Annotated in this window: 50 protein-coding genes (1 of these 50 running past the window's edge); 33 read left to right on the top strand and 17 right to left on the bottom strand. The window is 65.2% G+C overall.

From position 1 onward, the window contains the following. Positions 1 to 1544: the 5' portion of an L-aspartate oxidase gene (gene nadB, locus KO538_RS27900; RefSeq protein WP_219330298.1), read on the bottom strand. The gene continues 70 nt to the left of window position 1, outside the view; the window shows 1544 of its 1614 coding nt (coding positions 1–1544); it begins with the start codon at positions 1542 to 1544; its stop codon lies beyond the left edge, outside the window. A gap of 205 nt (positions 1545 to 1749) precedes the next feature. Between nadB and KO538_RS27895 the strand changes: the two genes are divergently transcribed. The 6 genes from KO538_RS27895 (at position 1750) to KO538_RS27870 (ending at position 8918) form a co-directional block, all read left to right on the top strand. After that, entirely contained in the window at positions 1750 to 3138 is a 1389-nt protein-coding gene (locus tag KO538_RS27895) for a TIGR03013 family XrtA/PEP-CTERM system glycosyltransferase (protein WP_219330297.1), read from the top strand. Next, entirely contained in the window at positions 3135 to 5237 is a 2103-nt protein-coding gene (prsK, locus tag KO538_RS27890) for an XrtA/PEP-CTERM system histidine kinase PrsK (RefSeq protein ID WP_219330296.1), read from the top strand. The genes KO538_RS27895 and prsK overlap by 4 nt, the downstream gene beginning before the upstream one ends. Before the next feature lie 15 nt (positions 5238 to 5252). Then, entirely contained in the window at positions 5253 to 6623 is a 1371-nt protein-coding gene (gene prsR / locus KO538_RS27885) for a PEP-CTERM-box response regulator transcription factor (protein ID WP_219330295.1), read from the top strand. 90 nt (positions 6624 to 6713) lie between these two features. Further along, entirely contained in the window at positions 6714 to 7157 is a 444-nt protein-coding gene (locus tag KO538_RS27880) for a hemerythrin domain-containing protein (protein ID WP_034748516.1), read from the top strand. Between the two features lie 36 nt (positions 7158 to 7193). Further along, positions 7194 to 8129: a hypothetical protein gene (locus KO538_RS27875; protein WP_070301813.1), complete on the top strand. Its 936-nt coding sequence runs from the start codon at positions 7194 to 7196 to the stop codon at positions 8127 to 8129. A 219-nt stretch (positions 8130 to 8348) separates the two neighbouring features. Next, positions 8349 to 8918 (top strand): DUF1439 domain-containing protein, encoded by a 570-nt coding sequence (locus tag KO538_RS27870; protein WP_070301811.1) that lies wholly within the window; start codon positions 8349 to 8351, stop codon positions 8916 to 8918. Positions 8919 to 8941: 23 nt separating this feature from the next. Here the strand turns inward: KO538_RS27870 and KO538_RS27865 are convergent, their stop codons facing one another. After that, positions 8942 to 9442: a hypothetical protein gene (locus tag KO538_RS27865; RefSeq protein ID WP_070301809.1), complete on the bottom strand. Its 501-nt coding sequence runs from the start codon at positions 9440 to 9442 to the stop codon at positions 8942 to 8944. Beyond that, complete coding sequence (locus KO538_RS27860) at positions 9439 to 9669, bottom strand: hypothetical protein (RefSeq protein ID WP_034748505.1); 231 nt, start codon at positions 9667 to 9669, stop codon at positions 9439 to 9441. Before KO538_RS27860 ends, KO538_RS27865 begins: the two co-directional genes overlap by 4 nt. Positions 9670 to 9791: 122 nt before the next feature. On the opposite strand from KO538_RS27860, the gene KO538_RS27855 reads away from it, so the two are divergent. Then, on the top strand, positions 9792 to 10577 hold the full coding sequence (locus tag KO538_RS27855; protein WP_219330294.1) for a hypothetical protein: 786 nt from the start codon (positions 9792 to 9794) through the stop codon (positions 10575 to 10577). A gap of 118 nt (positions 10578 to 10695) precedes the next feature. Further along, positions 10696 to 12741 (top strand): M13 family metallopeptidase, encoded by a 2046-nt coding sequence (locus KO538_RS27850; protein WP_219330293.1) that lies wholly within the window; start codon positions 10696 to 10698, stop codon positions 12739 to 12741. Positions 12742 to 12785: 44 nt separating this feature from the next. Here the strand turns inward: KO538_RS27850 and fdx are convergent, their stop codons facing one another. From fdx to lpxO, 3 genes are all read right to left on the bottom strand, one after another. Continuing rightward, entirely contained in the window at positions 12786 to 13118 is a 333-nt protein-coding gene (fdx, locus tag KO538_RS27845; protein WP_070301798.1) for an ISC system 2Fe-2S type ferredoxin, read from the bottom strand. A gap of 61 nt (positions 13119 to 13179) precedes the next feature. After that, the gene (locus KO538_RS27840) at positions 13180 to 13578 is read right to left on the bottom strand and encodes a DUF6331 family protein (RefSeq protein ID WP_219330292.1); all 399 of its coding nucleotides are present in this window, start codon (positions 13576 to 13578) and stop codon (positions 13180 to 13182) included. A gap of 83 nt (positions 13579 to 13661) precedes the next feature. After that, on the bottom strand, positions 13662 to 14561 hold the full coding sequence (gene lpxO, locus KO538_RS27835) for a lipid A hydroxylase LpxO (RefSeq protein ID WP_070301794.1): 900 nt from the start codon (positions 14559 to 14561) through the stop codon (positions 13662 to 13664). 144 nt (positions 14562 to 14705) lie between these two features. Between lpxO and KO538_RS27830 the strand changes: the two genes are divergently transcribed. The 3 genes from KO538_RS27830 to KO538_RS27820 all read left to right on the top strand — a co-directional run bounded on the left by KO538_RS27830 (position 14706) and on the right by KO538_RS27820 (position 17608). Then, the gene (locus KO538_RS27830; RefSeq protein WP_072453709.1) at positions 14706 to 15140 is read left to right on the top strand and encodes a hotdog fold thioesterase; all 435 of its coding nucleotides are present in this window, start codon (positions 14706 to 14708) and stop codon (positions 15138 to 15140) included. Between the two features lie 268 nt (positions 15141 to 15408). Next, complete coding sequence (locus tag KO538_RS27825; RefSeq protein WP_219330291.1) at positions 15409 to 16989, top strand: methyl-accepting chemotaxis protein; 1581 nt, start codon at positions 15409 to 15411, stop codon at positions 16987 to 16989. A gap of 82 nt (positions 16990 to 17071) precedes the next feature. Next, positions 17072 to 17608 carry a hypothetical protein gene (locus KO538_RS27820; RefSeq protein WP_219330290.1) on the top strand — a complete coding sequence of 179 codons (537 nt, stop codon included), beginning with the start codon at positions 17072 to 17074 and terminating at the stop codon, positions 17606 to 17608. A 100-nt stretch (positions 17609 to 17708) separates the two neighbouring features. On the opposite strand, the gene KO538_RS27815 is transcribed toward KO538_RS27820, so the two are convergent. Further along, complete coding sequence (locus KO538_RS27815) at positions 17709 to 19208, bottom strand: MFS transporter (RefSeq protein WP_219330289.1); 1500 nt, start codon at positions 19206 to 19208, stop codon at positions 17709 to 17711. A 109-nt stretch (positions 19209 to 19317) separates the two neighbouring features. On the opposite strand from KO538_RS27815, the gene KO538_RS27810 reads away from it, so the two are divergent. Then, positions 19318 to 20211: a LysR family transcriptional regulator gene (locus KO538_RS27810; protein ID WP_219330288.1), complete on the top strand. Its 894-nt coding sequence runs from the start codon at positions 19318 to 19320 to the stop codon at positions 20209 to 20211. Further along, positions 20208 to 20852, top strand: a complete 645-nt coding sequence (locus tag KO538_RS27805) for a DUF6000 family protein (RefSeq protein ID WP_219330287.1) — start codon at positions 20208 to 20210, stop codon at positions 20850 to 20852. Before KO538_RS27810 ends, KO538_RS27805 begins: the two co-directional genes overlap by 4 nt. Before the next feature lie 44 nt (positions 20853 to 20896). Here KO538_RS27805 and KO538_RS27800 read toward each other — a convergent pair whose 3' ends face one another. Next, positions 20897 to 22036 carry a serine hydrolase gene (locus KO538_RS27800; RefSeq protein WP_219330286.1) on the bottom strand — a complete coding sequence of 380 codons (1140 nt, stop codon included), beginning with the start codon at positions 22034 to 22036 and terminating at the stop codon, positions 20897 to 20899. Between the two features lie 323 nt (positions 22037 to 22359). On the opposite strand from KO538_RS27800, the gene KO538_RS27795 reads away from it, so the two are divergent. The 8 genes from KO538_RS27795 (at position 22360) to KO538_RS27760 (ending at position 33435) form a co-directional block, all read left to right on the top strand. Beyond that, entirely contained in the window at positions 22360 to 25380 is a 3021-nt protein-coding gene (locus tag KO538_RS27795) for a calcium-binding protein (RefSeq protein WP_219330285.1), read from the top strand. A 91-nt stretch (positions 25381 to 25471) separates the two neighbouring features. Continuing rightward, entirely contained in the window at positions 25472 to 27658 is a 2187-nt protein-coding gene (locus tag KO538_RS27790) for a type I secretion system permease/ATPase (RefSeq protein WP_219330284.1), read from the top strand. Further along, positions 27655 to 28998, top strand: coding sequence for an HlyD family type I secretion periplasmic adaptor subunit (locus KO538_RS27785; RefSeq protein WP_219330283.1), 1344 nt, complete (start codon positions 27655 to 27657; stop codon positions 28996 to 28998). Before KO538_RS27790 ends, KO538_RS27785 begins: the two co-directional genes overlap by 4 nt. Beyond that, positions 28988 to 30346, top strand: a complete 1359-nt coding sequence (locus KO538_RS27780) for a TolC family protein (RefSeq protein WP_219330282.1) — start codon at positions 28988 to 28990, stop codon at positions 30344 to 30346. The genes KO538_RS27785 and KO538_RS27780 overlap by 11 nt, the downstream gene beginning before the upstream one ends. An 81-nt stretch (positions 30347 to 30427) precedes the next feature. After that, positions 30428 to 30925, top strand: coding sequence for a VOC family protein (locus tag KO538_RS27775; protein ID WP_257620625.1), 498 nt, complete (start codon positions 30428 to 30430; stop codon positions 30923 to 30925). Between the two features lie 90 nt (positions 30926 to 31015). After that, entirely contained in the window at positions 31016 to 32245 is a 1230-nt protein-coding gene (purT, locus tag KO538_RS27770) for a formate-dependent phosphoribosylglycinamide formyltransferase (RefSeq protein WP_072453699.1), read from the top strand. Next, the gene (locus KO538_RS27765; protein WP_257620624.1) at positions 32245 to 32682 is read left to right on the top strand and encodes a DUF6678 family protein; all 438 of its coding nucleotides are present in this window, start codon (positions 32245 to 32247) and stop codon (positions 32680 to 32682) included. The genes purT and KO538_RS27765 overlap by 1 nt, the downstream gene beginning before the upstream one ends. 15 nt (positions 32683 to 32697) lie before the next feature. Next, complete coding sequence (locus KO538_RS27760) at positions 32698 to 33435, top strand: hypothetical protein (RefSeq protein ID WP_219330281.1); 738 nt, start codon at positions 32698 to 32700, stop codon at positions 33433 to 33435. Here the strand turns inward: KO538_RS27760 and KO538_RS27755 are convergent. Genes KO538_RS27755 through KO538_RS27730 form a run of 6 tightly spaced genes read right to left on the bottom strand, consistent with a single transcriptional unit; the run spans position 33422 to position 38135 of the window. Further along, entirely contained in the window at positions 33422 to 34123 is a 702-nt protein-coding gene (locus KO538_RS27755; protein ID WP_072453696.1) for an ABC transporter permease, read from the bottom strand. The two genes, KO538_RS27760 and KO538_RS27755, sit on opposite strands and share 14 nt — an antisense overlap. Continuing rightward, positions 34120 to 35424 (bottom strand): glycosyltransferase, encoded by a 1305-nt coding sequence (locus KO538_RS27750; protein WP_257620623.1) that lies wholly within the window; start codon positions 35422 to 35424, stop codon positions 34120 to 34122. The genes KO538_RS27755 and KO538_RS27750 overlap by 4 nt, the downstream gene beginning before the upstream one ends. Continuing rightward, the gene (locus KO538_RS27745) at positions 35418 to 36305 is read right to left on the bottom strand and encodes a hydrolase 1, exosortase A system-associated (RefSeq protein WP_219330280.1); all 888 of its coding nucleotides are present in this window, start codon (positions 36303 to 36305) and stop codon (positions 35418 to 35420) included. The genes KO538_RS27750 and KO538_RS27745 overlap by 7 nt, the downstream gene beginning before the upstream one ends. Continuing rightward, complete coding sequence (locus KO538_RS27740) at positions 36302 to 37159, bottom strand: hydrolase 2, exosortase A system-associated (protein WP_219330279.1); 858 nt, start codon at positions 37157 to 37159, stop codon at positions 36302 to 36304. Before KO538_RS27740 ends, KO538_RS27745 begins: the two co-directional genes overlap by 4 nt. Further along, positions 37156 to 37401 carry an acyl carrier protein gene (locus KO538_RS27735; RefSeq protein ID WP_070301769.1) on the bottom strand — a complete coding sequence of 82 codons (246 nt, stop codon included), beginning with the start codon at positions 37399 to 37401 and terminating at the stop codon, positions 37156 to 37158. The genes KO538_RS27740 and KO538_RS27735 overlap by 4 nt, the downstream gene beginning before the upstream one ends. Continuing rightward, positions 37380 to 38135 carry a GNAT family N-acetyltransferase gene (locus tag KO538_RS27730; protein WP_219330278.1) on the bottom strand — a complete coding sequence of 252 codons (756 nt, stop codon included), beginning with the start codon at positions 38133 to 38135 and terminating at the stop codon, positions 37380 to 37382. Before KO538_RS27730 ends, KO538_RS27735 begins: the two co-directional genes overlap by 22 nt. A 209-nt stretch (positions 38136 to 38344) precedes the next feature. Here KO538_RS27730 and KO538_RS27725 point away from each other — a divergent pair, with 209 nt between their 5' ends. Genes KO538_RS27725 through KO538_RS27715 form a run of 3 tightly spaced genes read left to right on the top strand, consistent with a single transcriptional unit; the run spans position 38345 to position 43145 of the window. Beyond that, positions 38345 to 39949 carry an acyl-CoA ligase (AMP-forming), exosortase A system-associated gene (locus KO538_RS27725; protein WP_219330277.1) on the top strand — a complete coding sequence of 535 codons (1605 nt, stop codon included), beginning with the start codon at positions 38345 to 38347 and terminating at the stop codon, positions 39947 to 39949. Continuing rightward, positions 39946 to 41205, top strand: a complete 1260-nt coding sequence (locus KO538_RS27720) for a pyridoxal-dependent decarboxylase, exosortase A system-associated (RefSeq protein WP_257620622.1) — start codon at positions 39946 to 39948, stop codon at positions 41203 to 41205. The genes KO538_RS27725 and KO538_RS27720 overlap by 4 nt, the downstream gene beginning before the upstream one ends. Beyond that, on the top strand, positions 41202 to 43145 hold the full coding sequence (locus KO538_RS27715) for an asparagine synthetase B (RefSeq protein WP_219330276.1): 1944 nt from the start codon (positions 41202 to 41204) through the stop codon (positions 43143 to 43145). Before KO538_RS27720 ends, KO538_RS27715 begins: the two co-directional genes overlap by 4 nt. On the opposite strand, the gene KO538_RS27710 is transcribed toward KO538_RS27715, so the two are convergent. Both KO538_RS27710 and KO538_RS27705 read right to left on the bottom strand, forming a co-directional pair. Further along, a complete protein-coding gene (locus KO538_RS27710) occupies positions 43054 to 43989 on the bottom strand; it encodes a polysaccharide deacetylase family protein (RefSeq protein WP_219330275.1) in 936 nt (311 codons plus the stop codon). The two genes, KO538_RS27715 and KO538_RS27710, sit on opposite strands and share 92 nt — an antisense overlap. After that, the gene (locus KO538_RS27705) at positions 43986 to 45278 is read right to left on the bottom strand and encodes a putative O-glycosylation ligase, exosortase A system-associated (protein ID WP_034748439.1); all 1293 of its coding nucleotides are present in this window, start codon (positions 45276 to 45278) and stop codon (positions 43986 to 43988) included. The genes KO538_RS27710 and KO538_RS27705 overlap by 4 nt, the downstream gene beginning before the upstream one ends. Before the next feature lie 138 nt (positions 45279 to 45416). Between KO538_RS27705 and KO538_RS27700 the strand changes: the two genes are divergently transcribed. The 7 genes from KO538_RS27700 to KO538_RS27670 all read left to right on the top strand — a co-directional run bounded on the left by KO538_RS27700 (position 45417) and on the right by KO538_RS27670 (position 55154). Next, positions 45417 to 47501: a glycosyltransferase gene (locus KO538_RS27700; RefSeq protein WP_257620621.1), complete on the top strand. Its 2085-nt coding sequence runs from the start codon at positions 45417 to 45419 to the stop codon at positions 47499 to 47501. 15 nt (positions 47502 to 47516) lie between these two features. Then, the gene (locus KO538_RS27695; protein ID WP_219330274.1) at positions 47517 to 48989 is read left to right on the top strand and encodes a lipopolysaccharide biosynthesis protein; all 1473 of its coding nucleotides are present in this window, start codon (positions 47517 to 47519) and stop codon (positions 48987 to 48989) included. Positions 48990 to 48991: 2 nt separating this feature from the next. After that, a complete protein-coding gene (locus KO538_RS27690) occupies positions 48992 to 50065 on the top strand; it encodes a glycosyltransferase family 4 protein (RefSeq protein ID WP_070301956.1) in 1074 nt (357 codons plus the stop codon). After that, positions 50055 to 51629 carry an MBOAT family protein gene (locus tag KO538_RS27685; RefSeq protein ID WP_070301762.1) on the top strand — a complete coding sequence of 525 codons (1575 nt, stop codon included), beginning with the start codon at positions 50055 to 50057 and terminating at the stop codon, positions 51627 to 51629. Before KO538_RS27690 ends, KO538_RS27685 begins: the two co-directional genes overlap by 11 nt. Before the next feature lie 2 nt (positions 51630 to 51631). After that, a complete protein-coding gene (locus KO538_RS27680) occupies positions 51632 to 52822 on the top strand; it encodes a hypothetical protein (RefSeq protein WP_219330273.1) in 1191 nt (396 codons plus the stop codon). A 46-nt stretch (positions 52823 to 52868) separates the two neighbouring features. Further along, complete coding sequence (locus tag KO538_RS27675) at positions 52869 to 54062, top strand: hypothetical protein (protein WP_219330272.1); 1194 nt, start codon at positions 52869 to 52871, stop codon at positions 54060 to 54062. Between the two features lie 87 nt (positions 54063 to 54149). Then, positions 54150 to 55154, top strand: a complete 1005-nt coding sequence (locus KO538_RS27670) for a 2-hydroxyacid dehydrogenase (protein ID WP_219330271.1) — start codon at positions 54150 to 54152, stop codon at positions 55152 to 55154. Here the strand turns inward: KO538_RS27670 and KO538_RS27665 are convergent. Continuing rightward, on the bottom strand, positions 55143 to 55505 hold the full coding sequence (locus KO538_RS27665; RefSeq protein WP_046685185.1) for a TfoX/Sxy family protein: 363 nt from the start codon (positions 55503 to 55505) through the stop codon (positions 55143 to 55145). The two genes, KO538_RS27670 and KO538_RS27665, sit on opposite strands and share 12 nt — an antisense overlap. Before the next feature lie 96 nt (positions 55506 to 55601). Between KO538_RS27665 and KO538_RS27660 the strand changes: the two genes are divergently transcribed. Both KO538_RS27660 and KO538_RS27655 read left to right on the top strand, forming a co-directional pair. Further along, entirely contained in the window at positions 55602 to 55835 is a 234-nt protein-coding gene (locus tag KO538_RS27660; protein WP_070301758.1) for a hypothetical protein, read from the top strand. Then, the gene (locus KO538_RS27655) at positions 55832 to 56299 is read left to right on the top strand and encodes a MepB family protein (RefSeq protein WP_219330270.1); all 468 of its coding nucleotides are present in this window, start codon (positions 55832 to 55834) and stop codon (positions 56297 to 56299) included. Before KO538_RS27660 ends, KO538_RS27655 begins: the two co-directional genes overlap by 4 nt. The last annotated feature ends 232 nt before the right edge of the window (positions 56300 to 56531 follow it).

Genomic DNA, 56531 nt, shown 5'->3' with positions numbered 1-56531 from the left:
TGCAGGCCGCGGCTTTCTCGGCGGGACAGGGCGCTGTTGACGATCATCGAGGCCACGTCGACGAGGTTGCGCAATTCCAGCAAATCGTGCGTGATGCGGAAGTTGCGGTAGTACTCGTCGATCTCTTCCTTCAAGAGCGCGATGCGATGCTGGGCCCGTTCCAGGCGTTTCGTCGTGCGCACGATGCCCACGTAATTCCACATGAAGCGGCGCAGCTCGTCCCAGTTGTGGGAAATCACCACTTCCTCGTCCGCATCCGTGACCCGGCTTTCATCCCAGTCGGGCAGATACGGCGTGCCCAGCTTTTCCTTGCTTTCGATGTCTTGTGCGCAAGCGCGGCCGATGACGATGCATTCCAGCAAAGAGTTCGACGCCAGGCGGTTTGCGCCATGCAGGCCCGTGCATGCCGTCTCGCCGACCGCGTACAGGCCCGGCAAGTCGGCGCGCCCTGCCAGGTCCGTCACGACGCCGCCGCATGTGTAGTGGGCGGCCGGTACGATGGGGATAGGCTGCTTGGTGATGTCGATGCCCAGTTCCAGACAGCGCGCGTAGATGGTCGGGAAGTGTTCAATGAGGAATTCGGCCGGCTTGTGGCTGATGTCCAGGTGCACGTAATCGAGGCCGCGTTTCTTGATCTCGAAGTCGATGGCGCGCGCCACCACGTCGCGCGGCGCCAGTTCGGCCCGCTCGTCGTGGGCCAGCATGAAGCGCGTGCCAGCGGCCGCACCCGCTTCAGGCGGCAGTTTCAGCAAGCCGCCTTCGCCACGGATGGCTTCGGTGATCAGGAACGATTTGGCATACGGGTGGTACAAGCAAGTCGGGTGGAACTGGATGAATTCCATGTTCGACACGCGGCAGCCGGCGCGCCAGGCCATGGCGATGCCGTCGCCGCTGGCCGTGTCAGGATTCGTTGTATATAAGTAGACTTTGCCGGCGCCGCCCGTGGCCAGCACGGTGTGCTCGGCGGCAAACGTCAGTACTTTACCGGTTTGCTCATCCTGTACGTACAGGCCGTGGCAATGCGGTTGCGCGTTGCGCTGGGTCGGCTTCATGCCCAGCTTGTCGGAGGTGATCAGGTCGATGGCGCAATGGTGTTCGAACAGGCTGATGTTCGGGTGGGCGCGGACCTTTTCTTCCAGGGTCACTTGCACGGCGTGGCCGGTGGCGTCGGCCGCGTGGATGATGCGGCGTTGGCTGTGTCCGCCTTCGCGGGTCAGGTGGAAACCCAGTTCGGCCGTGGCGTCGCGCGTAAACGGCACGCCTTGCTCGATCAGCCATTCGATGGCTTCACGGCCGTGCTCGACGATGTAGCGCGTGGCGCTCTCGTCGCACAGGCCGCCGCCGGCGATCAGGGTGTCTTCGATGTGCTGCTCGTGGCTGTCGCCCGAGTCCAGCACGGCCGCGATCCCGCCTTGCGCCCAGTTGCTGGCGCCATCGAGCAGCGCGCGTTTGGAAATGATCGCGACGGTGCGCGTCTCAGCTAAATGCAGTGCAACCGATAAACCCGCCAGGCCACTGCCGACAATCGCTACATCAAATTTCATGACATTTATCTTTTTTTAGGGGAAGCATACTATATGCCATTTCCCCTCATTCGGTAATGTATTGAGATAAATTCTGCAAGCGAAAGATAGCCGGGGCTGTAGCTTGTGGCGCATCAATGTCTTCTTGGAACAGTTCGCCATGATGGCAAGACCAGCAGCGGGCCGCCTTGCGCGCGGCCTGATGCTTTTTGCCGCAGGGGGAACCATGATCCGCATCTTCAGCCATTATGTGTCGAAAACAGCGTTTATCCTGCTGTTGCTGGAAATCCTGATCCTGCTGCTGTCGGCCACCCTGACGTCCTTGCTGTGGCTGGCGGATGGCAGCCACTTGGTGCGGGCGAGCGAGGTCTACCTGTCGTCCTCGATCTTTGCGCTGGTCATTGTCTTGAGCATGAGCGCGCTGGGCATGTACCAGCACCGCTCGCGCGAAGACATCCGCAACACGTTATTACGCATCCTGCCCTCGTTCGCGCTCGGTTTTGCCGTGCTCAGCGTGTTGATACGCTTTATTCCAGCCCTGCATTTCGGACGCGGCAGCGTGCTGATCTTCGGCCTGGGCGCCATCGGTGTGCTGCTGGCGCGCCTGCTGGTATTCAAATCCTCGCAATCGGCGCTGATGAAAGGCCGGCTGATCCTGGTGGGTGGCGGGGTACTGGCGCGCGAATGCATGGATTTGGCGGCCAGCAAGATCGGATTCCACCAGTTTACGGTCGTCGGCTGCATCGATGTGGCGGGCGAGCAATGCTGCGTGCCGGCCTCGGCCTTGCTGCCGACCGGACCGTCCCTGCTGGCCACGGCCCAGCGCCATGCCGCGCATGAAATCGTCGTGTCCGTCAGCGACCGGCGCAATGGCGCGTTTCCTGCCAAACAACTACTTGAATGTGCGCTGGGCGGCGTCAAGGTGATCGACGCGGCCACGTTTTTCGAGCGCGAAGCGTGCCAGATTCGCATCGATTCATTGCAACCGAGCTATTTGACCTATGGCGGCGGCTTCGACCAGAGCTTTTTCCGCGCCACGTCGAAGCGTTTGTTCGACCTGGCGGCCAGCGGCGTCATCTGCCTGGCGTCGCTGCCCGTGATGCTGGTGACCGCCCTGTGCATCCGCCTGGAAGACGGCGGCCCCGTGTTCTATCAGCAAGAACGGGTGGGGCGCGACGGCCAGCCGTTCAAGGTGCTGAAATTTCGCAGCATGCGCTGCGATGCCGAGCGCGACGGCACGCCCATCTGGGCCTTGGCCAACGATGCGCGCATCACGCGCGTGGGCAATCTGATCCGCAAGCTGCGTATCGACGAGCTGCCGCAGATGCTCAATGTGTTTCGCGGCGAGATGAGTTTTGTGGGACCACGCCCCGAACGCGCGTATTTTGTCGAGCAACTGAAGGAGCAGGTGCCGTACTACAACATTCGTCACAGCATCAAGCCGGGCATCACGGGCCTGGCGCAGGTGCGTTACCAGTATGGCGCCTCCGTCGACGATGCCGTCAAGAAGCTGCAATACGATTTGTATTATGTGAAAAACAATAGCCTGTTCCTCGACCTGCTGATCCTGCTCGACACGGTGCAGGTGGTGCTGTTTGGCAAGGGCAGCCGATGATGCGGGACCAGTCGGACTGGCTGGCGGCGCCCGATGCGGCGGCTCTCAGCCATGGCCTGGCGTCGCTGGCCTTCTTCGTGCTGGCGCTGCTATTGATCAGCAACTGGCGCGCGCGGCAGAACGTGCGCGTCTTGCTGGTGGCGTGCCTGGCGACGGGCGGCTGGGCGACGGGCACGGTGGTGCTGGTACTGCTGGGGCAGCGCATCGCGCTGGCCGGCGACGCGCTCGAATTGCTGCGCACCCTGGCCTGGCTGGTGTTCCTGCTGCTGCTGATCGAACCGTCGCGGCCCCGTTTGCGCCTCGTGCTGGTGGGCATTGTCCTCACGGCGCTGGCGCCGTGGCTGCTCTCCATGGCCTCATCCTGGCTGGCGCTGCCTTTGCCGGCGCGGCTCATCGCCAGTGTTTGCCGTTTGCTGCTGGCCGTGCTGGGCATGTTGTTGGTGGAACAGTGGTACCGCAACACGCCGCCCCTGAAACGCTGGGGCATCAAGTTTGCGTGCCTGGGCGTAGGCGGGCTGTTCGCCTATGATTTCTATCTGTACAGCGACGCCTTGCTGTTTCGCGCGGTCAACGATGACATCTGGGCCGCGCGCGGCATTGTTGACGCTCTGTGCGCGCCGCTGCTGGCCATCTCGGCCGCGCGCAATCCGGGCTGGGCGCTGGGCTTGTCCGTCTCGCGCCAGATGCTGTACCGCTCGGCTGCCTTGCTGGGTTCGGCCATCTATTTGCTGGCCATGGCGGCCAGCGCCTATTATCTGCGCTACTTCGGCGGCACCTGGGGTTCCCTGATGCAGATGGCATACCTGGGCGGCGCGGCCTTGCTGCTGGCGGGCGTGCTGTTTTCCGGCAGCCTGCGCGCCAAGCTCAAGGTGTATATCAATAAACATTTTTACAATGCCATCTTCGATTACCGCGAGGAATGGCTGAGATTTACGCGGGCCTTGTCCGAAGATGGTCCGGCCCTGGGCGAACGCACGATACAAGCGATGGCGCAGCTCGTGGAAAGCCGCGCCGGCGCGCTGTGGATCTTGCGCGAACAGGGGCAGTTTGCCCCGGCGGCCAGCTGGAACTGGCCGCCGAGCAGGTGGAGCGAGCCGGCATCTGGTCCCTTGTGCCAGTTTTTGGAGGCAAGGCTATGGGTGATCGACGTGCCCGACTGCCAGCACAATCCGCGCCAGTACGGCGGCTTGCAGTTGCCGCCGGCGCTGCTGGCGCTGCCCGGCGTGTGGCTGCTGGTGCCATTGATGCTGCACGGCCAGCTGTTCGCCTTTGTCGCGCTGGCGCGGCCCCGCACGCACATCAGCTTGAACTGGGAAATCCTCGACGTGCTGAAAATTGCCGGCAGCCAAGCCGCCAGCTACCTGGCGCACCGCGAATCGCTCGATACCCTGACGGTGGCGCGCCAGTTCGACTCGTTCAACCGCATGTCCACTTTCATTGTGCACGACCTCAAAAACCTCGTGTTCCAGCTGTCGCTGCTACTGAGCAATGCGGAAAAGCACCGCGCCAATCCCGCCTTCCAGGAAGACATGCTGGGCACTCTCGACCATTCCGTGCAGAAAATGAAGACCTTGCTGCAGAAACTGGCGCGCGGCGAAGCGCCGGAAGCGCCCGCGCCGCTGCTGCTCGACGGCTTGCTGCGCCAGGCCGTGGCCGCCAAGGCGAGCCTGGCGCCGGCGCCCCGGCTGGAAATCGTCGATGGCGAGCTGACGGTGCTGGCCAACCGCGCGCGCCTGGAACGGGTGCTGGGCCATTTGATCCAGAACGCGATCGAAGCGACGGCCAGCGATGGCAAGGTGGCCGTGCGGCTGCGGCGCGAACAGCATACGGCCGTCGTCGAGCTCGACGATACGGGGCAGGGCATGAGCGAGCAATTCATCCGCGAACGCCTGTTCAAACCGTTCGACACGACCAAGACGGCGGGCATGGGTATCGGCGTGTTCGAAAGCCGCGAATACCTGCGCGAAGTGGGCGGCAGCCTGGAAGTGCGCAGCGAGCCGCAGGTGGGCACGACGTTTCGCGTGGTCCTGCCGCTGCACGCGGCCACGGGGTCTGACCCGCCGGGTCATACCCCAGATTTCCGCTGCTCTACCCGTTGACTGGAGTGCATACGTATGGCGAAACAAAAACTGCTGGTCATTGAAGACGATCCCGGCCTGCAAAAGCAGTTGCACTGGAGTTTTGACGGCTATGAAGTCTTGCTGGCGGGCGAGCGCGAGGCGGCGCTGGCGCTCGTGCGGCGACACCAGCCGGCCGTCGTGACGATGGACCTGGGCTTGCCGCCCGACCCGGACGGCGCCACGGAAGGCCTGGCCACCCTGCGGCAAATCCTCGCGCTGGCGCCGGACACGAAAGTCATCATCCTGTCCGGCAACCAGGAGCGCGTGCATGCCTTGAAAGCCATCGCCCTGGGCGCCTACGATTTTCACCAGAAACCGTTCGAGGCCGACATGCTGGGCCTGGTCATCGCCCGCGCGTTCTATCTGCACGCGATGCAGCAGGAAAACCGCCGCATGCTGCAGACGCAGGCGGACTCGCCGCTGGCCGGCATCGTCAGCCGCGATCCGGGCATGTTGAAGCTGTGCCGCAGCGTGGAAAAAGTGGCGCCCTCGTCGGCCAGCGTGATGCTGCTCGGCGACTCGGGCAGCGGCAAGGAACTGATTGCGCGGGGCTTGCACGCGCTGTCGAGCCGCCATGCGCAACGCTTCGTTGCCATCAATTGCGCGGCCATCCCCGAAAACCTGCTCGAGAGCGAGCTGTTCGGCTATGAGCGGGGGGCGTTTACGGGCGCGGCGCGGCAAACCCTGGGCAAGATCGAACTGGCCCACGGCGGCACTTTCTTTCTCGATGAAATCGGCGACATGCCGATGGCGCTGCAGGCGAAACTGCTGCGCTTCCTGCAGGAGCGGGTCATTGAGCGCGTCGGCGGGCGCGCCGAGATCGCCGTCGATGTGCGCATCGTCTGCGCCACGCACCAGGACCTGAAAGTGCTGGCGGAGGAGGGACGTTTCCGCGAAGACCTGTTTTACCGCCTCAGCGAAATCGTGCTGCGCATTCCGCCGCTGCGCGAGCGGGCCGGCGACGCGGCCTTGCTGGCCCACCATTTCAAGAACAAGTTCTGCGCCAGCGAAGGCCGCAGCAACCTGCATTTCAGCACCGGCGCGCTGCAGCTGATCGAAAGCTACGGCTGGCCCGGCAATGTGCGCGAAGTGGAAAACTGCATCAAGCGGGCCGTCATCATGAGCGACGGGCCGCAGATCGCCGCCGATGACCTGGGCCTGCCCGCCAGCGCCCAGGCAACGCCCCAGGATGAACCGCTGAACCTGCGCCAGGCCCGCGACGGGGCCGAATACAAGGTGATGGTGCGCGCGCTGGCGCGGGCCGACGGCAATATCGCCAAGGCGGCCGAACTGCTGGGCGTGAGCCGGCCCACCTTGTACGACCTGATGGGCCATCACGGCATCAAGTCGCAGGTGAATAGTTGAGTGTATTAAAAATCAAGATTGTGTAAGGCGTCGCACATACGCTGGCGCCGCCATGGCGCATCCTTGCCTCATCTACAACAAGGAGGCGCCATGAACGCGATCAATCTATTGATGCAGGACCATAAGGCCGTGAAGGCCCTGTTTGCCCAATATGAAGGCTTGAGCGACCGCTCATTTGCCACCAAGAAAAAGCTGGCCGACCAGATCTGCCAGGAACTCACCGTGCACACGCAACTGGAAGAAGAAATCTTCTACCCGGCCGTGCGCCGCCCCATCCACGACGGCGACCTGATGGATGAAGCCCTTGTCGAGCACGCGAGCGCCAAGGAGCTCATCGCGCAAATCGCCGCCATGGACCCGGCCGACGACCTGTACGACGCCAAGGTCAAGGTGCTGTCCGAGCAGATCGAGCACCACGTCAAGGAAGAGGAGGGCGACATGTTTCCGAAGGTGCGCGAGACGGCCGTCGATCTCGACGCGCTGGGCCAGGAAATGGCCGCGCGCAAGGAGCAGTTGACGGGCGTTGCCGCCTGAACGGCTTAAGAAAATCAACAACCAAGGGAGTATTCCATGCAAGCTACACAATTGTCCGTGTCGGACCTGAACAATCCGGGCGTCTCCTGGGGCGCCGTGCTGGCGGGCGCGGCCGCTGCGGCCGCCTTGTCCTTCATCCTGCTGATCCTCGGCGTGGGCCTGGGTCTGTCATCCGTGTCGCCATGGTCGTTCAACGCGACGGCCATCGGCGTGTCGACCATCGCCTGGCTGGCCTTCATGCAACTGGCCGCGTCCGGCATCGGCGGCTACATGGCGGGCCGGTTGCGCGTGAAATGGAGTGCCATCCACACGGATGAAGTGCACTTCCGCGATACGGCGCACGGCTTGCTGGCCTGGGCTGTGGCCACCCTGATCACCGTGGCCGTGATGGCCGGGGGCACGCGCGCCGTACTGAGCGGCGCCATCGATGCGGGCAGCGGCGTGGCGGCGGCGGTGTCCCCAGCGGCGGGTGCGGGTGCGGCTGGTGCGAAGGCGGACGAGGGCGGCGGCGCCAATCCGCTCGATTATTTCTCGGACATGCTGCTGCGCGCACCTGCCGTGCCTGCCACCGCTGCTGCCACCACCGGCACCCTGGCGGTACCTACGGCCAATGCCAGCACGGCCGACCAGCGCATGGAAACCGGCAGGATCTTCGCGACAAGCCTGTCCGCAGGCAGCCTGGCCGCCGATGACCGCGCCTACCTGGGCCAGGTCGTGGCCAGCCGCACGGGCTTGACGCAGGCCGAAGCGGAAGCGCGGGTCGACGCCGTCTACGGCCGCGCAGCCAAGGCCGCCGCCGATGCCAAGGCGCGTGCCCAGCAGGCGGCCGACACGGCCCGCAAGGCCGGTGCCCACACGGCACTGTGGATGTTCGTTGCCTTGCTGCTCGGCGCTTTCGTGGCCAGCCTGGCGGCAACGTTTGGCGGCCGCCAGCGCGACCATGAGCGCGTGCTGCGCCACGTCACCATCTGAACCCTGTCTCTATAAACTGTATAAAATCAAGGAGTCCTCCATGCGTTCCATCCTCTTGCTGCTGCTGGGCATTCCATTGCCCATTGTCATACTGATCGCCCTGTTCGTCCGCTGACAAGGCCAATACAAGAACCGGTGCCCGCTGCAAGGTGGGCGCCGTTTTTTGCGTGAAAGCGGGCGCATGTGTAAGATGGCGCCATCTTTCCTCCGAGACCATCCATGAACGTGACCTCCATACGTCCCTTGCTGAAAACCGCCACGATCGCCGCCTTTGCCTGTACTGTGCTGGCCGCGTGTTCCACCCTGATCGGCCCGCGCGACGTGAATGTGTCGCTGAGCAAGATGCAGCAAGGCCTGGAGCGCCGCTTTCCCATCGATAAGCGCGTGCTGTCCGTGCTCGACGTCAAGCTGACCCACCCGCAATTGTCCTTGCAGCCCGAGCGCGAACGGGTGGCCCTGAGCGTGGACGCCAGCGTCCTGCCGCCGTTCATCCGCCAGACCTGGCGCGGCAGTCTGGCCATGTCGGGCCGCCTCGTGCTGGACGCCCAGCGCAACGCCGTCTACCTGAGCGAAGCGAGCGTGGACAAGGTGACCATCGACGGCATGGATGAAGCCCAGCAGCGCCAGTTCGCCAAGGTGGCCAGCCTGGTGGCCGACCAGCTCATGCATGAAACCCCGATCTACACGTTCAAACCCGACGAATTGCGCTATGCGGGCGTGCAATTCGTGCCCACGCAGCTCAGGACCACCAGCAATGGATTGACGGTGACGTTCGAGCCGGTGAAGTAGGGGCGCATTGCACCAGGATGCTGTTACGGGAAAATGTAATGAAGGCTGTCGGCAGGCGGTTCTATCCGCTCAAGAACCACCCGGGCGAGCAGCTTTTCGATGGCCTCGGCGTCGCGCACATTCTGCTCTGACACCGCATAGCCATCATGTAGAGAAATTTTCAGCACCCCGGCATGGCACCAGATGAAGACCTCGATACCCATGATGTCACACCGCCCGGGCTGTTGCCACAAGGTGCCATCAATCAGCGATGGAAACTGCAAGTATGCATCGCCGGGGTAGGCGACGCCAGGTAAAGGCTGCGGTGGCGGTGCGTCAAATTTCACCAGCTTGATGCCCAGGCCCGCCAAGAATGTGTCGAGCTGTGCGGGTTCGACGTAGGCAAAGGCGACATCCAGTGAGTCGCCGTCATTGGCATGTCCCCCAAGCGCCCTGAAAAAACGGAAGAACTTCAGGCGCCGCGACCACTTGCGCAGCTTTTTTTCGTCATGTTCCTCGAACAGGTATTGCGTCCATCGATTCACGGCGATCCTTCATTAAGCTGTATCGTTGTGTTATTGCGCGGCGTCGCCTCTTCATGGAACAGGTCAGCCAGGTATTCGCACAGCGCATCGGCTTGAATATCGTCGGGAATAATGAAATCGGCGGGCCGGCGCTTGCCTTCCGCGCCGAGATAGAATGCGCGCCATGCTCCCGGCATCCCCCGGATGCCAATCAGCGTGCCGAAAACATTGAATCTGAATTCCTGCATCAGTCTGCTCCAACAAAACAAATGGTTTGAATGTGCCGCGACAGGAAGCATTGCGTAAAGCGCCGTGACATAACCCGATATTTATTGTGCTATAGTAACATTTACTTAACTTGGGGCGGGCGATGATGAATATCAGCACGGTGGGAATCCAGCCTGGGGCATTATCGGTCGCGCAAGGCAACAAGACATCATCGGACAAGACATCGTCGGACCAGGCGCAGGCCACCCGGGCACCGGCTGGCGCTGGCGCCGTGGCCGACGACGTCGTGATTTCCACCCTGGCCGGGCGCCTGTCGAAGGCCGCGACAGCCACCAGCGCCACCGTCCAGGGCTACGATCATGCGGGGCTGGGTGTGTGGGTGAAGGACAATACGACGGAGATTCTCTATCCGCTGGACGCGGAACACAAGGCGGCCGCCGCCAGGCAGGTGCCGCAACCGAATGACGCGGCCTCGGCAAAGTCGGCCGCTGCCGCCACCGCTTATGTTGACAGGAAGGGGCCGAATCCCTTTGCCGGCTTGTCGCGCGAGCAATTGTCCACCATTTCGAACGATGACAGCGGGACCTTTACCATCAACGAGCGGCGTGCCGCCTTTACGCAGGCATACGATGAAGAACAGGCCTGGCGCACCCAAGTCGTGGCGCAAGCCATGCAGGAATACAATAGCACCGGCAAGATGACCAATTTCTTCAAGTCGGTGCTGGGGCATTTCAATACATTGCCCCAGCTGGAGCAATCGCAATACCCAGCCAGTTATGCGAGCGACCTGGAAGACAAGATCAAGCTCGATTTTAATTATTTCAATCATGCGGCCGGCGATGGCGGGCCAACGCCGGGCTCGCTTGCCGATCTGCTGAAAAATCAGGGTAAAAAGACCGTGGACCTGTTCGGTCTCCTGATCCGCTGATACCTGGAATTGTTCAACTGTCATTGTTGCGGGGCAGGCTGGCGGACTATAATCCGGCCTCCCATGCCTGGACAAGCATGTTCCCCAACATGAAGTGAAAACAATTAAAGGAATCTTCGTGAAACGTTCACTGATCAGCGCCGCCTGCTGCGCCTTGCTCGCCTTATCTTCGCCCTCGCTGTACGCCCAAGCCACCAATCCCGCCGCACCCGTCTCCGGCATCGACCTGAAAACCCTGGACCCGGCAGTCAGTCCCAGGGATGATTTCTACGGCTACGTCAACGGCGTGTGGACCCGCAATACGGAAATCCCGGCCGACAAATCCGTCTGGGGCACCTACATCGAATTGCGCGAAATCGCCCAGGGCCAGTTGCGCGGACTGATCGACGCCACCGTGAAAAATCCCGGCAAGCCAGGCAGCGAGGCGCACAAGATCGCCGACCTGTACACGAGCTTCATGAACGACAAGGCGCGCAATGCGGCCGGCTTCAAGCCCCTGCATGCCGAACTGGCCCGCGTGGCTGCCGTCAAGGACAAGAAAGACTTGCCGGCGCTGCTCGCCTATCTGCAAGGCAATGGCGTTGCCACGCCGTTTTCCGCTTATGTGGCGCCCGATGCGCAAGACCCCGAGCAGTACACGGTCAACATCAGCCAGTCCGGCCTGGGCTTGCCCGACCGCGATTACTATCTGAAGGATGACGACGCCAAGCTGCAAGCCGTGCGCGCCAAATACCTCAAGCATATCGAGACCATGCTGGCCATGAGCGGCGACAAGGCCGCTGCTGAACATGCGGCGCAGATCCTCGACATCGAGACGCGCCTGGCGGCAGTGCAGTGGACGCGCGTGCAGATGCGCGACCCCGTCAAATCGTACAACCGCGTCGATTTCGACAAATTCGCGGCGCTGGCGCCAGCCTTCGACTGGAACGCCTACTTTACGGCCGCCGGCCTGGCGCCGAAAGCCTCGTCGGCCGTCGTGCGCCAGCCCAGCTTCATGACAGGCTTTTCCGAGACCGTGGCCGCCGTGCCGCTGGCATCGTGGAAGAGCTATCTGAACTGGCGCATCATCGAAAGCTATGCGTCCTACCTGGACAGCGCGACCGTCAAGGAACGCTTCGCCTTCGACGGCACGGTGCTGCGCGGCGTGCCGCAAAGCGAACCGCAGTGGCAGCTGGCGCTGCGCTTCACGGATAACGCCATCAGCGACGCCGTCGGCAAGCGCTACGTGGAAATGTATCTGCCGCCGGAAACCCGGCCCCGCGTGATGGCCATGTTCGACAATTTCGTCGCCTCGTTCAAGGATGGCATCGAGCAGCTCGACTGGATGGGCCCGGAAACCAAGAAGGAAGCCCAGCTCAAGCTGGCAGCCTTGAAGCCGAAGATCGCCTACCCCGATACCTGGCGCGACTACAGCAGCATGAAGACGCAGCCGAATGACCTGATCGCCAACGTGCGCGCCGCGCGCGCGTGGAGCCGCCAGCAAAACCTGGCCAAGCTGGGCAAACCGGTCGACCGCGACGAATGGTCGATGACGCCGCAAACCGTCAACGCCAGCTACAGCCCGGCCCTCAACGCCATCACGATTCCGGCCGCGATTTTGCAGCCGCCATTTTTCAACGTGAAGGCGGAAGACGCCGTCAATTACGGCTTGCTCGGCATCACTTTTGGCCATGAGATCAGCCATGCCTTCGACGATTCGGGCAGCCAATATGACGCCAAGGGTCGTCTGCGCAACTGGTGGACGGCGCAAGACCGGGCCGCCTTCAAGGCGCTGGCCGCCGGCCTCGTCAAGCAATACGGCGCCTACAGCCCGGTGCCGGGCTACCACATCAATGGCGAACTGACCCTGGGCGAAAACATCGGCGACAATTCCGGCCTGTCGATCACCTACAAGGCCTACCAGCGTTCGCTCGGTGGCAAACCGTCGCCCGTCATCGATGGCTTGACGGGCGAACAGCGCCTGTACATCGGTTTTGCGCAGAAATGGCGCGCGAAATTGCGTCCCGAAGCGGCCATCGCCCAGATCAAGAGCGACCCGCATTCGCCGGGCGAATTCCGCGCCAAGGGCACGGTCAAGAACCAGCCCGGTTTCTATGAAGCGTTCGGCATCAAGCCGGGCGACCCGATGTATCTGCCGCCCGAGCAGCGTGTGATCATGTGGTAAATCCGTGGTAAACCCGTAGGGCAGTCGCGCAACCGCGCCGGGGACTATTCCTTGGCGTGGTTCAGCGTGTACCGGGGCAGCTCGACCGTCAGGTCTTCCTGCGCCAGGCGCGCCTGGCACGACAGGCGCGAGTGGGGCTGCAAGCCCCAGGCCTGGTCCAGCATGTCTTCTTCATTGTCGCCCAGCTCGTTGAGCGAGTCGAAACCCTGCACCACGACCACGTGGCAGGTGGAACAGGCGCCGACCTGGCCGCAGGCGTGTTCGATGTCTATTTTGTTGAGCTGCAATGCGTCGCAAATGCTCATGTTTTCCGGCGCGTCGAAGACGGCGCCTTCCGGGGCCAGCTCGGGATGGGGCAGGACGGTGATTTTTGGCATGCGGGATTCTCCTCGTTTATCCTTCAATGCCGTCACTGTGGACCTTCCCGCCTTGGCAAGGTCAAGCCCCTGCGGCATCCTGCGCGACGATGCACTCGTCCAGATGCTCGAGCAATTGCAGGAACACGCGTTTATCCGCGTAGTGATTCATCGTGTTACTCAGCAATACATCGCTGGCGGCCGCTGCCACGGCGCTGTGGGCTTGCGCGCAGGCGGCATGCAGTTCTGCCCGATCAAGTTCCAGCAGCGCCGTATTGACGGCTTCGCGTGTGAAATCGTAGGCATCCATGCCGCAGCAGTCGGCGACACAATGGGTTTCCAGCAGGCAGATCAGCGGCCACAGTTCCCCCAGCAAGGGATCGATGTCGATGGCTTGCTCATAGCGGCCGTCAAGACCGATGAATTCGATCCATGCGTCGTCGCCGATCTGGATATCGTATTGGTGGTCGCGTTGCGTCATGTTTCAACATTCTCCTGGGCAGTGGTATCGCATTATAAAAAAAAACCGCCCGAAGGCGGTTTTCTTGTGCGGTAATGCGGCGCTTAAATAAAATAGATCAGCGCGATGATGCCCACGACCAGCGCCACGCGGGTGATCTGGTAGGCCGTCTTGTTCCACGCCTTGAAGCGGCGGCGGTACTGGCCCATGGTCCAGGAAATCTGGAACAGCTTGCTCACGCCGCCCACCTGGTCGCCCAGTTCGTTCGGCGAGGCGGCGGCCGTCATCAGGGTGCGGCCCAGCCAGCGGTTCAAGCCTTGCGCCCAGCGGTAGCGCATCGGGCGCTCGATGTCGCAGAACAGGATGATGCGGTCGCTGTCGGCATCGTTGCGGGCCCAGTGGATATACGTTTCATCGAACATCACGGCCTGGCCGTCGCGCCAGCTGTGGCGTTCGCCATCGACGTCGATGAAGCAGCGGTCGTCGTTCGGCGTCTGCAAGCCCAGGTGGTAGCGCAAGGAGCCCGCGAACGGGTCGCGGTGCGGGTTGAGCTTGCCGCCTTGCGGCAGTTCCGCGAACATGGCTGCCTTGATCGACGGAATCGATTGTAGCAAGGCATAGGTTTGCGGGCACATCTGCTGCGCCGACGGGTGGTTCGCGTCATACCATTTCAGGTAGAAACGCTTCCAGCCATATTTGAAGAAGGAATTGAAACCGACGTCATTGTTCTTTTCGGCGGCCTTGATCTTTTTCATTTCCTGCATGCGCAGCGCTTCATCGCGGATGATTTGCCAGTTCTGCTGCAGCGGCGCCAGTTCCGGGAATTGCTCGACGGCCAGATACGGCGTGGCCGGCACCTTGGAAAAGGTGTGCATGAACAGGTTCAGCGGCGCCATGAACGAGGAGTGATCGAAGATCTGGCGGCGGAACGGCAGGCGCACCTTTCCCCGAAAATGAATATGTAAAACAGAAAACACAAAAATGCCCAGCAAGGCCCACTTCATACACAACCTCGTTTTTTAAGAATGGGGCAATTATAACCAGTTAATGCCATGGCCACCCCGGGCCACGGTGAAGGAAAGATGAAGCGGCACGCGCGGACGCTCTGTCCTACAATGGCCTTTTCTACACACTTATCCGAGGTAACAATGGAAATCTGGCACGCACCGCTCGACCTGGCCATCCTCAACGCCGCCAGCGAGGGCACGGCCATGCGCCACCTGGGCATCGAATTTACGGCCTTCGGCCCCGACTGGATCGAAGCGACCATGCCCGTCGACCACCGCACCATGCAGCCATTCAAGCTGCTGCACGGCGGCGCCTCCGTCTTGCTGGCCGAAACCCTGGGTAGCATGGCCGCGAATGCCTGCCTCGATTCCAGCCGCCACGTGAGCGTGGGCCAGGAAATCAATGCCAACCACCTGCGCGGCGTGCGCGGCGGCCACGTGACGGGGCGCGCCACGCCGATCCACCGGGGCCGCACCAGCCAGGTCTGGGAAATCCGCATCACGGGCGACGACGGCAAACTGTGCTGCATCTCGCGCATCACCATGGCCGTCATCGACGCCCCGGGCGCGGGCTGATACGGCAGCTCTTGACTTGCATCAAGGCATGAAAAGCGAGCGCGTGAAATCATAAAAAACGCTGTTCGCTTATAATTCAGTGTGCTGTTGTATGGCGTAGCGGAAAGTCCCGCGCGCCTGCATTGCCCGACATTAGAAGCTGACTGCCCAAAAAACGCCAGTTAGAGACCCATCCCGCAGCATGCGGGAAAGGCACACGACGGCGAGCAGATCGCCCGGTTCTAGCGGAACCGGCAAAAAATCAACTTTATACAGGGCAATAACAACAATGATGTCATTCAATCGTTTGACGATAGGCGCGCGCCTGAGCGCAGGCTTCGGGCTGCTGGTCTTACTCATGCTGGTGCTGGCGGCCTTTGCGCTGCTGCGCATCGGCGCCATTTCCGGCGCCATGGACGCGCAAGAAAAAGTCCAACTGGAAAAACTCGAACCGCTGTACGTGGCGCGCGAAGCGCTCGACCAGACGGGCCTGGCCGCCCGCAACGCATATATCTTCCACGACCAGGCCGCCGCCGAGAAAGAGCTGGCCATCCTCGACAGCCAGAAGGCCCTGTACCTGGACGCGCTGGCCCGGCTGGCGCCGCAGTTCGCCGGCGATCCGCAGTTCCAGAAAGTCAGCACGGGCTTGAAAGCCATGGCGCAGGAATTGCAGCGTCCGCGCCAGTTCCGCGCCGCGGGGCAAATGGAGCAGTACGGCACCTTCCTCGTCGAAGAGTGCAGCCCCTTGCGGCGCCAGATCGTCGCCGACATCGATACGGTGCTGAAAAACGTGCAGCGCGAATCGGAGCAGGCCAGCGTGGCCGCGCGCGCCATCTACGGCCAGTCGCTGCGCTGGATCGGCGTGCTGGCCGCGCTCAGCGTGCTTATTTGCATTGCGGTCGCCACTGTCATCACGCGCGGCCTGCTGCGCCAGCTGGGCGGCGAACCGGCGTATGCGGCCGCGATTGCCGGGCGCATCGCGCTGGGGGAGTTGGCCATCGATGTGCACACGCGCCACGGCGACGACAGCAGCCTGCTGTTTGCCATCAAGACCATGCGCGACAACCTGGCCGCCATCGTCGGCAAGGTGCGCCATGGAACGGAAAGCATCGCCACGGCCTCGACCGAGATTGCCACGGGCAACCGCGACCTGTCGCAGCGCACGGAGCAGCAGGCCGGCTCGCTCGAGGAAGTGGCGTCATCGATGGAAGAACTGATTTCCACCGTGCGTCAGAATGCGGACAACGCCCAGCAGGCGAACCGCCTGGCGCGCGAAGCGTCGAAGGTGTCGGAGCAGGGCGGCAAGGCCGTGGCCGAAGTGGTGCACACCATGGGCCTGATCAATGCCTCGTCAAACAAGATCGTCGACATCATCGGTGTGATCGACAGCATCGCCTTCCAGACGAATATCTTGGCCTTGAACGCGGCCGTGGAAGCGGCGCGCGCCGGTGAACAGGGACGCGGCTTCGCCGTCGTCGCCACCGAGGTGCGCAGCCTGGCGCAGCGCTCCAGCGCCGCCGCGCGCGAAATCAAGGCCCTGATCGACGATTCCGTCAGCAAGGTGGGTACTGGGACCGTGCTCGTCGAGCAGGCGGGCGCCACCATGCATGACGTGGTGGCCGGCATCGGCAGGGTGACGGGCATCATGGCCGAGATCAGCCACGCGACGCAGGAGCAGGGCGCCGGCATCGAACAAGTCAACCGCGCCATCGTCGACATGGACCGTGTGACCCAGCAAAACGCGGCCCTGGTCGAGCAGGCGGCCGCCGCCGCGCACGAATTGCAGCAGCAGGCCGCGCAGCTGGAACAGGAAGTGGGCATCTTCAAGCTGGCCCCGCCGGCCAACGGACCGCTGCGCCTGGCAGCCTGAGGCCGACGGTGCTTTGGCGCGGCGCGCGCCAACCGGCATATTCCGCGCTACAATGAGCGCTGGATCACCGCCAGGACGACTCATGCAAGTGCGCAGCAGCCATGATCTATCCAGCCCGGACGACGACAAACCGGCGCCGCCCGTGCTGCAGCTGGCCCTTGCCGGTCTCGGCTGGGGCTTGCTGACCTGCATGCTGTGCTTTGCCATCCTGTTCGTGACCAAATGGCTGCTGCCGCCCGAATACTGGGGCGCGCACACGGGCCTGTCCAAGTTCAAGCGCGAAATGTCGCTGCCCCTGCTGGTGTTCTGGGTCGTCATCTATTCCCCCATCCTGGAAACCTTCCTCGGCCAGCTGCTGCCGCTGGAAATCCTCCGGCGCCTGGGCGCCAGTCGCCAGCTCAGTGTTTTTATCGGCGCCATCCTGTGGGCCATCGTGCATTTCATCAGTGGCGGCTTGCTGCACGCCATCGTCGCGCTGGGGTCCGGCGCCATGTTCAGCTTTGTCTACCTGCGCTATCGCGGCCCCAGCGTGGCCGTTGCCTACGCGACAACGGCGTTTGCGCGCGCCTGCAACAATATCGCCATCCTTATCGCGGTGTTCTACGGCCTGGACACCTAAAGCACCGTCCAAAACCTACTGCGCGTCGGTATAGGCGGCCTGCGATGCTCACCGTACTCTAGTACGGTTGCGCTTCTCGACCACCTCTACCTTCCGCTCGCTACGGTTTTGTCAGGCGCTTTTCTTTCTTCCTGAGCAAATACGGCACCAGCGCCGCCAGCGCTACGGCCAGCACCGCCAGGCCGACCAGCAACTGGCGGAAGGCGGCGTCATAGCTGGCGCGCAGCAGCGCTTCCTGGCCGCCCAGCAGCTGTGTTGCTTGTTGGATATCACCGAGCGCGGCGCGGCTGGCGGCGGCCAGCACCGGTAAATCGGCCGGCAGTTGCTGCGCCAGGCCTGCACCGATCAGGCCGGCCAACAAGGAGCCCGCCAGGGCCAGCGCCACCCCATCGGCACTGACGCGCACGGTATTGAAGATGCCGGTCGCCATGCCGGCCCGCTCCGTTTCCACCACGCTCAGGGCCATGCCATCCATCAAGCCCCACGGCAAGCCGATGCCCACGCCGATCAGCAGCAGGGGGCCGGCCAGCGCCGCGGTGCCGCCATGGCCCAGCACTTGGGCCAGCCAGGCCAGGCCCGCCGCGGCCAGCAGCAGTCCCGCCGCGCACAGGGCGCCCGTCTCGACCCAGCGCGACAGCAGCGCGGCCAGCACGGGCACGAGCAGCAGCGGCGCGGCCAGGGCGATCATCAGACGGCCCGCCGCCAGCGCGGACATGTTGTCGATACCGATGAAGCGCCCGGGCAGCATGACGATGAGCACGATGAACAGGAAGGCGGGCGAGGCGGCCAGCACCTGCACGGCGACAAAGCGGCGCTGGCGGAACAGCGACAAATCCAGCATGGGCCGCGCCGTCCTGCGCTCGATGGCGACAAAGGCGAGGAACAGCAGCACGGATGCGGCGACGGACAGCAGCACGGCGCCGTTGCGCCAGCCGTGTTCGGGCGCCAGCAGCATGCCCAGGGTCAGCAGGCCCAGCGCGGCGCTGAAGCTGATGGCGCCAGGCCAGTCCAGCCGGCCCTGGCCGCGCGCCGGATCGGCCGGCACGCTGACCCATACCAGCAGCATGCCGATGGCGCCCAGCGCGGCCGTGGCATAAAAGATGGCGGGCCAGCGGGCCAGCGCCAGCATGGCGCCGGCCGCCAGCGGACCGAAGGCCAGGCCCAGGCCGAATGTCGTGCCCAGCACGCTCATCACGCGGCTGCGCGCCGCGCCGTGGAACAATGGTGCCAGCGACGACATGGCGGCGGCGAACGCGGCGGCGCCGCCCAGGCCCTGCACGAAACGCAGCGCGGCGATCCATGCCACCGATGGCGCGACGGCAATGGCCAGGGTCGCCACGCAAAACAGCGCCAGCCCCGCCAGCCAGACGCGGCGCCGCCCCAGCACGTCCGTCAGGCTGCCGGCCACCATCATGGCGCTGCCATAGCTGAGGATATAGGCATTGATGACCCAGTTCAGGGCGGCGGCGCTGCCGTGCAATTCGGCGCCGAGGGCGGGCAGGGCCACGGCCGGGCCCGTGAAGCACAGGGGTATCAGCAAGCCCGTCAGGCAAGCGGCCAGCACTTGCAGCGGGAGTAAAAGAGGTAAGGAAGAGGACATGGGTGTCGGATATGAAAGAAAGAGGGGCGAGTATGGCGCGCCCATCATTGAAGAAAAATGGGCTAAACTGATCAACATATCGGACAAAAATGTCTTGAGTGGAGTGTGAATGGATAGCTTGGGTGGCATCGCCATGTTCGTGCAGGTGGCCGACAGCGGCAGTTTTTCGGCCACGGGCCGGTTGCTGGGCCTGTCGTCGTCGGCCGTCGGGAAAAGTGTGGCGCGCATGGAAGCGCGGCTGGGCGCGCGCCTGTTCCAGCGCAGCACGCGGCATCTGGCCTTGACGGCGGAAGGGGAAAAATTCCTGCAGCGCTGCAAGCGCATCCTGGCCGAGGTGGAAGCGGCCGAGCGTGAACTCGGTGAATCGGGCGGCGCGCCCAGCGGCCGCCTGCGCATCAGCCTGCCACGCTACAGCGGCCTGTTCGAAGCGGCCATCGCTGCGTTCATGCAAGCCTATCCCGCCATCGAACTCGACCTCGATTTCTCCGACGCCATGGTCAATATCGTCAGCGATGGCTTTGACGCGGCCGTGCGCACGGGCGAACTGGCCGATTCAAGCCTGATGCGGCGCAAACTGTGTACGTTCCGCCGCCTGCTGGTGGCGTCGCCCGCCTACCTGGCGCGCCACGGCCGGCCCGCCGATGGCGCCGAACTGATGCGGCACGCGCGCCTCGATTACCGCTTTCCCGCCACGGGCCGTTTGGAACAGTGGCCGTTGTTGGACGAGGCTGCCCAGCCGGCGCCCGGCATGGTGTGCAACAGCGTGGAAATGCGCGTCTTCCTGGCCGTGCAGGGGCAGGGCGTCGCCTACCTGCCCGCATTTGCCGTCCAGCGCGAGCTGGCGGCGGGGCAACTGGTCTCGCTGCTGGACGAGCATACGCAGGCGCGCACGGCATTCTGGCTGCTATGGCCGGCCAGCCGCCACCTGCCGCCGCGCTTGCGCGTGTTCATCGATTTCCTCGTGGAACAGTTGCAGGATCAAATTTTTGGAGCTATGCCATGACGGTGGATTCTTCCCTGACGCCCTTGCAATTGCATGTGGCTGGCGCCACCGTGCGCCATGACCACCCGTTTGCCATGCCGTCGCTGCCGCAGCAGGAACCGCTGACGGCGGCCTTGCGCGACGGCTGGGTGCGGCCCCTGTACATGGGCTTGCACCAGCCCCAGGCGCTGGCGTGCGCGCAGCGGCTGGCGCAGGCCGACGCCACCGTCATCGCGCGCCTGCTGGGGCAATTCGACTGGCGCAGCCGCACGGCGGGCGCCTACCTGGCCGCACTGACCGGACAGTCCGCTTTCACGGACCAGCTGGGCGGCCTGCTGCTGGCTAGCGAGGTCTGCTACGCGGGCAGCGCGTATTGTCTGGCGCTGGCTGTTTTCGACACGCCAGCCAGCCGCGACTACCTGCACCGCTATCTTGAATATTACTTGTGCCAGCCGCAGCTGCACTTTGATCAGGAGCACGCGATGGCGGCCATTGCCTACCTCGATGGCCAGCATGGCCGGGATGAGGCGGCCCGCCACGCGCCGGCCTGGACCGCCTTCGCCGCCAGCCGCCCGGGCCTGGCGCTGGACGACGCGCTCGCGCAATTTACTTCCCGCATGGCCGCCTTGCACGCTTTGCAGGCCGCCGCGGCTGGCAAATAAGCGCCATCTCCCCAAACTGTGGCGCCGTACGTCTTGTTGGCGGCCTACTTCGCGCTTTCCATGGATTCCACTGTGTCGAAAATAGGCGCCAGCGCGCTTTCCATGGCGCCGGCGGTCGCGTCGCCGCTCTGGTTGGTGATAATGAAGACCCCAAGCTGATATTGGGGAACGATGTAGGCGTAGCTTTGCGCACGTGGCACGCCGCCATGGTGTACATAATGCGTGCCCAACTGGCGATTGCTGCCGATGTTCCAGAAATAGGCAATGCTGAAGTCATCCTGAAAGCGCACCAGCGGCTTGTGCGATTCGGCGACCGCGCGATGGGTGCCCAATTGCAGGCGCAGGTATTTCGCCATATCGGGCATGGTTGACTTCAGGTTGCCGGCCGCCCCCCAGGGCAGTTGCGGCATCGGTGTCGTGATGACGGGATTGTCGCTGTGGTAGCCGGGCGCCAGCCGATCACTATCCCCGGCTGCGATTTTCAGCCTGGTATCGTGCATGCCGGCTTCGCGCGCGATGAATTGCGTGAGCAGGACTGCATAGGGCATGCCGTAGATTGTTTCGAGCGTGTGCGCAATGAGTTCGGTACCGGCGCTGCAATAGGCGTAGTCCTTGCCAAGCGGACCCTTGATGCTGACCGTATGTAAATCCTGCCAGAATTGTTGTTGCCCGTAGTTGGCATACGCTGCATTGAGCTTTGCCGGCGTGGCGTGTGCCGTGAAATCCTGCAATATGGTGTTCACCTGCAATGGCAGCATGCCCGGCATGGTGCTGGTGTGCGTGATCAAATGGCGCAAGCGCACGGGCTGGCCTTGCCACTGCAGGTTCGGGTAGGCGGCCGGCAGGTAGTTTTGTATGGGATCGTCGAGCGCCGCTTTCCCGTCCAGCACGGCGTTCGCCAGTAGCAGGCCGGCAAAAGTCTTGCTGACTGAGCCGATCTCATACAGCGTTGTATCGTTCGGCGGATTGCCTTTGCCGGTCTCCAGCTCGCCCTGATGCAGGATGAATTCCTTGCCGCGATAAACGACGGCAATCGAGGTCGCGTGCAGCAATGGTGACTGCAGCAAAGTGGCCGCGGTCTGGCGCATGGCCGCAGGAATGTCGTGCGCAGGTGCCGTGGCTGCTGGCTTGCAAGCTGCCAGCAGCAGTGTCATTACAGTGATGCTTGCGGCGAGTTTGGTCATCATGCGCACCATCGAGGGGGGAGGGGCATTCTCGCACAATGGCTATAGCGGTGACAGAAAAAACTTGGCAAAAATCTCCTCTTCTTTCTTCCATGCAGTGTGACATTTGCATGACAAATAACAGTGCCTGTCCCGATTGCGCGTCATTAAGGCGTGCATGCGAGGCGACGCTCAGGCGCTCGCCGTCCATGCGCCAAAAGTGCCGGACCGTTGAAGGTGCACGCTGAATGGCAAGTGGATGCGGCCGGAACTTTTGCCTTGCATGCCGGCTTGCGCCGGCATATTCAATCTTGGTTTTAAGTTTAATGACAGGAAACTGCAACATGACTGAAAACAATGCATCTGGCTCCAGCGTCTCCGCCATCGACGCTTACCTGAACAGTTCGGCAGCCGCCGCGCAGCGCTTCACGGGCACGGCGAACGCGGATATCCTCACCGGCACCACGGGCGCCGACGTGCTCGAAGGCCTGGCCGGCGACGATACGTATTACGTCAACCACAGTGGCGACGTGATCGTCGAACTGGCCAATGGCGGCAGCGATACCGTCTACACCAGCGTCAATTACACGGTGGCCGACAACATCGAGAACGTGCGCCTGACCGCAGGCGGCCTGACGGTAACGGGCAGCGCCAATACCAATAACGTCTTTTTCGTTGATGCGGCCGGTGGCAACAGGATCGATGGCGGCGGCACGGGCAACATGGTCAATTACACGGCGTCCAGCACGGGCGTGACGGCGGCCTTGTCCGGAGCGAATGGCCCGGTGACGGCGCCGCCCGGCAGCGATGTGCTGCTCAATATCGCCAACATCGCCGGCAGCAAGTTCGATGATGTCCTGACCGGTAACGAGCTCAAAAACGCCCTCGTGGGCGGTTTTGGCAACGATATCCTGCGCGGCGGCAAGGGCGACGATACCCTGGCCGGCATGCAGGGCGACGACACGTATATGTTTGCCCGTGGCGACGGCGCCGACATCATCGTTGAAGGGGAAGAGGCGGCCAGCCATAACGTCGTCTCCTTCCTGGCCGGCGTCAATGCCGACCAGCTGTGGTTCCGCCAGGTGGGCACGGCGCTGGAAGTGAGCACCATCGGCACCGGCGACAAAATCACCATCAACGCCTGGTTTTCCAGTGCGGCGCCGCGCATACAGGAATTCCGCACGGCCGAAGGCCGCGTGCTGCTGGGCAGCGACGTGCAAAACCTCGTGCAGACAATGGCGGGCCTGGCGATGCCGGCGGCCGGCCAGCTGACCTTGCCAGCGGCGACGGCCGCCGCCCTGGCGCCCGCGCTGGCGCAGAACTGGCGCACGGAAGGACCGAACCAGCCCGGCAATGGCGTCTTTACCGGCACGGCGAACCCGGACATCATCCTGGGCACGGCGGGCGCCGACGTGATGGCGGGCCTGGCCGGCGACGACACGTATTACGTCAACCACAGCGGCGACGTGGTGGTGGAACAGGCTGGCGGCGGCCGCGATACCGTCTATGCCAGCGCGAACTACACGCTGTCCGCCAACGTCGAAGAGGTGCATGTGAGCGCCGCCGGCCTGACGGTGACGGGCAACGGCAATGACAACGTGTTCCACGTCGATGTCGCTGGCGGCAACGTGCTGCGCGGCACCGGCACGAACAGCACGGCCACCTATGCGGGTTCCAAGGCGGGCGCGACGGCCAGCATCGTTTCCATCAACGAATCCCATGCGGCCCGCCCCGGCAGCGATGTGCTGGTCAATATTTCCAGCGTGACCGGCAGCGGCTATGACGACGTACTGTCCGGCAACGAGCTGGCCAATACCCTGGCTGGCGGCCTCGGCAACGATACCTTGCAAGGCGGCAAAGGCAGCGACGTGCTCACCGGCGGCCTCGGCGACGATACCTATGTCTTTGCGCGCGGCGACGGCGCCGATGTCATTACCGAATCGTCCGCCGATGCCAATTACGACACCATCGCCTTCCTGGCCGGTGTCAACATCGACCAGCTGTGGTTCCGCCAGGTGGGCAATGACCTGGAAGTGAGCACCATCGGCACCACGGACAAGATCACCATCCGCGCCTGGAACGCGGCTGTGCCGAACATCGAGGAATTCCGCACGGCCGCCGGCCACGTCATGCGCGGCGCCGACGTGCAGCTGCTGGTGCGGGCGATGGCGAACCTGACGCCGCCGCCGCTGGGCCAGCTGACCCTGCCGGCTGGCACGGCCGCCGCCCTGGCGCCCGCGCTGGCCCAGGCCTGGCACTTCAACGGTCCCACGCAACCGACGGGGCAGACATTCGTCGGCACGGCGGGCGCCGACGTCATCAATGGGAGCACGGGCGCCGACCTGCTGCAAGGCCTCGGTGGCGACGACACGTATTACGTCAACCACAGCGGCGACTTCATCGATGAACGTGGCAATGGCGGCAACGACACCGTGTACACCAGCGTCAACTACACGGTGGCCGACAACGTCGAGTACGTGCGCCTCACCGGTTCAGGCCTGACGGTGACGGGCAGCGCCTATACCAGCAACGTCTTCCATGTCGGCACCGCCGGCGGCAACGTGCTCGACGGTGGCGGGGCGGGCAATTCGCTGTCCTACGCCACTTCCACTACGGGCGTGACGGCCGCCTTTGCGCCCGTTGGCGGCCCGATGACGGCGCGCGCGGGCAGCGACGTGCTGGCCAATTTCAATGCCGTCATCGGCAGCAAGTTCGACGACGTGCTGACCGGCAATGAACTGAAGAACATCCTGCTGGGCGGCCTCGGCAACGATATCCTGCAAGGCGGCAAGGGCGATGACGCGCTGGCCGGTACGCTGGGCAACGACACCTATGTCTTCGCCCGCGGTGATGGCGCCGACATTATTTCCGAGGCGAACGAGGCGGGCAGCCGCGACGTGGTGTCCTTCCTGGCCGGCGTCAGCGCCGAGCAGCTGTGGTTCCGCCAGGTGGGCAGCAACCTCGAAGTGAGCACCATCGGCACCACGGACAAGGTCACCGTCAATGGCTGGTATGCGGCAGCGGGGGCGAGCATCGAGCAATTCCGCATGGCCGATGGCCGGGTCTTGCTGGGCAGCCAGGTGCAAAACCTCGTGCAGGCCATGGCGGGCCTGACGCCGCCACCGGCCGGCCAGCTGACCTTGCCTGCAGGCACGGCCGCCATCCTGGCGCCGGTGCTGGCGCAGAACTGGCGCGCCGCGCAACAAACGCTTGCCGCCAGCCAGGGCGGCTTCGGCGGCTGGCAGGCGGATTCCGCGCAGCTGGTGCAAGCGATGGCCGGCTTTGCCGTGCCGCCGGCGGCATCGGCGCCATGGTCAGGCCACGGCAATCCGTCGACGCAGATCCAGCTGGCGGCAGTCCATTAATCAGTTGACATAGCCAGATCCACCCTCACGCAGCCGGGCCGGGGCGACCTGTCACGGCCTGGCTGCGCCATTGAATCTCTGATATTGCCCGATGACAGTCCTCTCCCACCGCAACGATACGCCGTCCTTGGAAAAAACTGTGCCCGACACGGGCTTGCTGTCGCTGTTGCTGATGGCCAGCCTGCACGGCATCGCCGCCGATGGCGCCCAGCTCAAGCACGCTTTCGGCCAGGCCGTGTTCACGCGGCAAACCGTGCTGCTGGCGGCCCGGCAACTTGGCTTGACGGCCAAACTGGTGCGCCAGGCGCCCGAAAGGCTGGCGCAAGCGCCGCTGCCTGCCATCGCCATCGATACGGATGGCCGTTTCTTTATCCTCGGCAAGGTCGAGACGGACGCTGACGGCGTGAGCAAGGTGCTGGTCCAGCATCCGGGCCAGCCGCCGCAAATCCTCGGCCGGGCAGCCTTCCTTGCCGCCTGGACGGGCGAGCTGATCTTTTTCACCAGCAAGGCCAGCTATGCGGGCGAGACGGCCCGTTTCGACTTCAGCTGGTTCATTCCCGCCGTCGTCAAATACCGCAGGCTGCTGGGCGAAGTGCTGCTGATCTCCTTCGTGCTGCAGCTGATCGGCCTGGCCACGCCCCTGTTTTTCCAGGTGGTGATGGACAAGGTGCTGGTCAACCACGCGATGAAAACCCTGCACGTGGTGGCTATCGGCCTCGTGTGCGCCATCGTTTTCGAAGCCGTGCTTGGCCTCATCCGCACCTATGTTTTTGCGCGCACCAGCAGCAAGATCGACGTGGAACTGGGCGCGCGCCTGTTCCGCCACTTGCTGGCCTTGCCGATCGCGTATTTCCAGGCGCGCCGCGTGGGCGATTCCGTGGCGCGCATCCATGAACTGGAAAACATCCGCTCTTTCCTCACCGGCAACGCCATGACCCTGGTGCTCGACCTGCTGTTTTCCTTCATCTTCATTGCCGCCATGCTGTGGTACAGCGCGGCGCTCAGCATCGTCGTGCTGGCCTCGATTCCCGTCTATGCGGCCCTGTCGATGCTGCTCACGCCCGTGCTGCGGGGCCGCCTGAACGAAAAATTCAACCGCAGCGCGGAAAACCAGTCCTTCCTGGTCGAAACCATCAGCGGCGTCGATACGCTCAAGGCCATGGCCGTCGAGCCGCGCTGGCAGCAGCAGTGGGAAAAGCAGCTGGCCGGCTATGTCTCGGCAGGGCTGTCGGCGAATAACATCGGCATGCTGGCCAGCGGCGGCGTCACCCTGGTCAGCAAACTGGTGACGGCGGCCATCATGTGGTGGGGCGCCACCCTCGTCATCGACGGCAAGATGACGGTGGGCGAACTGGTCGCGTTCAATATGCTGGCCGGGCAGGTGGCGTCGCCCATCTTGCGCCTGGCCCAGCTGTGGAACGATTTCCAGCAGGTGGGCATCTCCATGAGCCGGCTCGGCGACATCCTCAATGCGCGCGTGGAAGCGGGCAGCCAGAAGGCGCGCCTGCCGCGCATCGCAGGCGCCATCGACTTCCAGCAGGTGGGTTTCCGCTACCGGCCCGATGCGGCCGAAGTGCTGCGCAATGTGTCGATTGCCATTGCGCCCGGCGAAGTGATCGGCATCGTCGGGCGTTCCGGTTCCGGCAAGAGCACCTTGACGCGGCTGGCGCAGCGCCTGTATATCCCCGAGCGGGGCAAGGTGCTGATCGACGGGCAGGACATCGCCGTCATCGACACGGCCTCGCTGCGGCGGCAGATCGGCGTGGTGCTGCAGGAAAATATCCTGTTCAACCGTTCCGTGCGCGACAACATCGCCCTGAGCGACCCGGCGTTACCGATGGAAACCGTCATCGCCGTGGCGAAACTGGCCGGTGCCCACGATTTCATTTGCGAGTTGCCAGAAGGCTACGACACCATGGTGGGCGAGCACGGCACGGGCTTGTCGGGCGGCCAGCGCCAGCGCATCGCCATCGCCCGCGCCCTGATCGGCAATCCGCGCATCCTGATTTTCGATGAGGCGACGAGCGCGCTCGACTATGAGTCGGAAAAAATTATCCAGGACAATATGCGCGGCATTTGTGCGGGGCGCACCGTGCTGATCATCGCCCACCGCCTGTCGGCCGTGCGTGAAGCACACCGTATCGTCGTCATGGAGCGGGGGCAGGTAGCCGAACTGGGCACGCACGACGCGCTGCTGGCGCAGCCGGGCGGCATCTACGCACATCTGTACAGCCTGCAGCAGGGTACGCACGGGAGCGCAACAGGGGACGCAACATGAGCGCCGGCCACCGCCTGGCCGCGTATGGCGAGCTGTTGCAACGCTACGGCCAGGTGCTGCGGCACAGCTGGCGCCAGCGTGCCGCCTTGAGCGGCCCCGTGCTCAGCGAAGACGAGGCGGCCTTCTTGCCGGCCGCGCTGGCGCTGCAGGAGCGTCCCGTGTCGCCCTCGTTGCGCCTGACGGCCAGGGTGCTGATGCTGCTGGTCGGCTGCGTCGTGCTGTGGGCGGTCTTTGGCCAGGTCGACATCATCGTCAACGCGGCCGGCAAGATCATTCCGTCCGGCAACACCAAGACCATCGCCTCGGTCGACGTGGCGGCCGTGCGCGCCCTGCACGTGCGCGAGGGACAAGCCGTCAAGGCGGGCCAGCTGCTGGTGGAACTCGACAGCCGCGGCCCGGACGCGGAGCGCGACAAGGCCGCCGGCGACGCCGTGGCGGCCGCGCTGCAGATGGCCCGCTCGCGCGCGCTGATCGCCGCCATCGACAGCTTGACGCTGCCCAAGCTGGCGGCGCCCGATGGCGCTTCCGCAGCCCAGCGCGAGGAAGCGCAGGGCCACCTCGATGGCCAGTACGCGAGTTTCCGCGCCCGGCTCGCGCATCTCGATGGAGAAATCGCCCGCTACGCCCAGGCGCTGCCGCTGGCCACGCAGCGCGCCGGCGATTACCAGGCGCTGCTGGCCACGCGCGACGTGGCCGAACACGCGTGGCTGGAAAAGGAACAGGCGCGTATCGACCTGGCCGGCCAGCTGGCGTCGGCCCGCAGCGAGCGCGCGGCCCTGGTGGCGCAAACGCGCAAGGACGCCTACGACGCGCTGACGGAAGGGGCCAGGGTAGCGGCGGCCAGCGGCCAGGATGCGCGCCGCGCAGGCGCCCGCGGCAGCCTGCTGCGCCTGACGGCGCCCGTCGACGGCACGGTGCAGCAACTGAAGCTGCACACGGTGGGCGGCGTCGTGCCGGCCGCGCAGGCGCTGATGCAGATCGTGCCGCGCCAGGGCAAGCTGGAAATCGACGCCGTGCTGGAAAACCGCGACGTCGGCTTCGTGCAGGTCGGACAGGCGGTGGCCATCAAGGTCGACGCCTTCGATTACACCAAGTATGGCACCGTGCCCGCCGTCGTCAGCAGCGTCTCGCGCGACGCTGTCGAGGATGAAAAGAAGGGTCCCGTGTATGCCGTCAGGATCACGCTGCGGCAGCCGTCCATCGTCGTCGACGGCAGATTGGCGCCGCTGTCGGCCGGCATGGCCGTGCGCGCGGAAATCCGCACGGGGACGAGGAGGGTGATCGAATACGTGCTCTCGCCGCTGGTACAGCACCAGAAGGAGGCGCTGCATGAACGCTAGACCCCGCGCCATGGCCGCCATCGCCGCCAGCTTGCTGCTGGCCAGTGCTGCGGCGCAGGCGGGCGAGTTCGAGGCCGCGCCATGCCCGTCCGATTACGAGGCGGGCGTGCCCTTGACCCTGCCGGCGGCCGTCGACCTGGCCCTGTGCCGCAACGCGCAGGTGCATGGCGCCTGGGCCGGCATCCGGCTGCAGGCGGCCGGCGTGGGCGAGGCCAGAGCCGCCTTTCTGCCGACCCTGAATGCGGGCGTGAGCCGGGTGCACGACCGCACGGCTTATCCGGGCGCCAGCACGCCGTCCGGCAGCTTGAACAGCAATACGGGCTCGCTCAATCTGTCCTGGCGTTTGTTCGACTTCGGCGGGCGCGCGGCGGGCCAGCGTTCGGCGCAAGCCTTGCTCGACGCGGCCCTGGCCAACCGCGACGCCGTGCTGCAAAAGACCCTGGCGGCCACCGTCAGTGCGTATTTCGACGCGCAGACGGCGCGGGCCAACGTGCGGATGCGCGAGGAGTACCGGGCGCTGGCCAATGAAACGGTGCTGGCCACGCAGCGCCGCGCGCAGCGGGGACTGGGTTCGCACAGCGACACCCTGCAGGCGACGAGCGCGCTGGCCAAGGCGGCCCTGGGCGCCAGCCGCGCCGATGGCGAGTTCCAGAAGGCGCACGCCGTGCTTGTCTATACGCTGGGTTTGCCGGCCGAGGCGGGCGTGGTGCTGGATGACGAAGCGGATGCCCCGGTGGCGGGCTTGGGCGAAGATTTGCACACCTGGCTGGCGCTGGCCCAGGCGCGGCACCCGGCCATCGTGGCTGCGCAGGCGCAGCTGGCGGCCGCGCGCGAACGGGTGGCCGTAACCGAGTCGGAAGGCCGTCCCAGCATCGACCTGACGGCCAATACCTACCAGAACGGCCGCCCCAACCAGGGCTTGTCCGCCGCGTCCACGCGCGAAACCCTGGTGGGCATCTCATTGAACATTCCCCTGTTCGACGGTTTTGCGCGCCACTACAAGGTGCGCGGCGCGCTGGCGCAGGCCGGGCAAAGGGAAGCCGAGGCGCAGGAGGTGCAACAGCAAACCCTGATGGAACTGGTGAAAACGCATGCGGAGGCGAGCACGGCGCTGGCCAACCTGGCCGCCTCGCAAGCGTGGCTGGACGCGGCGCGCGATGCCCAGGCCAGCGTGCAGCGCAAGTTCGGCCTGGGCGCTGCCGATATCCTGGAAATGCTGAACACGCAGTCGGCGCTGCTCGAGGCGCAGCAGGAGCGCATCCGTTGCCAGGCGGAATGGCGTTCGGCCCGGCTGCGGCTGCTGGCCAGCGCTGGCGTGCTGGGACGGGAGGCCATTGCAGGGCGCTAACAGGCGCATTCCGCGCGCCATGCCGGCGCAATTGTGACTATATTAGCGTAGCTAATCCACACACCGGCCAAGGGAGACATCATGCACAGCATACAAAAGATTACCCCGTGTTTATGGTTCAACGGCCACGCCGAGGCGGCGGCCCTGTTTTATACGGGGATATTCCCCAATTCGAAGATCGGCCAGATCCTGCGCTATGGCGAGGAGGGCAAGGAAATCCACGGCCAGGAGCAGGGCAGCGTGCTGACGGTGGCGTTTGAACTCGACGGCCAGACGTTCACGGGCTTGAATGGCGGACCCTTGTTCCAGTTTTCCGAAGCGATCTCGTTCCAGGTCAATTGCGAAACCCAGGACGAGGTCGACCACTACTGGAACCAGCTGTCCGAAGGCGGGGCCCTGGAAGCGCAGCAGTGCGGCTGGCTCAAGGACCAGTTCGGCGTGTCCTGGCAAATCGTGCCCACCATCATGGTCAAGCTGCTGGGCGATCCCGACCCGATCAAGGCCCAGCGCGTGATGAAAGCCATGATGGGCATGAAAAAGATCGACATCGACGAGATCAAGCGGGCGTACGCGGGTTAGCCTGGTCCGTCAGGCAGCGGTGCGCCCTGTCCAAGATGGCCGGCATTTGTTATAGTCCCAGCCATCTTTCCATCCGCCTACATACCTGCCATGACCACTAGCACCAGCAGCACCATCGCGCCCCGCACCTTCGGCACGCCCCTGTCTTCCACCGCCATCAAAGTCATGCTGCTGGGTTCCGGTGAGCTGGGCAAGGAAGTGATCATGTCGCTGCAGCGCCTGGGCGTGGAAGTGATCGCCGTCGACCGCTACCCGAACGCGCCGGGCCACCCGGTGGCGCACCGCTCGCACGTGATCGACATGAGCGACGGCGTGGCCCTGGCCGCCCTGATCGAACTGGAAAAGCCCGATTTGATCGTGCCCGAAATCGAAGCCATCGCCACCGATACGCTGGCGGCGCTGGAAGCGGCCGGACAAATCACGTGCATCCCGAACGCGCGCGCGGCCGTGCTGACGATGAACCGCGAAGGCATCCGCACCCTGGCGGCCGAAACCCTGGGCGTGGCCACGTCGCCCTACCGCTTCGCCAGCAGCCTGCGGGAGTTGCAGCTTGCATGCCAGGAGATCGGCTTTCCGTGCGTCGTGAAACCCGTGATGTCGTCGTCGGGAAAAGGCCAGTCCAAACTCGATGGCGCCGCGGACGTGGACGCGGCGTGGGCGTATGCGGCCAGCGGCAGCCGTGTCGATACGGGCCGGGTCATCGTCGAGGGTTTCATCGACTTCGACTACGAAATCACCCTGCTGACGGTGCGCGCCGTCGGCGCTTCGGGACAGATCGAGACGCAGTTCTGCGAGCCGATCGGCCACTTGCAGGTGCATGGCGACTACGTGGAATCGTGGCAGCCGGCCCGCATGGCGCCGCTGGCCCTCGAGCGTTCGCGCGACATCGCGCGCAAGGTGACGGACAACCTGGGCGGCCTGGGCCTGTTCGGCGTGGAGCTGTTCGTCAAGGACGACATGGTGTGGTTCTCGGAAGTGAGCCCCCGTCCGCACGACACGGGCATGGTCACCATGGCCAGCCAGGTGCAGAGCGAATTCGAGCTGCACGCGAAAGCCATCCTCGGCTTGCCCGTCAACGTGGCCCTGCGCTCGCCCGGCGCCTCGGCCGTCATCTACGGCCAGCTGGAAGCGAAAGGCATCGCCTTCGAAGGCGTGGCCGACGCCCTGAGCGTGCCGGGCGCGGACTTGCGCCTGTTCGGCAAGCCGGAATCGTTCGCCCGCCGCCGCATGGGCGTGGCGCTGGCCACGGCCGACGATATCGACACGGCCCGCGCGCGCGCCGTGCTGGCTGCGTCCAAAGTCAAACCGGTGGTCCGCTGATGCCAGAGGCCAGCCTGCCGCAGGCCGACGCCGGTGGCGACGACATCAAGCGCAAGCTGCGTGGCCACATCGCGCGGCGCAACCTGGCCGGCGCCGCCAACGATTGCAAGTGGAACGAACTGCTGGCTTTCATGCGCGGACGCACCGACTGGGCGCCGTCGTACCGTTACGGCTCCGTCACCGGCTATGTGTCGCGCTGGGATACGGAATGGGATTACCACCCGCCGTTCCCGTTCCTGGGCGTGGAATGGTTCGATATCAGCCTGTACTCGGAAGAACACGTGGCCATGCTGCTGCCCAAGAAAATCATCGACCACGGCGTGTGGATCGTGCCGGCGCTCGAACGCATCGGCTTCGATTTCGAAGTGCGGGACCGGGTGGCGCGTATCTGGGGCTATTTGCCCCGCAATTATCACGACTTCCCAACCGCCGACTAATTCAAAGACTCTCTCATGCCTGAAAACCTTATTCCCCAGGTGCCGCAACCAGACGACGCCGTCGTCGGCAAGGAAGCGGGCGCGCAGATGCTGGCCACGGCTTGCGCCGCGCGCGACGCCTTCTATGCCACATTGGGCGCTGTTGACGCCGACGTGCTGGCGCCGCTGGTCAACCCCGCTTTCATGGGGGGCCCGCGCTGGCCATCGTTGCGCCAGGCCTGGCGGGTAATCCGCCGCAATGATTCCATCCTCATTGCCAGCGATGGCTTGAGCGACCCGTTCGAAGATGACGACGACGTGTTTGTCCCGCGCGGCCACCTGCTGGAAGTGTGCATCGAGGCGCCGCTGTCCGCCTTCGACGGCGATCCGGTGCAGGCATCGTGGCTGTTCGATCTGGTCTACCAGGTCAGCCAGAACGTGGCCGACCATGGCTCCATCGATTTGCTGGTGCAGCGCCACGGCAGCGTGTCGATGGCGCTGGACTTGCAAGACGCGCCCAAGGGCCTCGAAGACGAGAATGAACAGGTGGGCGTGCTGCTGGCCCAGGGCGCAAGCACCATCCCCTCATCCTTCGACACGCCGTTTGGCGACGTGATGCTGCTGACGCTCACCGCGCTGCAGCCGGCCGAACTGGCATACATCAGCGAGGCCGAAGACAAGGCGCAGGCGCGGCGCGACCTGGCCGCCGCGCTGGCCGCGTCGCCGGCCGGGCATTGGAGTGTGGCCCAGCGGCCGGCCGTCATTCCCCGCTAGGTTCTTCGACCGGGGGCACAGCCGGTTCTTCCGCTTTCGGCGCTTCCTTCGCCTCCACGACGACGGGCGCGGGAGGCGGCTCGCGCCACTTGCCCGCCGCTTTCAGCTTGTTCTTCAGTCCCGGCAAGGGGAAACCCAGCGCATAGGCTTTTTGCGCGTGCGCGCTGGCCTTCTCGTATTCCTTCTTCTTTGCATACATCAGGCCCAGGTTGTATTGAATGGTGGCCTGGTCCGGCGCCAGGCGGCTGGCTGCGTCCAGCTGTTCCAGCGCCATCGCATCCTGGCCCGTCGACAGCAAATAGCTGCCATACACCATGCGCGCCGTCACGTCGTGCGGCGCGAAGGCGATCGCCCGTTCGAAGTAGCAGCTGACCGTGTAGCGGGCGCCCACCGGCTGCGCGCTTTTCAGCCGCAATCCCAGCTTGGCCATCGATGCCAGCGCCCGGTGGTGGTTCGGGAAGTGTTCGAGCGTGTAACTGATGTCCGCGCCCAGGCTGCCCGTCATGCCTTGCGTGAGCGTTTCCACGGCGCGCGAAAAATGGAATTTCTCGACCACGGACAGCCCGTCGCGGTCTTCCGCGCTCGTGTAGTCGCCGCCCGGCGTGCGCTTGACGTAGGGCGGACACTCGGCGGCAGTAGTGCTGGCGCAGCAGGCGGCGAGGGTGCAGGCTAACAAGCAATGCTTCATGTCGGACTCCTGTGGCTGACCTGGTCGAGCAAATCGGCCAGGGCGTTGCTGCGGGCTTGCCGCGATTGCAGGGCGATGGCCGTGGGGCTGGCCAGCGGGGCGCGGCCCTGGCGCGCCAGTTCCAAAAAGCGCAGCAGGGCGCGTGCGCAATCGCCGCTCGACGCCAGCTGGCCGATGGTATCGATGCCACAGTGGCGCAGCTTGGCCGCGCTGTCGCCGGCCAGGTCGGTCAGCGCGAGGATGGGGCGGCGGCAGCGCAGGTATTCATACAGCTTGGCGGGAATCTGTTCGTTGCAGTTGGCCGCCTGCAGCAGCAGCAAGCCGTCGGCGGCCAGCATTTCGCGCAGCGCATCCTCGTGCGGCTGCAACGGTTCCAGGCTCACCAGATCCAGGATGCCGTATTTCGCCAGCAGGTCCGCCAGCCACGCATCGTGGCCCGTGGCGCGCAGCACCAGCTGGAAATTGCGGGCGTGCAGCACGCCGTCGTGGCGCAGGCGGGCCAGCGCTTCGAACAGTGGCTGGGGATCGCGCTCGGATGGGTAGATCACGCCGCTGTGCAGCAGAAGAAAGCGGCTGCGGTGGCCGCGCGGCGCGGCCAGCGGCGCGGCGTCCTCGTCATCGTCGTGGCCATTTTCGATCAGGCAGAAGCGCTCGCGCCCCACTTGCGCCAGGCGCCGCTGGTGCGCCGCGATGGCGCCCGGCGTGGTGCAGACGATGGCCGCGCTGCGCGCCGCGATGCGCTGTTCGATCCACGCATGCATGCGGTGCAGGCGCGGCTCGGGCGGATACGGCGCCAGCGGGTCGCTGTCGTCGAGCATGGGGTCGCGCTGGTCGGCGATCCACGGCAGGCCGCTGAGTTTTTGCAAAGTCATCGCGATCAGGTGCGCCGTGGCGATCGGGTACGTTGACCAGATGGCGTCTGGGCGATATTCGCGGATCATGCGCAGGCCGGCCGGCACGGCGCTCAGCCACCAGGAACTCCAGCGGTCGGGCAGTGCCAGGCAGCGCGGATAGCGTCCGGCGATGGACAAATGGCGCGCCGCGTCCAGCGCCAAGGTGCGCCGCACGGTCGCTTGCGCGCCGATCTGCGCCAGTTGTGTATTGCCCCGCTGTGCATACGCGAGCGGCGAGGGGCTGAGCACGAGCGGCTGCCAGCCGCAGTCGGGCAAATGGCGTGCAAAGCCCAGGGTGCGCAGGATGCCGCTGCCGCCGGCAAACGGCGGAAAATGGTAGGCGACCATCAGCACCCGTTTTGGTCGGGCCGCGTTCGGTCGGGCCGCGTTCGGCGAGGTCATTACCATGACCGCAGCCACCGCGCGCACAGCTGTTCGACTTCGCCGCGCCAGGCGGCGCTGGCGAACGTGTGGTTGGCGCCGGCGACCTGCGCCTGCGTCCATTGCGCGCGGGCGGCCACGGCGCGCCAGGCGGTGTCGCCATCGAGCAGGGCTTGCCACTCGCGCGCACCGAGGTCGTCGCCGCTGAGGACCAGCAGCACCTTGCCCTGGAATTGCGCCAGCGCCCGCAGCAGGGCCGGCGCGGGCGCATCGTCTTCCCGCGTTGGCCCTTCTTGCGTGGCGGCCGTCACCTGCCGCAGCGAGGCCAGGCTGGCGCCCAGCTGCAGTCCGCCGCTGGCCAGCTTGCGCCAGAAACTGCCTTGCAGCAGGCGTGGCAGATAATAGTGGCGCAAGGTGGCGCGCGCCAGGCCGGCGCTGCTGCGCACCCACGGGTTGAGCAGGATCAGGGCTTTGACGCGCGTGTCGCGCGGCGCATGGCAGGCCGCTGCCGTGGCGCCGTCGCACAAGCCCCACAGCGCCACTTCGCGCAAGGCTGGCACGGCGTCGAAGAATTGCGCCAGCGCGCCGGCGATGTCGGGACCGGCGGCACGGTAATCGCGCGCGCTACCCTCGCTGTCGCCCATGCCGCGCAAGTCGAAACGCAGCACGGGCCAGCCTTGCGCGGCCAGGGCGCGGGCCAGCAAGACGAACTGGCGGTGGCTGCCGACCCGGTACTGCGGCCCGCCCGTGACGATCAATACGCCGCGCGAGCCCGGCGCGTCGGGCAGGCTGAGGATGCCGATCATGCGCGCCTGCGCCTCGCCGTCGTCCGCTGCGCTGCGAAAGCGCAGGGCCAGTTCGCGCACGGCGGGTGCCGCGAGGTGCTGCTGGCCGCTGTCGCGCTTCATGGCGGCGTCCTTTCCTCATCGAGCCAGTCGCGGCACAGCGCACGCGTCGCGTCCAGCAGTTGCGGACACGCGAGCAGTTCGCCGCTGTGCCAGAACGGGCCATCGCCAAAGCTGGCAACGTGGACGGCGGCGCCCTGGTCCCGCCATTGCCGCGCCAGCGGCGGCAAGGGCGCGGCTGCCTGCTCCGGCCCCCGGTAATCGAGCCAATAGACAGGAACGGCAGGCTGCAGCGCGGACGCGCTGACGTCATCGATGGCGTGCGCCAGCGCGGGCGCCAGCAGGTAGCCGGCCACTTCCACAGCTTCACTTTCCGCCAGTGCGGCGCGCGCATGGCCGGGCGCTTCCTGCCCGCCGCCGGCCAGCATGCCGGCCGCCAGGCGCAGGCGCAGGAAACGGTCGATGACGCGCCGTCCGTCGAGTTCCGGTTGCCACAGCAGCAAACGGGCCAGGGGCAGCGGCGGGTTGCTGGCGAAATCGAGGGCCAGCAGGGCGCCCAGGCGCAAGCCCCACACGGTCAAGGGGCCGTTGACCCGCTGCGCCAGCCACGCGCACGCCAGGTGCAGGTCGTTGTGCCAGATGTCCCAGCGCGCTTCGCCAAAGTCGCCGCTGCTGTCGCCGCAGCCGAACAGGTCGATCTGCAGCACGCTGTAGCCGGCCGCGGCAAAGGCGCGCGCCTGCGCGGCCGCCACGTGGCGGCTTTTATTCAATTCTTCCGCGAACGGATGCACGTAGAGGATGCCGCCGCGCGCGGCCTGGCCCGGCGGCGGCAGGTGCAGCAAACAATAGCGCTGGCCGCCGCTGGCGGGCAGGAAGAAGGGCAGCAGCGGCAGCGCGTCGGTGAGGGCGCGGTTCATGGTCGCAGCTTTGCAAACACGAAATCGTGCAGGGTGCCCACGGTGGCGAAGTGGCGCGCGTGGATGTCGTCGTCGGCGACCATGATGCCGAAATGGTCTTCCAGCGCCGCGATCACGCCGATCACGGCCATCGAGTCGAGTTCCGGCACGCTGCCCAGGAGCGGCGTGTGGGCTTCCAGCACGCGCCCGTTCAAGCCCAGGGTGGTGTCGAGGATATGCTTTACTGCTTCAAGATGCGGCATGTCAGCTCCAGGGAAGGGTAGTGCGGCAGGCGGCTGGTATCGAAGGCCAGGCAGGGGATGTCGTCGGAAAGGCGCGACAGGTGTACATAGGGCGGCAGGCTGGCGGCCATCCATTGCCAGCGCCCGCAGCGAATGAAGGTGGCCGTGCCCAGCGCGTGCGTGCCCAGGCGCGCGTGGGCGCCCAGCGAGGCGCGGTTGAAACGCGAGATGCGGCTGCACGACCAGCGCACGCCTTGCGCGTGGAGTACGGCGTTGGCTTCTTCCCACAGGCGCGCGAAGACGAGGCCGCCGCGCTGTTCGGGATGCACCCACACGTCGAGGTCCCACGATGACTGGTTTGAGGCCAGCGCATAGCGGGCGCGCACCTCATCTTCCTGGCAGCCGTGGCGCAGCAGCCAGATCCAGCCAACCATGCCGGACTTGTCTCGCGCCACCAGGCATTGCGCGCCCTGACGGTAGCGTTCGCGCAGCGCACCGGGCCGGCGCTCGGGCCCAGGCGGCAAGTCCGCTTCCGCCAGGCAGGGCGTGACGGTGATCGACTTGCCGCGCCCGCGGCACAGCGAACCGGGCGCCACGGCCTGCGCCACGAACTGGTAGCGGTACAGTGCGCAGCGCCCGCCCGGCACTGTTGCCAGCAGCCGGGCCACGGCCAGCCAGGCGCTGTCGCGCCAGCCCAGCTGGGCGACGCTGGCGGCCAGCCGTTGCAGCAAGGGAAATTGCGGGGACAGGGCCATGGTAGTAACGGACGGGGCGGCTATGCAGCCAACGCTGTCCATTAGAGCGCAGCGGCGAGTGGCCGATGTTGCGCGGCCTCAAGCATTGCGCCAGATAGGCCACCGTCCGTGGGGAGAGGTGCTTGCTTGATAAAAATCAACACTGCCGCGCCCGTTTGTCCCAATCATAGGGGGATGCATGGCAATCATGGCAACCCTGGGGCGACACGATGGCAACACTGATACACGATCTGATCTTTGAAACGGCGCAGCGCGCGCCCCACGCGCCGGCCCTGTCGTGGCAGGGCGAGGAGCTGAGCTATGGCGCGCTGGCGCAGTCCGTGCGCGAGGCGGCAGCTACCCTGCTGACCCTGGGCTTGCAAGGTGGCGCGCGCGTGGCCGTGTACCTGGAAAAACGCCCGGAAAACGTCAGCGCCATGTTCGGCGCGGCGGCGGCCGGCGGCGTGTTCGTGCCCGTCAATCCGCTGCTCAAGCCTGACCAGGTGGCGTATATCCTGGCCGACTGCAACGTGGCCATCCTCGTCACGTCGCGCGAACGCCTGGCGCAGCTGGGCCCCGCGCTGGCCGCTTGCCCGGACTTGCGGACGGTGCTGCTGACGGGCGAAGCGGAGGCGGAGTCCAGCCTGGGCAAGCTGCGCCTGCTGCCGTGGACTGTGGTACCCACCAATGCGCCCGCCGCTGGCGTGCCGCAGCCGCATGCGGCGATCGACATGGACATGGCCGCCATCTTATATACCTCGGGCAGCACGGGGCGGCCGAAAGGCGTGGTGCTGTCGCACCGCAACATGCTGGCCGGTGCGCTCAGCGTGTCGGGCTATCTGCGCAACACGCCGCAGGACCGCATCCTGTGCGTCTTGCCGCTCAGTTTTGATTACGGCCTGAGCCAGCTGACGACGGCATTTGCCAGCGGCGCCTGTGCCGTACTGATGAATTATCTGCTGCTGCGCGATATCGTCGAAACCGTCGAGCAGGAAGCCATCACGGGCCTGGCCGCCGTGCCGCCGCTGTGGGTGCAGCTGTCCCAGCTGAGCTGGCCCTTGTACACGCCTTTGCGCTACATCACCAATTCGGGCGGCGTGATGCAGCGCTCCACGCTCGATCGGCTACGCCAGTCGCTGCCGCGCACGCAGGTCTACCTGATGTATGGCTTGACGGAAGCGTTCCGCTCGACCTATCTGGCGCCGGAACAGCTGGAGCGGCGCCCCGATTCCATCGGGCAAGCGATTCCGAACGCGGAAGTGCTGGTGCTGCGTCCCGACGGCAGCGTGTGCGACGCCGATGAGCCGGGCGAACTCGTGCACCGTGGCGCGCTGGTGGCGCTCGGCTACTGGAACGACGCGGCGCGCACGGCCGAGCGTTTCAAGCCGCTGCCGCCGCAGGCAAGCGGCCTGGTGCTGCCGGAGCTGGCCGTCTGGTCGGGCGACACGGTGCGCCGCGATGCGGATGGCTATCTGTATTTCGTCGGGCGCAGCGACGACATGATCAAGACGTCGGGCTACCGGGTCAGCCCGGCCGAAATCGAGGAAGTCGTGTATGCGAGCGGGCTGGTGGGCGATGCCGCCGCGCTGGGCCTGCCCCATGCCGTGCTGGGCCAGGCCATCGCCTTGCTCGTCACGCCCGCGCCCGGTGTGGAATTGCAGCGCGACAGCGTACTGGCAGCCTGCCGCGCACGCCTGCCCAGCTATATGGTGCCGCTGTGGGTGGAGATCCGCGACGGCGTGCTGCCGCGCAATCCGAACGGCAAGATCGACCGCCCCTTGCTGGCCCGGGAACTGGCGCGCGCGTATGCGGTCCAAACAGGAGACGCGGCATGAAGGACTTGATCCGCTCGAACAGTACGGAATTGCCCTTGCACTCGGCCTTGGGCCAGCAGTTTGCCATGGATGGTGACATGCTGCAGGTCGGCGGTATTTCTTTGCGCCGGCTGGCGCAGAGGGTGGGCAACACGCCGTTCTATGCCTATGACCGCGCGCACATCACGCGCCGCGTGGCGCAATTGCGCGCCGCCTTGCCCGCCGGCGTGCATGTCCATTACGCGATGAAGGCCAACCCCATGCCGGCCGTGGTGCAATGGCTGGCGGGCCTGGTCGACGGCATCGACGTGGCCTCGGGCGGCGAACTGGCCACGGCGCTCGATACGCCGATGGCGCCGGAGCGCATCAGTTTTGCGGGACCGGGCAAGAGCGATGGCGAACTGGCGCGGGCCGTGGCCGCTGGCGTATTGATCAACGTGGAGTCGGGCGCCCAGCTGGAAAGGGTGGCGCTGGCCAGTGAACGGCTGGGTATGACGGCCAGGGTGGCCGTGCGCGTGAATCCCGATTTCGCCTTGCGCCGCACGGGCATGCGCATGGGCGGCGGCGCGCAGCCGTTTGGCGTCGATGCGGCCCTCGTGCCGGCGCTGCTGGGCCGCATCGGCCAGCTGGGGCTGGATTTTTATGGTTTTCACCTGTATGCAGGCTCGCAAAGCCTGTCGGCGGTGGCCCTGGCTGAAGCACAAGCCCTGAGCGTGCAACTGGCCCTGCAACTGGCCGACAGCGCGCCGTCGCCCTTGCGCACCCTGAATATCGGCGGCGGCTTCGGCGTGCCGTATTTTCCCGGCGACCAGGCGCTGGACCTGGCGCCTGTGGCGGACGGCTTGCAGCGGCAGCTCGATCTGCTGGCCCAGGCGGCGCCCGGCGCGCGCCTGAACCTGGAGCTGGGCCGCTATCTGGTGGCCGAGGCGGGCATCTATGTGTGTAAGGTGCTCGAACGCAAGGTGTCGCATGGACAAGTGTTTCTCGTCACGGATGGCGGCTTGCACCACCACTTGGCGGCCTCGGGCAATTTCGGCCAGCTGATCCGCAAGAATTACCCGGTCGCCATCGGCAACCGGCTGCATGGCGGGGCGCGCGAAGTGGCGTCCGTCGTGGGACCGTTGTGCACGCCGCTGGACTTGCTTGCCGATCAGATGGAGATGGCGCGCGCCGAGGAGGGCGACCTGGTGGTGGTGTTCCAGTCGGGCGCGTATGGATTGACGGCCAGCCCGACGGCCTTTCTCGGCCATCCGCTGCCGGCCGAGGTGCTCGTATGAGCGGCCTGTGCGGTTGGCTGGCGGCGCTTGGCGGGGCTGCGGGTTCTGTCGCTGCCGATACCGATGCCAGTGGCGCCGCGCTGGCCGGCATGGCCGTGCCCCTGTCGCGTTTCGATAGCGCACCCCTGATTGCCTGCGTGAGCGAAGTGGGTGGCGTGGCCGTGGCCGCCATCGACGGCAGCCGCCATGTGTATCAGCAGGATGGCTTGCAGGTCGCCATCTGGGGCCGGCCTGTACTCGATGGCTCGGCCGACGACGTGGCATGCCGCCTCGCTTCCCTGTGGCTGAGCCGGGGCGTGGCGGCCTGCGCCAGCCTGTCGGGGCCATTCTCGCTGGCCATCCTCGATGCCTTTTCCGGCTCGGCCCTGCTGGCAGTGGACCGCGCCGGAATCCACCCCCTCAGCTATGCGGGCAATGCGCAAGGCCTGTTCTTTGCCTCCTCGCATGATGCCTTGCTGGCCCATCCGTCCGTGCGGGGCGCGCTCGATCCGCAAGCGCTGTATCACTACCTGTTCTTCCACATGGTGCCCGGCCCGGCCACGGCTTACCTGGGCCAGCAGCGCTTGCTGCCCGGCGAATACCTGCATGTGCGCGGCGGCAAGCAATGCAAGGGCAGTTACTGGCAGCTGGCTTTCCAGGAGCCGGGCGCGGCGCGCACGCGGGCCAGCTTTGCCAGAAACAAGCAGGAATTCCTGCGCCTGCTGCGCCAGGCCGTGGAAAACAGCCTGGGTGCGGATGGGGCGGACACGGGCGCGTTTCTCAGCGGCGGCACGGACAGTTCCACCGTGGCCGCCATCATGGGGCAGGTGACGGGCCGGCCGGCGCGCACGTATTCCATCGGTTTTGATGCGCCCGGCTATGACGAAATGGCGTATGCGCGCCTGGCCGCCAGCCACGCGGGCAGCATTCACCACGAGCGCTACGTGACGCCAGCCGACGTCCTGGCCGCCATTCCCGCCATGGCGGCCATCTTCGACCAGCCTTTCGGCAACGCCTCGGCCATTCCCGCCTTTTACTGCGCGCAGATGGCGCGCGAGGATGGCATAACGCGCCTCTTGGGTGGCGACGGCGGCGATGAACTGTTTGGCGGCAATGAACGCTATGCGCACCAGGCCTTGCTGTCGCAATACGAGCGCTTGCCCGCCATGTTGCGCCAGGCCATCATCGAACCGCTGCTGTTCCGCGCACGCACGGGCAAGCCGTGGCGGCTGGGCGACAAGGCGCGCCGCTACATCGAGCTGTCGAGCCTGCCGCTGCCGGCCCGGCTCGACAGCTACAACCTGCTGCTGCGCCATGGCCACCGCACGGTGCTGGAAGCGGGTTTCATCGACACCATCGACCCGGGCATGGCTCCCGGTTGCGTGAATGGCGCGTATTGGGAGCGGCAAGGCCAGGGCTTGAGCCAAATCAATGAGCTGCTGGCGCTCGACATGCGTTTTACTTTGGCCGACAACGACCTGTTCAAGGTGCGCAAGGCGTGCGAGCTGGCCGGCGTGGAAGCGGCGTTTCCCTTTCTGCACGATGCGATGGTGGCGTTTGCCGCCCGCCTGGCGCCGCGGGACAAGCTCGACGGCATGCGGCTGCGGCCCTTCTTCAAGCGGGCGCTGGCGGAAATCTTGCCGCCGGCCATCGTGCGCAAGAAAAAGCATGGCTTCGGCCTGCCTTTCGGCCTGTGGCTGCACAGCCATCCGCCGCTGCGCGAGTTTGCATTCGACAACCTCACGCAGCTGCGCGGACGCGGCATCGTGCGGCCCGCCTTCATCGACGATCTGCAAGGGCGCTTGCTGGCGGAACATCCGGCCTATCACGGCACCATGGTGTGGCTGCTGCTGATGCTGGAACAGTGGCTCAGCCAGCATCCAGGCGCGCTGGGTGCGCTTGCCGGCGGTTTTGCCGCATGCGCCACAGAAACGCCAGCCGTCCTCGATCCCACGGCGTAAAGCGGGGCAGCTGCAGCAGGTCGAGCCCCGCGCCGGGGCGCGCCACGCCCCAGTCCGTGGCCACGGCCGCCTTGAAACCGAGGCTTTTGACCATCGCCACGTGCGGCGCGCCATAGTCGCGCCCGGCCTTGCCGTTCGGATATGCAAACAGGGTGACGGGCGCCTGGATCAGACTTTCCAGCTGGCGCTTGCCATCGGCGATGTTTTGCCGCGCCGCGTGGTCCGGCAAGGTGGACAAAATCGGATGGCTGTCCGTGTGCGCGCCCACCTCCATGCCGGCCGCATGCAACTGGCGCAGTTGCGCCGTGCTCAGCATGGCGGGCGGACCTGCCAGGACGCCCGCCTGGCGGCGTATCCGCATGGCCAGCTGCTGGCGCCGGGCGAACGGCAGGTATTTGAGCTGCCCCAGCAGGGTGGCGATGGCAGCTTGCCGCTGCGCCAGGCTGGCGACGGGGAATGTCCCCAGCTCGTGTTTGCGCAAGTCCAGCACGGGCCCGGCCGCCTGGCGCACGGCGTCGATCACCGTGTCGTTCCACATTTGCCCGCCGTCCAGGTAGCCCGTGGCGATGAAAAACGTGGCGTGCATGCCATGGCGCTGCAACAGCGGCAGGGCGATTTGCGCATTGTCCGCATAACCGTCGTCGAAGGTGATGCAGGCGGCGCGCTGCGGCAGGTTGCCATTCTGCAAACGCTGCACGGCATTGCTGAGCGATAGCGGCGTATAGAAGCGTTTCAGCAGGCGCAGCTGGCGCTCGAACAGCACGGCGTCCACTTCGCCGGGAAACAGCGGGTCAGGCCGCGCCAGCACGCGGTGGTAGATCAGGATGGACAAGGTGGCTGTCATGGCTGCTCCACGATGGCGGCCCGGGGCCTGGCCTGGCGGGAAGTGGGGGTGAGCGTGGGCACCTGCCGCTCGACAATGATGCGCGTGGCGATCAGGGCGGCCATCAGGTAATACGGCATGTCGAAGTACAGCAGGCTGAGGAAGGCGCCGCCCACGGCAAAGCCGATCAGGCTGGCCTGGCTCATGGTGGCCAGGCCGTGCGCCCAGCGCAATTCTGGCTTGCCCCGCGTGCGGCGGATGATGGCGGCGGCCGTGCGCCAGGTGGCGATGCCCAGCGCCAGGTAAATCAGCAAGCCGACAAAGCCGTGTTCGCCCAGCGCCTGGAAATAAATGCTGTGCGCCGCATGCACGTCCATGGGGTTGGGCGCATAGCGGGCAAAGATGGCGGCGTCGGAGACGTCGAAGCCGCCGCCGGGAAAACGGTCGCGCGCCAAATTCCAGGCCATGCGCCAGGCATTCAGGCGGCCCATGGCGGAGACGTCGTCCTGATAGGTGTTGATGGTGTCCATGCGTTCGGCCCAGCGCTCGGGCATGAAGGCCAGCAGCAGCGGCGCGACGGCGCCGAGCAGCGCGCCCAGCACCATCTTGCGGTCGCTTTTCAGCCACATGAACAGGCCCATGGCGGCAATGGCCAGCAGCCCGCCGCGCGAATACGAGCCCAGCGCCGCCAGGGCCGACAAAAGCATCGCTGCGGACAAACCATGGCGCACCCAGCGTTTATCCGTGTTTTGCTGCAGATAATACATGAGGGGGATGGTGATGATCAGGGCCAGGGCCAGCGCATTGTTATCCCCGATAAACGTTTCTTCCGGCCCCCAGACCCGGTCCGTGCCGCCGCTGCGGATGGTGAAGATGCCGCCTTTCACGCCGTAATAGCCGATCGACCCCACCAGCACCCAGATCAGGCGCACGATGTCGCGCCGTGTGCGTATCACCATCATGATGACAAAGCTCATCAGCATGATCTTCATCACTTTGTTCCACTGCACCCATGACGATTCCGGAATCAGGGCGAACGGGGCCGTGACATTCATCCACATGACGAACAACAGCAGCAGCACGCTGACGGGCGTAAGCGGCAGGTTTTTCGGCTCGCGCGTCATCACGAGGCTGATCAGGGTGGCGATGGCGATGATGAAGGCGAACGGCATGTGCGTGGCAAAGCCCCAGCCCTGCGTGTGCGGGTTCATCACGCTGACCCAGACCCACATCAGGCCGCCGGTGGCCGGTGTCTTCAGGATGAAGGGCAGCGAGCCCAGGATGATGATGGTAATCAGTATGTCGCGCATGAAGGGAGACGCTCCTGGTTGTGCCCGGGTTGGCAAGGTATTGATGCCTGTCAACGGGCTGGCGGGCAGGCTCAGTACACTGGATCAACACTGCTTGAGTACATAGTTTTGTCATGGTAAGACCAAGGAGGCATGTCCTTGTTGACCGTTCTCATGGCGACCTACAATGGCGCCGGCACCTTGCCCCAGGTATTGCGCGCCTACATGGGGTTGCGAGCCCCCGTGGGCGGCTGGCGCCTGATCATCGCCGACAATGGCAGCACGGACGCCACGGCCCAGGTGATCGCCGCCTTCCGCGGCCGCTTGCCCTTGCGTTCCGTCTACGTGGCGCGGCGCGGCCGCAGTCCCGCCCTGAACGGGGCCGTCGAACACGCCTTGCGTTCAAGCGGCGATGGCGGCGAGCTGTTCGTGTTTGGCGATGACGACGCCATGCCCGCATCGGACTGGCTGTGCCGCTTGCAGGACAGCGCGCGCGCTCACCCCGGCTACGCCCTGTTCGGCGGCGCCATCGTGCCTGCCTGGCGGGAAAAGCCGGAAGACTGGCTGCTGCGCCTGACCCCCGTTGGCTTGACGTGGGGCATCACCAGCCCTGATTTGCGCGACGCGCCCATCTATCCGGGCCTGGTCTGGGGCGCCAACATGGCGATACGCCGCCGCATCTTCGAGGCGGGCGCCCGCTATGACGAAAGCATCGGCCCGCAAGGCGCCAACTACGCCATGGGCAGCGAAACCCGGCTCAACCTGGAGATGCATGCGGCGGGCAATCCTTCCTGGTTCTGTCCGCAAGCGAAAGTGGCGCACATCATCCGCGCTCAACAAGTACAGCGCGCCTGGATACTGCGCCGCGCCATGCTGTTCGGCCGCGGCCAATGCCGGCTGGCGACATTCGCACCAAGCGTGGAGTTACTGGGCGTACCGCGCTGGATGCTGGGCAGATACGTGCGCGACTCCCTCGGCGCCGTGCGGGCCTGGCTGCGGCGCGACCACGCCGACCTGTTCCTGCGCCAGTGGGAACGGGCCTGGCTGCGCGGCTTTTTCCATGAAGCGTGGCGCGGACGGCGCAAACGCTTGCCGCGCATCGTCATCAGCAGTTATTCGGGCGAGCTGGGCGGCATGGAACTGCGCATGGCGCAAGAGGCGAAAGTACTGGGCGCGAGCGGCTATGACAGCGTGCTTGCCCTGCGGCGTTTTCCCGGTTTTACTGCCTGGGTGCAAGGTTTGCGCGCGCAGCATCTGCAGGTGCGTGTGTATGAACCGCCCTTGTTTCTCGAACACTGGGCCTGGCGGCGCTGGAACTGGCTGCGCGCCAGGGTCACGGGAGCGTGGCGGCTGCGGCGGCTGAGGCCCGACCTCGTCCACGTGGCGTTTTGCTGGACCAGCTATGGCGCTTCCATCCTGTGGCTGGCGCGGCAATGCCGCTTGCCTGCCGTGATCAGTGTGCACAATGCCTTTCCGCTGGAAGCGTTCAGCGACTGGCAGCGGCCCCGGCTGCAGGAAGCGTTTCGCACCGTCAAGGGTGTGTATGCCGTGTCCCCGTCGGCCATGCGGCATTTCCTCGAGCTGTACCGCGGCATGCTGAACCCGGAAACGCGGCTGGCCGTCATTCCCAATGGCGTCGATACGGATACTTTTATCATCTCGCCCGAACGGCGGATACTGGCGCGGCGGCAACTTGGGGTGCCAGCGGACGCGCTCGTGCTCGGCTGCGTGGCCCGGCTCTCCGCGCAAAAGCGTCCGCAAGCGCTGCTGGCCCTGTTCGCCAGGCTGGCCAAGCAATTTCCCAATCTATATTTAGTGCTGGTGGGCACGGGGCCGCTGGAAGCCATGCTGCGGCTGCAGGCACAGCAGTCAGGCTTGCAGGAGCGCATCGTGTTTGCCGGCTTCCAGCAGCATGTCGAGCTGCTGATGCCGGCCTTCGACCTGCATGTGCTGCTCAGTAAAAACGAAGGCTTCGGCATCGCCACCATCGAGGCCATGGCCTGCGGCGTGCCGGCCGTGGGGACGGACGTGCCGGGCACCCACGATATCCTGCACGATAGCGAAGGCGGGCTGCTGCTGCCGATCGAGGACGAGCACGCCGCCTGCGCGGCCGTGGCGCAGCTATTGCTGGATGCGCCCCGGCGCGCCCGCATGGGACGGCTGGCGCGCGAGGAAACCGTGCAGCGCTATTCAATGCCGCGCCTGGAACGCCAGCTGCGCGCGTTTTACGCCGGCCTCGTGTAGGCGCGGGCGGCCCCCATGAGCGCCACCCGTCACTCGTTTTTCTTTTCGTTCGCCGAAAAATACACGGTACTGCTGCTGGGCATCGTCGCCACCATGGTGCTGTCGCGTTTGCTGACGCCAGCCGAAGTAGGCGTATATTCGCTGGGCGCCGTGCTGGTGGCGCTGGCGCAAGTGGTGCGCGACTTTGGCGTGGGGCAATACCTGATCCAGGAAAAGCAGCTCGATACCGTGAAATTGCGGGCCGCGCTGGCTACCAGCCTGCTTGTCGCCTGGCTGCTGGCGGGCCTGGTGCTGCTGGCCAGCGCGCCGCTCGCGCATTTCTATGGCGAACCCCGGCTGACCCTCGTGCTGCGCTTGCTGGCCATCAATTTCCTGTTGATACCGTTCAGCGCCTTGACGTTACCGATGCTGCGCCGGCAACTGCGCTTTCGCGCCATCTATGCCATCAACGCGGCCAATAGCGTCGTCAACCTGCTGGTGGCCGTGCTGCTGGCGCTGCAGGGCTACAGTTACATGAGCATGGTGTGGGCGGCGCTGGCCGGTTCCTGCGCGTCGCTGCTGGTGAGCCTGCTGGTGCGGCCCAGGGAGCTGCCGTGGCTGCCGGGACGGCGCGGCATGGGCGATATCGCCCGCTTTGGCGCGTATGCGACGGGGGGCGGCCTCGTCGACGAGGCGGGCGTGGCGGCGCCGGACCTGATCATCGGCAAGTTGATCGGCATTGAAAGCCTGGCCCTGTTCGGCAAGGCGCAAAGCGTACTCAATATCTTTAACCAGGCCATCACCAGCGCGATTTCTCCCGTCGTGTTTCCCCTGTTCGCGGCCCGCGCAAGGGGGGAAGGGGGGCAGGGCGGGGCGGCGCTCGTGTATTTGCGCACGATCAGTTACATGACGGCGCTGGCATGGCCGTTTTTTCTCTTTCTCTCCTGCATGGCTTTGCCCCTGGTCAAGGTGTTGTATGGCACGCAATGGCTAGGCTGTGTGCCCTTGATACGCATCATGTGCCTGTCCTCGGCCGTGTATAGCATGTTCAGCATGGCCCGCTACCTGTTCGTGGCGACGGGCCAGCTGCATGCGCAGGTGCGGCTCGATGCCTGCGCTGGCGTCATCAAAGTAGCGCTGCTGCTGGCCGCAGCGCCGTTCGGCCTGGTGGCCGTGGCCTGGGCCGTGGTGCTCAGCAATGTGCTGCGCAGCTGGCTGAACTACAACTGCCTGCGGCGCTTGAGCGCACTCGACTGGCGCATCCTGGCGCGGGCAGTGCGCAAGAGTTCGCTGCTCTGCGGTGTCAGCGCCGTTGCGCCCGTCGCTTCGCTGCTGTGGCTGCCAACGGACACCCCGGCGCTGCTGGCGCTCATGGGCACGGCGCTGGCCACCTTGCTGTGCTGGCTGGCCGGTCTGTTCCTGTTGAAACATGAACTCGCTGGCGAGTTTCTGTTGTTGCAACGCAAGCTCGCTGGCCGATGGCTGGCAGTCAAATGCACGAAAGGATGACCATGCGTGTCGGTATCTTGTCCTACCCGATGCTGTTCCAGCGCGACGGCGGCTTGCAGATCCAGGTACGCGAAACCATTGCCGCGCTAAACCGGCTGCCCCAGCAGCCGGCGCGTCCGCTGGAAGTGCAACTGGTCGACGCCAATCATCAGCGGCTGGCCGATTTCGACGTGCTGCACGTGTTTTCGGCGAGTAATGGCACCTACCGCATCATGGAAATGGCCAGCGAGCAAGGCGTGCCCGTGGTGCTGTCGCCGCTGCTGGCGCCCAGCTGGAACCGTGCCAGCGCCTGGCGCGCGCGGCTGGCGGACCGGCTGGCGGGCCGGCTGACGGAATGGATGGTGCAAACGAGCTATGCGCAAACGCGGCGCGCCCTGCAACTGGCCGACGTGGTGATCGCCCTGGGCGAGGCCGAGCGCGACGCCATCGTGCAAGGTTTCGGCATGGGAGCCGACACCATCCGCGTCTTGCCCAACGGAATCAACCCGCATTTCTTCACGGCCAATGGCGACCTGTTCCTGCGCGAAACGGGTATCGCCGGGCCGTTCGTGCTGATGGTGGGCAGTATTTCACCGTATAAAAACCAGCTGGGACTGGCCCAGGCGCTGGCGGGCGCCGGCTTGCCGCTGGTGCTGATCGGCGCCGCGCCGCGCGAACAGCAGGCATATCTGCAACTGCTGCTGGACTTGCCGCACGTCAGCTGGCTGGGCGCGCTCGACCACGCCGACCCGCTGCTGGCCAGCGCCTATCACGCGGCGGCCGTGGCGGCCTTGCCCAGCCAGGGCGAGGTGTTTCCCCTGAGCGTGCTCGAAGCGCTGGCGGCCGGCACGCCCGTCGTCATGACGGCGCAAAGCGCGCTGGACTTGCCCGATTCCATCTTTGCGCTGCGCAAGGTGCGCTGGGACGACGGCCCCGCGCAGCGCCAGGCCATCCTCGAACTGCTGGCGCTGCCGCCCGAGCGCTCGCGCGTGCAAGCCCTCGTGGAACGCTTTACGTGGGAGCGGGTGGCGGCCCAGATTGCCGATTGCTACTACCAGGCGCAGTCGCTGCCTGCCAGGAGGCAACATGCTGTTTAATTCCTTCGCCTTCCTGTTCGGCTATCTGCCCATCGTGCTGGCCGGCTATTTTCTGCTGGACCGCCTGGCGCCCGCCGCAGGCACATCCGCCAGCTGGCGCCGCCTGGCCCCCGCGACGTGGCTGGCGCTTGCCTCGCTGTTCTTCTATGCCTGGTGGGACGTGCGCTACCTGCCGCTGCTGCTGGCGTCGATCTGCGTCAATTACGGCGCCGGGCGCGTGATCGGGGCGCGCGCGGGGGCTGCCCGCAAGCGCGCGCTGGTCGTGGCGCTGGTGCTGAACCTGGGGCTGCTCGCCTACTACAAGTATGCGAATTTCTTCATCGACAGCGTCAATGCCATCGCCGTGACCGCTGGAGCTGGCGCTGGCAGCCTGCCATGGCACGGCCTCGACATCATCCTGCCGATCGGCATCTCTTTCTTTACCTTCACGCAGATCGCCTTCCTCGTCGATTGCTACCGGGGCGAGGTGCGCGAATACCGTTTCATCCATTACGTGCTGTTCGTCAGCTATTTCCCCCACCTGATCGCCGGCCCCGTGCTGCACCACCGCGACATGATGCCGCAGTTCGCCGACCCCGCCAATGCCCACCCGCGCGCCGCCAATTTCGCCATCGGCCTGTCGATTTTCACGATAGGCCTGGCAAAAAAGGTGCTGATCGCCGACAACCTGTCGCCGCTGGCCATCCCCATCTTTGCGGCAGGCGCCGAGCCGACCCTGATCGAAGCGTGGATCGGCGTGCTGGCCTACACCTTCCAGCTGTATTTCGACTTTTCCGGCTATTCGGACATGGCCATCGGCCTGTCGCGCCTGTTCGGCGTGAAATTGCCGCTGAACTTCAATTCGCCCTACAAGGCGGCCAATATCGCCGACTTCTGGCGCCGCTGGCACATGACCTTGTCGCGTTTCCTGCGCGACTATTTATATATCCCGCTGGGCGGCAGCCGGCGCGGCGAAGCCATGCGCTACCGCAACCTGATGCTGACCATGCTGCTGGGCGGCCTGTGGCATGGGGCCGGCTGGACGTTTGTCATCTGGGGCGGCTTGCACGGCCTGTACCTGGTGCTGCAGCAGGCGTGGCAGCGGGTGTTTGGCGCGGCGCCGGGGTACTGCTGGCTGCGCTGGTGGCCGACCATACTGACCTTTCTTGCCGTCATGCTGGCCTGGGTCTTCTTCCGCGCGCCCGACGTGGCCACGGCCTGGGATATCACGGGCGCGCTGGTTGGGGCGAACGGCGTGAGCCTGCCGCGCGGCCTGGCCAGCCATGCATCGAGCCTGGCGCAGTGGGGCCTGCATCCCGCGTTCGACGGCATCCGCTGGATCGAACTGGCAGGGCCCGGCTTGCCCGTGCTGCTGGCGGCGATGCTGCTGGCCTTCAAGGCGCCCAATACTCAGGAAATATTCTTTCTCTACGAGCCTGCGATTGAAAGAATCTTTCAGCCCGCAGGGCGCTGGTCCTTCAGCTGGCGGCCCACCTCGCGCTGGAGCGTGGGCTTGGCCGCGCTGTTCGTTGCCTGCATCTTCGGCATGAACCGGGTCACCGAATTTCTTTACTTCCAGTTCTGACCATGGACACCGCCGGCCGCCGCTATCTTGTCTGCTTCCTCGCCTGTGTATTCCTGGTGCTGGGCGGCATCTCGTTTCTGAACTACCAAGTCGATCCCTATTTGCTGCACCAGTGGGACAGTCCCCTGGTGCAGCGCCCGCGCCAGTTGAATGAAAAGCTCGGCGCCTGGGCCAAGACCTATGCCGTGGCGCGCTACCGGCCGGCCATCATCTACATCGGCAATTCGCGCACGGAACTGGGCCTGCCGACGGGCGTGCGCGCCTTGTTCGACGGCAAGAGCATCTTCAACAGCGCCGTGTCCGGCGCCTCGATCGGCGACGCCATCCGCCTGGCCGAGCATGCGGCCAGGGTCAGCCGCGTCGAGACCATGGTGTGGGGCGTCGACGCGCCCACGTTTTCCCTGGACATGGGTGCGGCGCGGGTGGAAGACAGCCTGACGGGCGCCCGGCACGGCTTTTTCGCCCAGCGCGCCCTCGTCAACCTGAAGCGCGGCCTGACCCTGGACATGACGGAGGACAGCGTGCGCATCCTCACCGGCAATGCGGGCGATGTCTGCCGCTCCAACCTGGCCCGGTATGGGCAGCGCGACGAGACCTGCACCCTGAAAGGCATACGGCATTGGCTGGGAACCAAGGACGCCATTCCCGTGCGGCTGCAGGAATTTGGCGATGGCCAGGGGCCGACGCCGCCCTCGATACCCGCGTTTGACGCCAGCATAGCCAAGCTGTGCAGTAGCGGCGTGCGTCTGCGCATGTACATCAACCCCACGCACGCGCTGACCCTGTACGCGCTGCACTGGCGCGGCAAGTGGGATGCCATGCAGGCCTGGCAGCGCGGCCTGGTGCAGATCACCGAGCGCCACCGCCAGCAGGGCTGCGACGTGCGCCTGGTTGATTTTTCCGGCTTTAACAGCATCACGACGGAACCGACCCCGCTCGTCAGCGGCAAGCCCGACATGCATTATTACTGGGAAGTGTCGCATTACCGGGACAATGTGGGCCGCTTGATCCTGGCGCGCCTGTTTGGCGGCGACACGCCGCCGCCGGCCGATTTCGGCGTGGAGCTGACGCAGGCCAACGTCGACGCCCACCATGCGGCCACGCGCGCTGCGCGCGACCGCTATCGCCTGGAACATGCGCGCGAGGCGGCCTATACGGAGCGGGTGCTGGACGGGCCGCTGATCCGGCGTTGATGCAAAGCCCCACATATACGCCATTTCTCCACTTCCAATGCCGACCATGGATACCAACGCCCGCCGCTACCTCGCCACCTTCCTTGCCTGCGCGCTGGCCGCGCTGGCCGTCGTTTCCGCCGTCAATTACCACGTCGATCCCTACTTGCTGCACCAGTGGGACAGCCCGCTGCTGCAGCGCTTGCGGCCGACGACCGAAAAACTCAGCGTGTGGAGCAAGACATATGCGGTGGCGCGCTACCGGCCCGCCATCGTCTACATCGGCAATTCGCGCACGGAAATGGGTTTGCCTACGAGCAGCATGCGTACTTTGTTCGATGGCAAGAGCGTGTTCAACAGCGCGGTCTCGGGCGCTTCGATCGGCGAGGCCATCCGCCTGGCAGAACACGCGGCCACGGTCAGCCATGTCGACACCATGGTGTGGGGCATCGATGCCCCCTCGTTCTCGCTGGAACTGGGCTCGGCTGGCGTGGAGCCGGGCTTGACGGATCCCGCTCCCGCGTTTTTCGCGCGGCGCGCCTTGCTCAACATCAAGCGTGGCCTGACCGTGGACATGACCCAGGACAGCTGGCGCATCCTCAGCGGCACCTATGACGGCGTCTGTCTGTCGAGCCTGGCCCTGTACGGCCAGCGCGACGAGTCCTGCCTCACCAGCCGCAACCGCGTCTGGGTCGGCACGGCGCGCGCCTTCAAGCCGCGCCTGCAGGAATTCGGCGACGGCCTGGGCCCGACCGCACCCGCGCTGCAAGCCTTCGATGCCAGCGTCGGCAAGCTGTGCCGTGGCGGCACGCGCTTGCGCCTGTACATCAATCCCACGCACGCGCTCACGCTCGACGCCCTGTACTGGCGCGGCAAGTGGGACGCCATGGAAGCCTGGCAGCGCGAACTGGCGCAGATGGCCGGACGCTACCGGCGCCTGGGTTGCGACGTGCGCCTGGTTGATTTTTCCGGCTTCAACAGCATCACCAGCGAGCCGATCCCGCAGGTGACGGGCGCGGGCGTGATGCGCTATTACTGGGAAGCGTCGCACTACCGCGACAATGTGGGCCGCTTCATCCTGGCGCGGCTGTTCGGCGGCCCCGAGCGGGTGCCGGCGGACTTCGGCGTCGAGCTGACGGAAAGCGGCATCGCGGCCCACCAGGCGGCCATGCGCGCCGCGCGCGAGCGCTATCATGCGCAGCACGCCGAGGAAACGGCGTATTTGCGCCACGTGCTGACCTTGCCCCGCGAACCCAAATAGGCGGCCAGGCAAGCCAGGCGTACACAGTGGGGCAGGGCGCTTGCGCTATGATGGTGTTTTGCCATCCAGCAAGTTCCAGGACGCCCCATGAAAATCGCCTTCTTTGCCAGCCAGCCCTACGACCGCCGTTTCTTCGATGAAGCCTTGCCGTCCCAATCCGATTCCGCCGGCATCGAACTGGTCTATCACAGCGCCTTGCTGAGCCAGGAAACCGTGGTTCTGGCGCAAGGCGCGGACGCGGTGTGCGTCTTCGTCAACGACGTGCTCGACGCGCCCGTGCTGGAAGCCCTGCACGGCTACGGCGTGCGCGCCATCCTGCTGCGCTGCGCCGGCTACAACAACCTCGACCTGGAAGCGGCCAAGCGCCTGGGCCTGTTCGTCGCCCGCGTACCCGCGTACTCGCCGGAAGCTGTGGCTGAATACACGCTGGCCCTCGTGCAAACCCTGAACCGCCACACGCACCGCGCCTATGCCCGCGTGCGCGAAGGCAATTTCTCGCTCGACGGCTTGCTGGGCGCCACCTTGTTCGGCAAGACGGTGGGTATCGTCGGCACGGGCAAGATCGGCCTGGCCACGGCGCGCATCTTCAAAGGGTTCGGCTGCACGGTGCTGGGCCACGACCCGTATCCGGCGCCCGCGTTTGCGCAGCTGGGCACGATGGTGGAACTGCCGCAGCTGCTGGCCGAGTCCGACATTGTCTCGCTGCATTGCCCGTTGATGGACAGCACGCGCCACATGATCAGCGAAGCAACGTTACCGCTGATGAAGAAGGGCGCCATGCTGGTGAATACCTCGCGCGGCGGCCTGATCGACACGGGCGCCGTCATCGAGGCATTGAAATCGCGCCAGCTGGGCTCTTTGGCCATCGACGTGTATGAACAGGAAAGCAATCTGTTCTTCCAGGACCGCTCGTCCGACATCATCGACGACGACGTCTTCCAGCGCCTGATGACGTTCCCGAACGTGCTGGTGACGGGCCACCAGGGCTTTTTCACCAGCGAAGCGCTGCGCGAAATCGCCGCCATCACGTATCACAACCTGCAATGCTTCCGCCAGGGCAAGCAATGCGAGAACAGCGTGTTAGCTGGCTGACGCCTGTTTTTTGGGCTTGGGCGGCGGCTTGGGTTTTGGCAGCGGCAAGGCGTCCGCCGTGCGCCGCGCCAGCTGGCTGAGCCAGTCGCGCTCATCCCACAGCCCGCCATCGATGAGGAAGTACGGCTTGGCTTGCGGATAGGGCGGCGCTTCCTGCAGCGTGCCTTGCGCGCTGATCCAGGCGCGGCCCGCGTCCGTCGGCTTGATGAACAGCTGGTCGTCTGCGACGACGGCGAACATCTTGCCGTCGCAATACAAGCCGTACTCGCCAAACATCTTTTTCGCGCTGATGCTGCCCGCGCCCGCCATCTGGTCGAGCAAAAAATCCACCGTACCTTGCTGTGATGCCATGTCGTCCTCCGTGTGAACGATCAGTGTAACGCACTGGCCAGGATGGTCCGGCGCGGCTACACTATGGCCATTGATTTTCTTGCACGATTTCACCCCATGACACCCCAGCATATCATTCACCGCGGCATCACCATCACCACCCTGACGGCCGGCCAGTCCGTTGACACCCATTGCGCACCGGGCCACACGGCCATCCGCGAGCAGGCCGACGGCTGGTGGCTGTATTTTGTCGACGAGGATGGCACAGTCGACGGCTACGACAGCCCGTTCGCCAGCCACGCCGAAGCGCTGTGGGCGGCCAAGGCCGCAGCCGAGTTCAGCGCGCAATGAAGGCCAGTCCCTGGGCTTTCCTGGGCTTGCCGCAAGCGCCCGTACCGGAAGCGGAAAGCGCGGAATACGGCGCCTGCCGCGCCGAACTGGACGGCAAGCGACTGGTCCTGCGCGTGGCCAAAACCACCCCGACGAAAACCGGCCAGTTCGTCACCGTCTGGAAGCGCCCCCATCCCGACGCCGAGATCGCCCCGCTCGACGACGCGGACCCCGTCGACGTCGTTATCATCGCCGTAGCCAACGACGACGGTGCGCAGCACGGTTTCTTCATTTTTCCGCGCAAGGTGCTGCTGGAACGGGGCGTGATGTCGCGCGCCGGCCAGGGCGGCAAGCGCGCGCTGCGCGTGTATCCGCCGTGGTGCACACCGGAATCTGTCCAGGCACAGCGCACGCAGCGGTGGCAGGAGGAGTGGTTTGTGGCGGCGGGGGAGCAGCAAAGGCTGGAACAGATGTTCAGAGAGTAATTCCTCTTTTCTCCCTGGCATTTGTCTGTGTATTAATGCGTGTCAAAGTACTGTACAAGACCCCTTACTTGCTCTGAAAGCAACAACCTCGTACACTGAGTTATTCTGACCGTCCGCGATCGGCCGAGACTGTGTAAAAACGTAGGGCTATGTAAACGAAATCGCATCAGTAAACGTTGAGCCAGTATCTCATCACTTTGGGTGCTAAATGAAGCGCTTTATTGAGGGCGAA

The organism is Janthinobacterium sp. NKUCC08_JDC (assembly GCF_019345575.1).
GTDB classification, from domain to species: Bacteria; Pseudomonadota; Gammaproteobacteria; order Burkholderiales; family Burkholderiaceae_D; genus Janthinobacterium; species Janthinobacterium aestuarii.
The sequence above is the reverse complement of the archived record's forward strand: the minus strand, read 5'-3'. Positions and strand labels throughout refer to the sequence as shown.

What these genes read in the sequence shown, in the direction of transcription:
- KO538_RS27805 (WP_219330287.1), top strand. Translation starts at nt 20,208, where the DNA reads ATGACGGTGGATTCTTCCCTGACGCCCTTGCAATTGCATGTGGCTGGC.
- KO538_RS27675 (WP_219330272.1), top strand. Translation starts at nt 52,869, where the DNA reads ATGGATACCAACGCCCGCCGCTACCTCGCCACCTTCCTTGCCTGCGCG.
- KO538_RS27665 (WP_046685185.1), bottom strand. Translation starts at nt 55,505, where the DNA reads ATGGCATCACAGCAAGGTACGGTGGATTTTTTGCTCGACCAGATGGCG.
- KO538_RS27860 (WP_034748505.1), bottom strand. Translation starts at nt 9,669, where the DNA reads ATGCAGGAATTCAGATTCAATGTTTTCGGCACGCTGATTGGCATCCGG.
- KO538_RS27880 (WP_034748516.1), top strand. Translation starts at nt 6,714, where the DNA reads ATGAACGCGATCAATCTATTGATGCAGGACCATAAGGCCGTGAAGGCC.
- KO538_RS27820 (WP_219330290.1), top strand. Translation starts at nt 17,072, where the DNA reads ATGCAAGTGCGCAGCAGCCATGATCTATCCAGCCCGGACGACGACAAA.
- KO538_RS27810 (WP_219330288.1), top strand. Translation starts at nt 19,318, where the DNA reads ATGGATAGCTTGGGTGGCATCGCCATGTTCGTGCAGGTGGCCGACAGC.
- KO538_RS27790 (WP_219330284.1), top strand. Translation starts at nt 25,472, where the DNA reads ATGACAGTCCTCTCCCACCGCAACGATACGCCGTCCTTGGAAAAAACT.
- KO538_RS27785 (WP_219330283.1), top strand. Translation starts at nt 27,655, where the DNA reads ATGAGCGCCGGCCACCGCCTGGCCGCGTATGGCGAGCTGTTGCAACGC.
- fdx (WP_070301798.1), bottom strand. Translation starts at nt 13,118, where the DNA reads ATGCCAAAAATCACCGTCCTGCCCCATCCCGAGCTGGCCCCGGAAGGC.
- KO538_RS27825 (WP_219330291.1), top strand. Translation starts at nt 15,409, where the DNA reads ATGATGTCATTCAATCGTTTGACGATAGGCGCGCGCCTGAGCGCAGGC.
- KO538_RS27830 (WP_072453709.1), top strand. Translation starts at nt 14,706, where the DNA reads ATGGAAATCTGGCACGCACCGCTCGACCTGGCCATCCTCAACGCCGCC.
- KO538_RS27725 (WP_219330277.1), top strand. Translation starts at nt 38,345, where the DNA reads ATGGCAACACTGATACACGATCTGATCTTTGAAACGGCGCAGCGCGCG.
- KO538_RS27840 (WP_219330292.1), bottom strand. Translation starts at nt 13,578, where the DNA reads ATGACGCAACGCGACCACCAATACGATATCCAGATCGGCGACGACGCA.
- KO538_RS27745 (WP_219330280.1), bottom strand. Translation starts at nt 36,305, where the DNA reads ATGAAGCGCGACAGCGGCCAGCAGCACCTCGCGGCACCCGCCGTGCGC.
- KO538_RS27705 (WP_034748439.1), bottom strand. Translation starts at nt 45,278, where the DNA reads ATGCGCGACATACTGATTACCATCATCATCCTGGGCTCGCTGCCCTTC.
- lpxO (WP_070301794.1), bottom strand. Translation starts at nt 14,561, where the DNA reads ATGAAGTGGGCCTTGCTGGGCATTTTTGTGTTTTCTGTTTTACATATT.
- KO538_RS27695 (WP_219330274.1), top strand. Translation starts at nt 47,517, where the DNA reads ATGAGCGCCACCCGTCACTCGTTTTTCTTTTCGTTCGCCGAAAAATAC.
- KO538_RS27740 (WP_219330279.1), bottom strand. Translation starts at nt 37,159, where the DNA reads ATGAACCGCGCCCTCACCGACGCGCTGCCGCTGCTGCCCTTCTTCCTG.
- KO538_RS27795 (WP_219330285.1), top strand. Translation starts at nt 22,360, where the DNA reads ATGACTGAAAACAATGCATCTGGCTCCAGCGTCTCCGCCATCGACGCT.
- KO538_RS27855 (WP_219330294.1), top strand. Translation starts at nt 9,792, where the DNA reads ATGATGAATATCAGCACGGTGGGAATCCAGCCTGGGGCATTATCGGTC.
- prsK (WP_219330296.1), top strand. Translation starts at nt 3,135, where the DNA reads ATGATGCGGGACCAGTCGGACTGGCTGGCGGCGCCCGATGCGGCGGCT.
- KO538_RS27660 (WP_070301758.1), top strand. Translation starts at nt 55,602, where the DNA reads ATGACACCCCAGCATATCATTCACCGCGGCATCACCATCACCACCCTG.
- KO538_RS27755 (WP_072453696.1), bottom strand. Translation starts at nt 34,123, where the DNA reads ATGAAGCATTGCTTGTTAGCCTGCACCCTCGCCGCCTGCTGCGCCAGC.
- KO538_RS27800 (WP_219330286.1), bottom strand. Translation starts at nt 22,036, where the DNA reads ATGACCAAACTCGCCGCAAGCATCACTGTAATGACACTGCTGCTGGCA.
- purT (WP_072453699.1), top strand. Translation starts at nt 31,016, where the DNA reads ATGACCACTAGCACCAGCAGCACCATCGCGCCCCGCACCTTCGGCACG.
- KO538_RS27655 (WP_219330270.1), top strand. Translation starts at nt 55,832, where the DNA reads ATGAAGGCCAGTCCCTGGGCTTTCCTGGGCTTGCCGCAAGCGCCCGTA.
- prsR (WP_219330295.1), top strand. Translation starts at nt 5,253, where the DNA reads ATGGCGAAACAAAAACTGCTGGTCATTGAAGACGATCCCGGCCTGCAA.
- KO538_RS27670 (WP_219330271.1), top strand. Translation starts at nt 54,150, where the DNA reads ATGAAAATCGCCTTCTTTGCCAGCCAGCCCTACGACCGCCGTTTCTTC.
- KO538_RS27760 (WP_219330281.1), top strand. Translation starts at nt 32,698, where the DNA reads ATGCCTGAAAACCTTATTCCCCAGGTGCCGCAACCAGACGACGCCGTC.
- KO538_RS27730 (WP_219330278.1), bottom strand. Translation starts at nt 38,135, where the DNA reads ATGGCCCTGTCCCCGCAATTTCCCTTGCTGCAACGGCTGGCCGCCAGC.
- KO538_RS27690 (WP_070301956.1), top strand. Translation starts at nt 48,992, where the DNA reads ATGCGTGTCGGTATCTTGTCCTACCCGATGCTGTTCCAGCGCGACGGC.
- KO538_RS27870 (WP_070301811.1), top strand. Translation starts at nt 8,349, where the DNA reads ATGAACGTGACCTCCATACGTCCCTTGCTGAAAACCGCCACGATCGCC.
- KO538_RS27895 (WP_219330297.1), top strand. Translation starts at nt 1,750, where the DNA reads ATGATCCGCATCTTCAGCCATTATGTGTCGAAAACAGCGTTTATCCTG.
- KO538_RS27780 (WP_219330282.1), top strand. Translation starts at nt 28,988, where the DNA reads ATGAACGCTAGACCCCGCGCCATGGCCGCCATCGCCGCCAGCTTGCTG.
- KO538_RS27775 (WP_257620625.1), top strand. Translation starts at nt 30,428, where the DNA reads ATGCACAGCATACAAAAGATTACCCCGTGTTTATGGTTCAACGGCCAC.
- KO538_RS27815 (WP_219330289.1), bottom strand. Translation starts at nt 19,208, where the DNA reads ATGTCCTCTTCCTTACCTCTTTTACTCCCGCTGCAAGTGCTGGCCGCT.
- KO538_RS27715 (WP_219330276.1), top strand. Translation starts at nt 41,202, where the DNA reads ATGAGCGGCCTGTGCGGTTGGCTGGCGGCGCTTGGCGGGGCTGCGGGT.
- KO538_RS27875 (WP_070301813.1), top strand. Translation starts at nt 7,194, where the DNA reads ATGCAAGCTACACAATTGTCCGTGTCGGACCTGAACAATCCGGGCGTC.
- KO538_RS27735 (WP_070301769.1), bottom strand. Translation starts at nt 37,401, where the DNA reads ATGCCGCATCTTGAAGCAGTAAAGCATATCCTCGACACCACCCTGGGC.
- KO538_RS27685 (WP_070301762.1), top strand. Translation starts at nt 50,055, where the DNA reads ATGCTGTTTAATTCCTTCGCCTTCCTGTTCGGCTATCTGCCCATCGTG.
- KO538_RS27750 (WP_257620623.1), bottom strand. Translation starts at nt 35,424, where the DNA reads ATGGTAATGACCTCGCCGAACGCGGCCCGACCGAACGCGGCCCGACCA.
- KO538_RS27710 (WP_219330275.1), bottom strand. Translation starts at nt 43,989, where the DNA reads ATGACAGCCACCTTGTCCATCCTGATCTACCACCGCGTGCTGGCGCGG.
- KO538_RS27765 (WP_257620624.1), top strand. Translation starts at nt 32,245, where the DNA reads ATGCCAGAGGCCAGCCTGCCGCAGGCCGACGCCGGTGGCGACGACATC.
- KO538_RS27720 (WP_257620622.1), top strand. Translation starts at nt 39,946, where the DNA reads ATGAAGGACTTGATCCGCTCGAACAGTACGGAATTGCCCTTGCACTCG.
- KO538_RS27680 (WP_219330273.1), top strand. Translation starts at nt 51,632, where the DNA reads ATGGACACCGCCGGCCGCCGCTATCTTGTCTGCTTCCTCGCCTGTGTA.